Annotated in this window: 62 protein-coding genes and 1 tRNA gene (2 of these 63 cut by a window edge); 25 read left to right on the top strand and 38 right to left on the bottom strand. The window is 65.2% G+C overall.

Annotated features, from left to right (window positions below; translation table 11 throughout):
• Positions 1–183: the end of an EVE domain-containing protein gene (locus EN786_RS03235; RefSeq protein WP_127309352.1), read on the top strand. Its footprint begins 252 nt before the window's first position; the window shows 183 of its 435 coding nt (coding positions 253–435); the start codon falls outside the window, past its left edge; it ends in the stop codon at positions 181–183.
• Positions 184–277: 94 nt separating this feature from the next.
• A complete protein-coding gene (locus EN786_RS03230) occupies positions 278–706 on the top strand; it encodes a VOC family protein (protein ID WP_127309351.1) in 429 nt (142 codons plus the stop codon).
• Here the strand turns inward: EN786_RS03230 and EN786_RS03225 are convergent.
• From EN786_RS03225 to sppA, 4 genes are all read right to left on the bottom strand, one after another.
• Complete coding sequence (locus EN786_RS03225; protein WP_127309350.1) at positions 696–1,661, bottom strand: ornithine cyclodeaminase family protein; 966 nt, start codon at positions 1,659–1,661, stop codon at positions 696–698. The two genes, EN786_RS03230 and EN786_RS03225, sit on opposite strands and share 11 nt — an antisense overlap.
• 93 nt (positions 1,662–1,754) lie before the next feature.
• Complete coding sequence (locus EN786_RS03220) at positions 1,755–2,087, bottom strand: DUF1049 domain-containing protein (protein WP_127282409.1); 333 nt, start codon at positions 2,085–2,087, stop codon at positions 1,755–1,757.
• 53 nt (positions 2,088–2,140) lie between these two features.
• Complete coding sequence (locus EN786_RS03215; RefSeq protein ID WP_006200394.1) at positions 2,141–2,425, bottom strand: integration host factor subunit beta; 285 nt, start codon at positions 2,423–2,425, stop codon at positions 2,141–2,143.
• Positions 2,426–2,505: 80 nt separating this feature from the next.
• Positions 2,506–3,462: a signal peptide peptidase SppA gene (gene sppA, locus EN786_RS03210; protein WP_127309349.1), complete on the bottom strand. Its 957-nt coding sequence runs from the start codon at positions 3,460–3,462 to the stop codon at positions 2,506–2,508.
• A 300-nt stretch (positions 3,463–3,762) separates the two neighbouring features.
• Here sppA and lptC point away from each other — a divergent pair, with 300 nt between their 5' ends.
• The 6 genes from lptC to ptsN all read left to right on the top strand — a co-directional run bounded on the left by lptC (position 3,763) and on the right by ptsN (position 8,986).
• Positions 3,763–4,476 (top strand): LPS export ABC transporter periplasmic protein LptC, encoded by a 714-nt coding sequence (lptC, locus tag EN786_RS03205; RefSeq protein ID WP_127282411.1) that lies wholly within the window; start codon positions 3,763–3,765, stop codon positions 4,474–4,476.
• Positions 4,463–5,047 carry an LptA/OstA family protein gene (locus EN786_RS03200; RefSeq protein ID WP_127309348.1) on the top strand — a complete coding sequence of 195 codons (585 nt, stop codon included), beginning with the start codon at positions 4,463–4,465 and terminating at the stop codon, positions 5,045–5,047. The genes lptC and EN786_RS03200 overlap by 14 nt, the downstream gene beginning before the upstream one ends.
• Positions 5,047–5,865 carry an LPS export ABC transporter ATP-binding protein gene (lptB, locus tag EN786_RS03195; RefSeq protein ID WP_127309347.1) on the top strand — a complete coding sequence of 273 codons (819 nt, stop codon included), beginning with the start codon at positions 5,047–5,049 and terminating at the stop codon, positions 5,863–5,865. The genes EN786_RS03200 and lptB overlap by 1 nt, the downstream gene beginning before the upstream one ends.
• 196 nt (positions 5,866–6,061) lie before the next feature.
• Positions 6,062–7,591, top strand: a complete 1,530-nt coding sequence (rpoN, locus tag EN786_RS03190) for an RNA polymerase factor sigma-54 (RefSeq protein WP_135907960.1) — start codon at positions 6,062–6,064, stop codon at positions 7,589–7,591.
• A 284-nt stretch (positions 7,592–7,875) separates the two neighbouring features.
• Entirely contained in the window at positions 7,876–8,460 is a 585-nt protein-coding gene (gene raiA, locus EN786_RS03185; RefSeq protein ID WP_127286970.1) for a ribosome-associated translation inhibitor RaiA, read from the top strand.
• Between the two features lie 61 nt (positions 8,461–8,521).
• Positions 8,522–8,986, top strand: coding sequence for a PTS IIA-like nitrogen regulatory protein PtsN (gene ptsN / locus EN786_RS03180; RefSeq protein WP_006200387.1), 465 nt, complete (start codon positions 8,522–8,524; stop codon positions 8,984–8,986).
• Positions 8,987–9,061: 75 nt separating this feature from the next.
• Here the strand turns inward: ptsN and EN786_RS03175 are convergent, their stop codons facing one another.
• Both EN786_RS03175 and EN786_RS03170 read right to left on the bottom strand, forming a co-directional pair.
• Complete coding sequence (locus EN786_RS03175) at positions 9,062–9,319, bottom strand: DUF1150 family protein (RefSeq protein ID WP_127286971.1); 258 nt, start codon at positions 9,317–9,319, stop codon at positions 9,062–9,064.
• 168 nt (positions 9,320–9,487) lie between these two features.
• Positions 9,488–9,913: an Hsp20 family protein gene (locus EN786_RS03170; protein WP_126058304.1), complete on the bottom strand. Its 426-nt coding sequence runs from the start codon at positions 9,911–9,913 to the stop codon at positions 9,488–9,490.
• Positions 9,914–10,079: 166 nt separating this feature from the next.
• On the opposite strand from EN786_RS03170, the gene EN786_RS03165 reads away from it, so the two are divergent.
• Positions 10,080–11,021 carry a nucleoside hydrolase gene (locus EN786_RS03165; protein ID WP_127312289.1) on the top strand — a complete coding sequence of 314 codons (942 nt, stop codon included), beginning with the start codon at positions 10,080–10,082 and terminating at the stop codon, positions 11,019–11,021.
• A 154-nt stretch (positions 11,022–11,175) separates the two neighbouring features.
• Here EN786_RS03165 and EN786_RS03160 read toward each other — a convergent pair whose 3' ends face one another.
• The 8 genes from EN786_RS03160 to EN786_RS03125 all read right to left on the bottom strand — a co-directional run bounded on the left by EN786_RS03160 (position 11,176) and on the right by EN786_RS03125 (position 17,313).
• On the bottom strand, positions 11,176–11,790 hold the full coding sequence (locus EN786_RS03160) for a LysE family translocator (protein ID WP_135907959.1): 615 nt from the start codon (positions 11,788–11,790) through the stop codon (positions 11,176–11,178).
• A gap of 104 nt (positions 11,791–11,894) precedes the next feature.
• Positions 11,895–13,346 (bottom strand): amidase, encoded by a 1,452-nt coding sequence (locus tag EN786_RS03155; RefSeq protein WP_127310577.1) that lies wholly within the window; start codon positions 13,344–13,346, stop codon positions 11,895–11,897.
• Between the two features lie 5 nt (positions 13,347–13,351).
• Entirely contained in the window at positions 13,352–14,254 is a 903-nt protein-coding gene (locus EN786_RS03150) for a ribokinase (RefSeq protein ID WP_127310576.1), read from the bottom strand.
• A gap of 90 nt (positions 14,255–14,344) precedes the next feature.
• Entirely contained in the window at positions 14,345–14,827 is a 483-nt protein-coding gene (locus tag EN786_RS03145) for a hypothetical protein (RefSeq protein WP_127310575.1), read from the bottom strand.
• Positions 14,802–15,341: a hypothetical protein gene (locus tag EN786_RS03140; RefSeq protein ID WP_127310574.1), complete on the bottom strand. Its 540-nt coding sequence runs from the start codon at positions 15,339–15,341 to the stop codon at positions 14,802–14,804. Before EN786_RS03140 ends, EN786_RS03145 begins: the two co-directional genes overlap by 26 nt.
• Positions 15,308–15,700 carry a hypothetical protein gene (locus EN786_RS03135; RefSeq protein WP_127286383.1) on the bottom strand — a complete coding sequence of 131 codons (393 nt, stop codon included), beginning with the start codon at positions 15,698–15,700 and terminating at the stop codon, positions 15,308–15,310. The genes EN786_RS03140 and EN786_RS03135 overlap by 34 nt, the downstream gene beginning before the upstream one ends.
• A gap of 22 nt (positions 15,701–15,722) precedes the next feature.
• Positions 15,723–16,193, bottom strand: coding sequence for a hypothetical protein (locus EN786_RS03130; protein WP_127286382.1), 471 nt, complete (start codon positions 16,191–16,193; stop codon positions 15,723–15,725).
• 232 nt (positions 16,194–16,425) lie between these two features.
• A complete protein-coding gene (locus tag EN786_RS03125; protein ID WP_127286387.1) occupies positions 16,426–17,313 on the bottom strand; it encodes a methylated-DNA--[protein]-cysteine S-methyltransferase in 888 nt (295 codons plus the stop codon).
• A gap of 130 nt (positions 17,314–17,443) precedes the next feature.
• Here EN786_RS03125 and EN786_RS03120 point away from each other — a divergent pair, with 130 nt between their 5' ends.
• Entirely contained in the window at positions 17,444–18,259 is an 816-nt protein-coding gene (locus EN786_RS03120) for a class I SAM-dependent methyltransferase (protein ID WP_127310573.1), read from the top strand.
• Positions 18,260–18,262: 3 nt separating this feature from the next.
• On the opposite strand, the gene EN786_RS03115 is transcribed toward EN786_RS03120, so the two are convergent.
• On the bottom strand, positions 18,263–18,757 hold the full coding sequence (locus EN786_RS03115; RefSeq protein ID WP_127286380.1) for a DUF2244 domain-containing protein: 495 nt from the start codon (positions 18,755–18,757) through the stop codon (positions 18,263–18,265).
• A gap of 22 nt (positions 18,758–18,779) precedes the next feature.
• Here EN786_RS03115 and nth point away from each other — a divergent pair, with 22 nt between their 5' ends.
• Positions 18,780–19,589 carry an endonuclease III gene (nth, locus tag EN786_RS03110; protein WP_127286379.1) on the top strand — a complete coding sequence of 270 codons (810 nt, stop codon included), beginning with the start codon at positions 18,780–18,782 and terminating at the stop codon, positions 19,587–19,589.
• On the opposite strand, the gene EN786_RS03105 is transcribed toward nth, so the two are convergent.
• Positions 19,583–20,032, bottom strand: coding sequence for a DUF2214 family protein (locus EN786_RS03105; protein WP_127286378.1), 450 nt, complete (start codon positions 20,030–20,032; stop codon positions 19,583–19,585). The two genes, nth and EN786_RS03105, sit on opposite strands and share 7 nt — an antisense overlap.
• Before the next feature lie 209 nt (positions 20,033–20,241).
• Between EN786_RS03105 and EN786_RS03100 the strand changes: the two genes are divergently transcribed.
• Positions 20,242–20,781 carry a GNAT family N-acetyltransferase gene (locus EN786_RS03100; protein ID WP_127310572.1) on the top strand — a complete coding sequence of 180 codons (540 nt, stop codon included), beginning with the start codon at positions 20,242–20,244 and terminating at the stop codon, positions 20,779–20,781.
• A gap of 16 nt (positions 20,782–20,797) precedes the next feature.
• Here EN786_RS03100 and EN786_RS03095 read toward each other — a convergent pair whose 3' ends face one another.
• Entirely contained in the window at positions 20,798–23,281 is a 2,484-nt protein-coding gene (locus tag EN786_RS03095) for an EAL domain-containing protein (protein ID WP_135907958.1), read from the bottom strand.
• Between the two features lie 308 nt (positions 23,282–23,589).
• Entirely contained in the window at positions 23,590–24,360 is a 771-nt protein-coding gene (locus tag EN786_RS03090; protein WP_127312255.1) for an IclR family transcriptional regulator, read from the bottom strand.
• A gap of 202 nt (positions 24,361–24,562) precedes the next feature.
• Here EN786_RS03090 and EN786_RS03085 point away from each other — a divergent pair, with 202 nt between their 5' ends.
• The 5 genes from EN786_RS03085 to EN786_RS03065 all read left to right on the top strand — a co-directional run bounded on the left by EN786_RS03085 (position 24,563) and on the right by EN786_RS03065 (position 29,767).
• Positions 24,563–25,528, top strand: coding sequence for a tripartite tricarboxylate transporter substrate-binding protein (locus EN786_RS03085; RefSeq protein ID WP_128275121.1), 966 nt, complete (start codon positions 24,563–24,565; stop codon positions 25,526–25,528).
• A gap of 133 nt (positions 25,529–25,661) precedes the next feature.
• Positions 25,662–26,195: a tripartite tricarboxylate transporter TctB family protein gene (locus EN786_RS03080; RefSeq protein WP_127286133.1), complete on the top strand. Its 534-nt coding sequence runs from the start codon at positions 25,662–25,664 to the stop codon at positions 26,193–26,195.
• Positions 26,196–26,199: 4 nt separating this feature from the next.
• Positions 26,200–27,741, top strand: coding sequence for a tripartite tricarboxylate transporter permease (locus tag EN786_RS03075; RefSeq protein WP_210238896.1), 1,542 nt, complete (start codon positions 26,200–26,202; stop codon positions 27,739–27,741).
• Positions 27,738–28,922, top strand: a complete 1,185-nt coding sequence (locus EN786_RS03070) for a CoA transferase (protein ID WP_127310121.1) — start codon at positions 27,738–27,740, stop codon at positions 28,920–28,922. Before EN786_RS03075 ends, EN786_RS03070 begins: the two co-directional genes overlap by 4 nt.
• Positions 28,919–29,767 (top strand): citryl-CoA lyase, encoded by an 849-nt coding sequence (locus EN786_RS03065; RefSeq protein ID WP_127310120.1) that lies wholly within the window; start codon positions 28,919–28,921, stop codon positions 29,765–29,767. The genes EN786_RS03070 and EN786_RS03065 overlap by 4 nt, the downstream gene beginning before the upstream one ends.
• A gap of 2 nt (positions 29,768–29,769) precedes the next feature.
• Here EN786_RS03065 and EN786_RS03060 read toward each other — a convergent pair whose 3' ends face one another.
• From EN786_RS03060 to EN786_RS03020, 9 genes are all read right to left on the bottom strand, one after another.
• Positions 29,770–30,246 carry an NUDIX hydrolase gene (locus EN786_RS03060; protein ID WP_127310119.1) on the bottom strand — a complete coding sequence of 159 codons (477 nt, stop codon included), beginning with the start codon at positions 30,244–30,246 and terminating at the stop codon, positions 29,770–29,772.
• A 134-nt stretch (positions 30,247–30,380) separates the two neighbouring features.
• Positions 30,381–30,680 (bottom strand): hypothetical protein, encoded by a 300-nt coding sequence (locus EN786_RS03055; RefSeq protein WP_127310118.1) that lies wholly within the window; start codon positions 30,678–30,680, stop codon positions 30,381–30,383.
• Positions 30,681–30,920: 240 nt separating this feature from the next.
• Positions 30,921–31,613 carry a response regulator transcription factor gene (locus tag EN786_RS03050; protein WP_127310117.1) on the bottom strand — a complete coding sequence of 231 codons (693 nt, stop codon included), beginning with the start codon at positions 31,611–31,613 and terminating at the stop codon, positions 30,921–30,923.
• Entirely contained in the window at positions 31,610–34,345 is a 2,736-nt protein-coding gene (locus EN786_RS03045; RefSeq protein WP_127310116.1) for a sensor histidine kinase KdpD, read from the bottom strand. The genes EN786_RS03050 and EN786_RS03045 overlap by 4 nt, the downstream gene beginning before the upstream one ends.
• A gap of 72 nt (positions 34,346–34,417) precedes the next feature.
• Positions 34,418–34,987: a potassium-transporting ATPase subunit KdpC gene (gene kdpC / locus EN786_RS03040; RefSeq protein ID WP_127310115.1), complete on the bottom strand. Its 570-nt coding sequence runs from the start codon at positions 34,985–34,987 to the stop codon at positions 34,418–34,420.
• 11 nt (positions 34,988–34,998) lie between these two features.
• A complete protein-coding gene (gene kdpB / locus EN786_RS03035; RefSeq protein WP_127310114.1) occupies positions 34,999–37,092 on the bottom strand; it encodes a potassium-transporting ATPase subunit KdpB in 2,094 nt (697 codons plus the stop codon).
• A complete protein-coding gene (locus EN786_RS03030; RefSeq protein ID WP_127310113.1) occupies positions 37,089–37,298 on the bottom strand; it encodes a hypothetical protein in 210 nt (69 codons plus the stop codon). Before EN786_RS03030 ends, kdpB begins: the two co-directional genes overlap by 4 nt.
• 25 nt (positions 37,299–37,323) lie before the next feature.
• Positions 37,324–39,027 carry a potassium-transporting ATPase subunit KdpA gene (gene kdpA / locus EN786_RS03025; protein ID WP_127310112.1) on the bottom strand — a complete coding sequence of 568 codons (1,704 nt, stop codon included), beginning with the start codon at positions 39,025–39,027 and terminating at the stop codon, positions 37,324–37,326.
• 34 nt (positions 39,028–39,061) lie between these two features.
• On the bottom strand, positions 39,062–39,151 hold the full coding sequence (locus EN786_RS03020; RefSeq protein WP_126058331.1) for a K(+)-transporting ATPase subunit F: 90 nt from the start codon (positions 39,149–39,151) through the stop codon (positions 39,062–39,064).
• A 429-nt stretch (positions 39,152–39,580) separates the two neighbouring features.
• Here EN786_RS03020 and EN786_RS03015 point away from each other — a divergent pair, with 429 nt between their 5' ends.
• The gene (locus EN786_RS03015; RefSeq protein ID WP_135907957.1) at positions 39,581–41,368 is read left to right on the top strand and encodes an NAD(P)/FAD-dependent oxidoreductase; all 1,788 of its coding nucleotides are present in this window, start codon (positions 39,581–39,583) and stop codon (positions 41,366–41,368) included.
• Between the two features lie 218 nt (positions 41,369–41,586).
• Here the strand turns inward: EN786_RS03015 and EN786_RS03010 are convergent, their stop codons facing one another.
• Together EN786_RS03010 and EN786_RS03005 are read right to left on the bottom strand one after the other, a co-directional pair.
• Entirely contained in the window at positions 41,587–42,810 is a 1,224-nt protein-coding gene (locus tag EN786_RS03010; RefSeq protein ID WP_127312150.1) for an amidohydrolase/deacetylase family metallohydrolase, read from the bottom strand.
• Between the two features lie 31 nt (positions 42,811–42,841).
• On the bottom strand, positions 42,842–43,207 hold the full coding sequence (locus EN786_RS03005) for a RidA family protein (RefSeq protein ID WP_127283517.1): 366 nt from the start codon (positions 43,205–43,207) through the stop codon (positions 42,842–42,844).
• 190 nt (positions 43,208–43,397) lie between these two features.
• Here EN786_RS03005 and EN786_RS03000 point away from each other — a divergent pair, with 190 nt between their 5' ends.
• The gene (locus tag EN786_RS03000; RefSeq protein WP_127283518.1) at positions 43,398–43,883 is read left to right on the top strand and encodes a hypothetical protein; all 486 of its coding nucleotides are present in this window, start codon (positions 43,398–43,400) and stop codon (positions 43,881–43,883) included.
• 47 nt (positions 43,884–43,930) lie between these two features.
• Here EN786_RS03000 and EN786_RS02995 read toward each other — a convergent pair whose 3' ends face one another.
• The 3 genes from EN786_RS02995 to EN786_RS37580 form a co-directional block, all read right to left on the bottom strand.
• Positions 43,931–44,119 (bottom strand): DUF3606 domain-containing protein, encoded by a 189-nt coding sequence (locus tag EN786_RS02995; protein WP_126058336.1) that lies wholly within the window; start codon positions 44,117–44,119, stop codon positions 43,931–43,933.
• A gap of 110 nt (positions 44,120–44,229) precedes the next feature.
• Positions 44,230–44,460 (bottom strand): hypothetical protein, encoded by a 231-nt coding sequence (locus tag EN786_RS02990; protein WP_127283519.1) that lies wholly within the window; start codon positions 44,458–44,460, stop codon positions 44,230–44,232.
• Positions 44,461–44,608: 148 nt separating this feature from the next.
• On the bottom strand, positions 44,609–44,782 hold the full coding sequence (locus EN786_RS37580; protein ID WP_187331323.1) for a hypothetical protein: 174 nt from the start codon (positions 44,780–44,782) through the stop codon (positions 44,609–44,611).
• Between the two features lie 244 nt (positions 44,783–45,026).
• Here EN786_RS37580 and EN786_RS02985 point away from each other — a divergent pair, with 244 nt between their 5' ends.
• Complete coding sequence (locus EN786_RS02985) at positions 45,027–45,461, top strand: hypothetical protein (protein WP_127283530.1); 435 nt, start codon at positions 45,027–45,029, stop codon at positions 45,459–45,461.
• Positions 45,462–45,621: 160 nt separating this feature from the next.
• Here EN786_RS02985 and EN786_RS02980 read toward each other — a convergent pair whose 3' ends face one another.
• Positions 45,622–46,005, bottom strand: a complete 384-nt coding sequence (locus EN786_RS02980) for a hypothetical protein (protein ID WP_245494469.1) — start codon at positions 46,003–46,005, stop codon at positions 45,622–45,624.
• 204 nt (positions 46,006–46,209) lie between these two features.
• On the opposite strand from EN786_RS02980, the gene EN786_RS02975 reads away from it, so the two are divergent.
• Positions 46,210–46,647, top strand: a complete 438-nt coding sequence (locus EN786_RS02975; RefSeq protein WP_127283521.1) for a CBS domain-containing protein — start codon at positions 46,210–46,212, stop codon at positions 46,645–46,647.
• A gap of 31 nt (positions 46,648–46,678) precedes the next feature.
• Here the strand turns inward: EN786_RS02975 and EN786_RS02970 are convergent, their stop codons facing one another.
• From EN786_RS02970 to EN786_RS02960, 3 genes are all read right to left on the bottom strand, one after another.
• Complete coding sequence (locus EN786_RS02970; protein ID WP_127283522.1) at positions 46,679–47,698, bottom strand: LLM class flavin-dependent oxidoreductase; 1,020 nt, start codon at positions 47,696–47,698, stop codon at positions 46,679–46,681.
• A 124-nt stretch (positions 47,699–47,822) separates the two neighbouring features.
• Positions 47,823–49,193, bottom strand: coding sequence for a glycosyl hydrolase (locus tag EN786_RS02965; protein WP_127283523.1), 1,371 nt, complete (start codon positions 49,191–49,193; stop codon positions 47,823–47,825).
• A 428-nt stretch (positions 49,194–49,621) separates the two neighbouring features.
• A tRNA-Ser gene (locus EN786_RS02960) sits at positions 49,622–49,711 on the bottom strand.
• A gap of 371 nt (positions 49,712–50,082) precedes the next feature.
• Here EN786_RS02960 and EN786_RS02955 point away from each other — a divergent pair.
• The 3 genes from EN786_RS02955 to EN786_RS02945 all read left to right on the top strand — a co-directional run bounded on the left by EN786_RS02955 (position 50,083) and on the right by EN786_RS02945 (position 52,449).
• Complete coding sequence (locus tag EN786_RS02955) at positions 50,083–50,781, top strand: hypothetical protein (RefSeq protein WP_245478365.1); 699 nt, start codon at positions 50,083–50,085, stop codon at positions 50,779–50,781.
• Between the two features lie 123 nt (positions 50,782–50,904).
• Positions 50,905–51,228, top strand: coding sequence for a hypothetical protein (locus EN786_RS02950; protein WP_127283525.1), 324 nt, complete (start codon positions 50,905–50,907; stop codon positions 51,226–51,228).
• Positions 51,229–51,459: 231 nt separating this feature from the next.
• Positions 51,460–52,449 carry a BMP family ABC transporter substrate-binding protein gene (locus tag EN786_RS02945; RefSeq protein WP_127283526.1) on the top strand — a complete coding sequence of 330 codons (990 nt, stop codon included), beginning with the start codon at positions 51,460–51,462 and terminating at the stop codon, positions 52,447–52,449.
• Positions 52,450–52,584: 135 nt separating this feature from the next.
• Here the strand turns inward: EN786_RS02945 and EN786_RS02940 are convergent, their stop codons facing one another.
• Positions 52,585–53,022, bottom strand: coding sequence for a hypothetical protein (locus EN786_RS02940; RefSeq protein WP_127283527.1), 438 nt, complete (start codon positions 53,020–53,022; stop codon positions 52,585–52,587).
• Positions 53,023–53,037: 15 nt separating this feature from the next.
• Positions 53,038–53,244: a SlyX family protein gene (locus tag EN786_RS02935; RefSeq protein WP_187331332.1), complete on the bottom strand. Its 207-nt coding sequence runs from the start codon at positions 53,242–53,244 to the stop codon at positions 53,038–53,040.
• A gap of 209 nt (positions 53,245–53,453) precedes the next feature.
• On the opposite strand from EN786_RS02935, the gene EN786_RS02930 reads away from it, so the two are divergent.
• On the top strand, positions 53,454–53,532 hold the beginning of the coding sequence (locus EN786_RS02930; RefSeq protein ID WP_127283528.1) for an ABC transporter ATP-binding protein. It continues 1,454 nt past the right edge of the window; the window shows 79 of its 1,533 coding nt (coding positions 1–79); it begins with the start codon at positions 53,454–53,456; its stop codon lies beyond the right edge, outside the window.

The raw sequence follows: 53,532 nt of genomic DNA, 5'->3' as shown, positions 1-53,532 counted from the left end.
CGCGATGTCGCCTGGGCGAAGGCGGAGGAAGCGGCGATCAAGCCGCTGCTCGACAGGCTGGACTTCACAGCGGGCAAGACGAACTGGGGCTATCAGCTGCGCTTTGGCCTGTTCGAAATCGACGAACACGATTTTCGGCTGATTGCCGAGGCCATGGGTGCCAAGGCCTCCGAGGCAGCCTGAGTCAGCGGCAGGCTGCTGACACCAGGCTGTCATCAGCCTCGTGCAACAAGCGCATCATCACCTGATCCGCCGCGCTTGCCCCAAGGAGAACATTATGGACTTCGTCTCGATCCGCATCATCACCGACCAGATCAAGCCTCTGGTGGCATTTTACGAGGCGATCACCGGCTTGACGGCGACCTGGTTCACTCCGGATTTCGCCGAACTGGCAACCGCCTCCTGCACGCTGGCGATCGGCAGCACGCGCACCCTGGCGTTGTTCGGAGCGGATGTGGCGGAGCCGGCCGCCAATCGTTCGGCAATCATCGAGTTTCGCGTTGCCGACGTCGACGCGCAATATCGCAGGCTGGCGGAGACCATCGGCGCCTTCGTGCAGACGCCGACGACGATGCCATGGGGAAACCGATCGCTGCTGCTGCGCGATCCCGATGGCAATCTGGTGAATTTGTTCACTCCGGTCAGCGCCGAAGCGATCAGGAAGTTCGATCGCAAGGCTGTGGCGCCGGCAGACGCTATCGCTTGAGCGCCTTGTAGACGGCAATGCCGGCGGCAAGGTCCTCGAGCGCGGCGCCGACCGACTTGAACAGGGTGATCTCGCCGTCGCTTTGCCGCCCGGCCTTCTCGCCGCGCGCCAGCTCATGCAGGTCGGCAATGATGGCATCCGGCTTCAGCACGCCGGCGGCGAGCGGCTGGACAATGTCGCCCGCTTCCTTGGTGGCGCCGGCGCGAGTGTCGACATAGACGCGGGCGCGCCGGATGGCGTCGTCGTCGCTCTCGCGCATCGTCGGCGTGAAGCCGCCTACCAGGTCGACATGAGCGCCCGGCTTCAACAACGCGCCCCTGACCAGCGGCTGGGTGGTTATCGTCGCCGAGGAGACGATATCAGCCTCCGCAAGCTCGGCGTCGAGGTCTTCGGCGACGCTGGCCGGCAGCCCCTCGGCGCGCAAGCCGGCGGCGACCTTTTCGGCATTGGCCGGGGTCCGGTTCCAGATGCGAATGGCAGTGATCGGCCGCACCGCCGAATGCGCCTTGGCAAGGAAGGTCGAAAGCGCCCCGGCGCCGACGATCAGCAGCCGCGAGGCGTCCTTGCGGGCGAGGTAGGAGGCGGCAAGCGCCGAGGCGCAAGCGGTGCGCCATTGCGTCAGCCGCTGGCCGTCGATCAGCGCTTCCGGCTCACCGGTCGTTCCGTCGAGCAGCAGGTAGAGACCCATCACGGCCGGCTTGCCGATGGCGTTGTTGTTGGGCGAGACGGTGACGATCTTGACGCCGATATGGCCACCCGCCGAGGTGCCGGCGGCGTTGAAGTCGGTCCAGGCCGGCATCAACAGCAACGTCGAGGCCTCGCCGTCGGGACGTTCGACGGTGTGATGATGGCGGACCGGCTGCACGGCGCCGTCACGGAAAGCAGTGCGCAGCGTCTCGACCAGCCCGGGAAAGGTCAGCGCCTGGTCGACCTCGGCGGCCGAAATGGTCAGCATGAAAGACTCCGTGCAGTGAGGGCGCCCGCGAAACGGAAACTCTTGCGGCATCCCTGGCGCGCGCCCTGAAGGGTCACGCGGCGTTGCAATGCTTCAGGCCGTCGGCTTCGGCAGGGCCGGGCCCTGCGGCGCCTGCGGCGCGCGGCTGACCGCCTGGCGCAGGTTCTCGGCCTCGACGCCGCGCTGGCGCGCCAGCTTGCGATAACGGCCCTGCTTGACCCAGGTCGCCATGCTGCCGACGATCATGCCGACGGCGAGAGCCAGGAACAGGAAGATGAAAAGCGGCAGCTTCAGCGTCAGCGCCGGATTGCCGGGATTGAACGGGTCGAGCGTGAAGGCGACCGGCTCGCGGTTGGCGACGGCCAGCGCGATCAGGATGATGGCCAGCGGCACGAAGACAACGACGAGCATGAAGCGGTTAAACATCTGATTTCCTGTCGAAAGCAGGCCTGTCGGAAGGCCGGCGCACGAATTCGCGCCTATTTGCCGCCGTTAAGCCTTTCGCGCAATTCCTTGCCGGTCTTGAAGAACGGCACCCACTTCTCCTCGACCTCGACGGATTCGCCGGTGCGCGGGTTGCGGCCGGTGCGGGCGGGACGGTTTTTCACCGAAAAGGCGCCGAAACCGCGCAGCTCGACCCGATTGCCTTCGGCAAGGGCGTCGGTGATCTCGTCGAAGATGGCGCCGACGATGTTTTCGACGTCGCGCAGGAAAAGATGCGGATTGCGTGTGGCAATAATTTGCACAAGCTCGGATTTGATCATGAGAACGGCTCCCCTGAAAGCACTTCAGTCAAATTATGAGGATGATTTTATTTGCTTTTTCGCTCGTCCCAAACGGCTCGTCAAGGGTGCCAGACCGAAACGAGACCGTCAAGAAACAAGCGGTCCGCTCCAATTTCGTGAATGACGTCGCCGCCGGCGTCGGGCAGGCCGAGCGCGCCAGCGATGGTTTTCGCCATTGTCTTTGAGAACAGGAAGCCGCCGTGCCGTTCGGTGTCCTTCCACTCCACAACCTTGAGCTTGGCGTCGACGCCCTTGGTCGCCAGCCAGCCGATCGCCTCGGTCTCGCCGCCGACGGCGTCGATCAGATGGTTGGCGAGCGCCTGCCTGCCGGTGAAGATCGAGCCGTCGGCAAGCGCCAGCGCCTGCTCGTGGGTCATCTTGCGGCGGTCGGCGACGATGCCGACGAACCAGTCATAGCTGTCGAGGATGAGCTTGCGGACCATGGCGCGCTCGTCCTCATTGGTCGGCTTGAAGGGCGAGGGCGAGGCCTTCAGCGGCGAGGATTTCACCTCCTCGAGCTTGATGCCGAGCTTGTCCATCAGGCCGCTGACGTCCGGATACTGGATAAGCACGCCGATCGAGCCGACGATCGAGGATTTGCGCGCGACGATATGGTCGGCGGCGCTCGCAATCATGTAGCCGGCGGACGCGGCGAGCGTGCCGACTTCCGCCACGACGGGCTTGTCGCCGGCGAGCTTGCGCACTTCCTCGAAGATCGATTCACCGCCGACCGTGGTGCCGCCGGGCGAGTCGATCGACAGGATGACGCCCTTCACCCTCGGGGATTCGCGGATGGTCTCCAGCCGCTTGATGAGCTCCTCATCCTCGGTGATGGTGCCTTCGATCCGGACCTTGGCGATATGGTCGACGGCCGAGCCGCTGAAGTCGTCGCGATAGACCCAGGTCGACAGGGCGATCAGCGCGATGGCCGCGACGATGAGCGCGGCAACACGCCAGAACGTCACCTTGCGGCGCAAACGGCGGCGGTCGATCAGGTCATCGGCTCTCATTGCCATGGTCAGCCTCTCGGTCGGTGGGAAGAGTTGCTTTTAAAGCAAGCGTCCGCGCCCGGCTACCGTTTCCTGGCGGGGTTGCGTCAAAGCGTCCGCGCGACGCGAGGCGGTGCTTCATGAAAAATTAACGCCGCTCGTCCGTATCTGCTATGAAGTGCGGAAATTGCGTCGACTTCACTTCCGTTTGTACAACGGCAGCCGTCACATTTTTGCGGTTTTCCTCCGCTTGTGCTTGCTTACGGGGGCCGACATCCCACCTATAGGCGGTGATTTGGCGGGGCAAGGGTTTATTAGAATTTAGTCATGCTAGCGCGATCGAACGAAACGACCAATGCCGAGACGGCTTTGGCGCCAGCGGCGCCAGCCGGCACGCGCGGTGATGCGTTCGACCGCGCGCAGCGGCATTCGCGCCGGGTGCGCGTGCTGAAATTCGCTGTGCCGCTGCTTGCGGCTGGCATCGCCATCGCCTTTCCGGTCTATTCCTATCTTGCCGCCCCGGTGTCGATCTCGGTGCAGGCCGAAGGCAGCGCCTTTGCCGACGGCAAGCTGGTGATGGCCAACCCCAAGCTCAACGGCTTCACCAAGCAAAAGCTGCCCTATTCGCTGACGGCGCTGCGCGCCATCCAGGACGTCGGCAAGCAAGGGATCATCGATCTTGAAGGGATCAACGCCAAATTGCCGTTGACATCGGACAATGTGGCGACCGTCAACGCCACGCGCGGCGTCTACAACCGCGACGGCAACACGATGAGCCTGACCAGCGACATTACGGTGACGACGACCGACGGCATCGAGGCCAAGCTCAAATCGGTCTTCCTCGACATGGGCAAAGGCACTATGAAGACGGATGATCCGGTCGATGTCAGCCGAGGCGGCTCGCGGATCACGGCGGATTCGATGGCGGTCCAGGACAACGGCAAGGTCCTGGTCTTCGAGAGCAAGGTGCGCGTCAACATCGATCCCGCCAGCTTGAAGGCGGCAGAGCAACAGGGCGGAGAATCGAATGCGTCGCAATAGTATGGCACGGCTTTTGAGCGCGGCTTCGGTGCTGCTGCTGCTCGGCGGGTCGCCGTCGCTTGCCCAGTCCGGCACGACCAGCCAGGTCTCGGGCCTCAAGCTTTCCGGCGATCAGCCGATCCAGATCGAGAGCGACAAGCTCGAGGTTCGCCAGGCCGACAGCGTCGCCGTGTTCAGCGGCAATGTCACCGTGACGCAAGGGCCGACCACGCTCAAGGCCGGCAAGATGACGGTCTACTATGTCAAGGATCCCAATGCCGCCAAGGGCGCCGCCGCCGGCGCGTCGGCGATGACCGGCTCGGCCAACATCGACCACCTTGTGGTCGACAACAAGGTCTACATCAAGTCGAACGACCAGATCGCCACCGGCGACAATGGCACGTTCGACATGAAGAGCCAGGTGCTCGTGCTTTCCGGCAAGGAAGTGGTGCTGTCGCAGGGGCCCAACGTGCTCAAGGGCTGCAAGCTCACCGTGCAGATGAACAGCGGCCTCGCTCAGGTCGACGGCTGTGGCGGGCGCGTCATCATGTCGATGACCCCGCCGCCGAAGTCGGGAGCGCCGAAGCAATAATGGCCGGCGTATCGTCGCTGCTGGCTCGCCTTCCGGGGCGGGCCGCCGGCAAACCAGCGGCGCCGGCTACGGTTTCCGCCGATTCCGCCAAGTTCAAGGGCACCTTGATCGCCAAGGGCCTGACCAAGAGCTACAAGGGCCGCAAGGTCGTCAGCGGCGTGACGCTTGGCGTGCGCGCCGGCGAGGCGGTCGGGCTGCTCGGCCCCAACGGCGCCGGCAAGACGACCTGTTTCTATATGGTGACCGGCCTGGTGCCGGTGGACGAAGGCACGATCGAGATCGACGGCTTCGACGTCACCTCGATGCCGATGTACCGCCGCGCCCGGCTCGGCATCGGCTACCTGCCGCAGGAGGCCTCGATCTTCCGGGGCTTGAGCGTCGAGCAGAACATCCGCGCCGTGCTCGAAGTGGTCGAGAAGAGCCGCAAGGCACGCGAGCGCAGCCTCGACGAGCTGCTCGAGGAATTCCACATCAGCCATCTGCGCAAGGCGCCCTCGCTGTCGCTGTCCGGTGGCGAGAGGCGGCGTCTCGAGATCGCGCGCGCGCTCGCCACGCGCCCGGCCTATATGCTGCTCGACGAGCCTTTCGCCGGCATCGACCCGATCGCGGTGGCCGATATCCAGCAGCTGGTGCGGCACCTGACCGCGCGCGGCATCGGCGTGCTGATCACCGATCACAATGTGCGCGAGACGCTCGGCCTGATCGACCGCGCCTACATCATCCACGCCGGCCAGGTGCTGACGCATGGCCGCGCCGACGAGATCGTCGCCAATGCCGATGTGCGGCGGCTTTATCTCGGCGAGGGTTTTACCCTCTAAACAGGAAATCCAGTTCCCGACGCAATTTTTCGGCGATTTTTGGGATTCTTGTCCGATTTTTGCCTGAGATAACGCTCCGGTAAGCGCGTTTTGCTACCGTTTCCCTTGACAAGCAAAAGCCGGGCCAGTTTGTTTGGCCCGGTCGGAAAAACTCGTTCCGGCATGTCCTGTGCGTAGAGGCGTTTGAAAACCAACCATGGCGCTGGCGGCGAAATTACAGCTACGGCAGTCCCAGTCGCTGGTGATGACGCCGCAACTGATGCAGTCGATCCGGCTGCTGCAGCTCACCCATGTCGAGCTCGAGCGCTTCATCGATGACGAGATCGAGCGGAACCCGCTGCTGGAGCGCGCCGAGCCGCAGGACGACGCGACGAGCGACCAGGCGCAGAAGAGCGATGCCGCGCCGGAATCCGCCGCCGACGGCGACTGGTTCGAAGCCGAGACCGAATGGAGCGCCGAAGCGATCTCGGACAAGCTCGATTCCTCGCTGGAGAATCTCTTTCCCGACGATCCCGGCACCAGCGAGCGGCTCGGTCCGGATCTCAGCGCGCAATGGAAATCGGCTTCCGGCAGCGGCATCGGCGCGTCCTCGTCCGAAGGTTTCGATGTCGGCGACATGGCCGCCAGCGCGATCACGCTGCGCCAACATGTCGGCGAGCAGATCGCGCTCGCCTTCGCCGACCCGGCGGCGCGGCTGGTTGCCGGGGAGCTTGCCGATGGCCTCGATGAAGCCGGCTATCTGCGCGCCGACATGGCCGAGATCGCGGCTCGCCTCGGCGCCAGCGAAGCGGCGGTGACCAAGGTGCTGGTGACCTGCCAGACGTTCGAACCCGCCGGCCTGTTTGCCCGAGACCTCGCCGAATGCCTGTCGCTGCAGCTTGCCGTGCGCGACCGGCTCGATCCGGCGATGCGGGCGCTGGTCGCCAACCTCGAGCTGCTGGCGCGGCGCGATTTCCAGACGCTGAAGCGGATCTGCGGGGTCGACGAGGAGGATCTGCTCGACATGCTGGCCGAGATCCGGGCCCTCGATCCGCGGCCCGGAATGGCGTTTTCGGGCGGCGCCAGCGACGCCATCGTCGCCGATGTCGAGGTGCGTGCCGCCAACGACGGCAGCTGGGCGGTCGAGCTCAATGCCGAGACGCTGCCGCGCGTCCTGGTCGACAATGTCTATTTCGCCAGGGTTTCGGGCCACGCGAAGGACCAGGCGGAGAAGGACTTCCTGGCCGAGTGCCTGCAGAGCGCCAACTGGCTGACGCGCAGCCTCGACCAGCGGGCCAAGACCATCCTCAAGGTCGCTTCGGAGATCGTTCGCCAGCAGGACGCCTTCCTGGTCCATGGCGTGCGCCACCTCAAGCCGCTCAATCTGCGTACGGTGGCCGATGCCATCGGCATGCACGAATCGACGGTGAGCCGGGTCACGGCCAACAAATACATGCTGACGCCGCGCGGCGTGTTCGAACTGCGCTATTTCTTCACCGCTTCCATCGCCTCGGCGGGCGGCGGCGAGGCGCATTCCTCGGAAGCGGTGCGCGACCGCATCAAGCAATTGATCGACGAGGAAAAGCCTGTCGACGTGCTCTCCGACGACGCCATCGTCGACATGCTGCGGGAAAGCGGCGTCGACATCGCCCGCCGTACAGTCGCCAAATACCGGGAAGGCATGAATATTCCCTCCTCGGTGCAGCGGCGGCGTGAAAAGCGCGCTATCGCCAGCGCCGGGCGCTGACCGCACCGTCAAACGGCCGCGGCGCGGATTTCCACAGTTTTCGAGCTTCATTGACAAGCCGCAATGAAGTGTCTAGAAGCCCGCCCGCATGAGGCGGGCCTGAAACCCGCAAGCGGATGGGTCCGTCACAGCGAAGGCCTCGCGACGGCCAGAAGGCAACTTGTGATCAACCGGAAAGTTCGGATTTAAAATCGGCGCGAGCGCCGCCGCAAAGCTTGTGCGCGCGGACCACGAGTATAAACTCGGGACAGTTTGAAGCCTGAGTAGGGAAGGTCAGTTTTCAGATGAAACTGCGCATTTCGGGAAAACACATGGACATCGGCGATGCGTTCCGTACGCGCATCAACGACCGTGTCGGCGAGGCGATCGGGAAATATTTCGATCGCGGTTTTTCAGGGCATGTCACGGTCATCAAATCGGGGTCGCGCTTTTCGGCCGACTGCATGATCCGGCTCGATTCCGGCGCCTCATTGCAGGCGACGGGCGACGCACAGGACCCCACGCTTGCCTTCGAGGCGGCGGCTGATCGCCTCGAAACCCGCCTGCGGCGCTACAAGCGCCGCCTGAAATCGCACAATTCCGGCAACGGCAATGGCGAGCCAACCGACATCGCCTATACGGTGATGGCGCCTCTCGCCGACGACGACGAGGAGATTCCGGAGAATTTCGCTCCGGCGGTCGTCGCCGAGTCGACCATGACGCTGCGCACCATGTCGGTGGCGTCCGCCGTCATCGAACTCGACACCAAGGACAGCCCGGTCTTCGTGTTCCGCAACGCCGGGAACGAGCATCTCAACATCGTCTACCGCCGGCCGGATGGGAACATCGGCTGGATCGACCCGTCCACGACCAAAGTCGCACAGGGATAGCAGCCAGCCGCGCGAGGGGGCGAGGACTGGCTGCGGCGGGCGAACAAGGGATTTTTCAGGCATGGATCTTAGCGATCTGATCAACGTTCCGGCGATCATGCCGGCGTTGAAGGCGAACTCCAAGAAACAGCTGCTGCAATTGCTGTCTGAGAGGGCGGCGGCGATTTCGGGCATTCCGGAGCGGGAGGTGTTCGACACCATCCTGCAGCGCGAGCGGCTGGGTTCGACCGGAGTCGGCAACGGCATCGCCATTCCGCATGGCAAGCTGGCCGGGGTGAAGCGGATCGCCGGCGTCTTCGCCCGGCTGGAAACGCCGGTCGATTTCGAGGCGCTGGACGACCAGCCGGTCGACCTGGTGTTTCTGCTGCTTGCGCCGGAGGGTGCTGGCGCCGACCATCTCAAGGCGTTGTCGCGCATCGCGCGCGTGCTGCGCGACGCCGACACCGTGGCCAAGATCAGGGGTACGCGCGATGCGGTGGCGATCCACGCGCTGTTGTCGGACACGCAGGCCTCGCACGCGGCCTGAAGCCATTTTCGGGATTAAAACCTTCGGAGGGCCGCCAAAAGCGGCCCTTTCCATTTGGACCCTGACAGACCGCCGTCAGTGAATGGCGACGGTGGTCAGGTCGTTCTCCAGCGCGCCAGCCAGCGCCCGGTCGCGGGCGTCGGACAGCAGGATCGGCTGGCCATTGGCCGCAAACAGCGCCCACAGCTCCATGCCGGGCGCGATTTCGTCGAGGCCGGGGAAGCGGCCGCGCAAATCGTCGCTCGAGACTTTCCGGAGATAGGCGACCGAGCCTTCGCCGAGATGGGCGAATTCGCCGCTGGTCATGGTCGAGGTTTCGTCGGTTCTGGTCATTTCAAGCCTCCTTGGCGCGAGGACGCCGTCCAAGGCCGCCCCGCATGAGAGCCATTAGAGCGCCGTGCGTCCAGTTGGACGCACAAACGACGCTCTAACTCTTCAAGTCTGCTGCATCGTGCTTTCGGAAAATCGATTCCGATTTTCCGGCCGATGCAGCGGTAAAGATCAGTCTTTCACCGATATGTTTATTTTCCGTACCAGCCGCTCGACCTCCGGCCGATCGAGATCGATCGACAACAGGCCGTTCTTCAGCTCCGCCGCGATCACCCGCATGCCGTCGGCCAGCACGAAACAGCGCTGGAACTGGCGCGCGGCAATGCCGCGGTGAAGGAATTCGCGCTCGGTATCGTCGGTCTGACGGCCGCGCACGATCAACTGGTTCTCCTCCGTCGTGACATCGAGGTCGCTTTCGGCGAAGCCGGCGACGGCGAGCGTGATGCGCAGCCTTTCGGCCATGCCGTCGGCGCCGCTGAGGCGCTCGATGTTGTAAGGAGGATAGCTGTCACCGGACTTCGCCAGACGCTCGAGCGTCTTTTCCATGGTGTCGAAGCCCAGGAGAAGCGGGCTCGAAAAGGGCGTCATTCGGCTCATGTTACAGTGTCCTCTGGAGAGCGACATAAACTGGAAAAACCCGGATGGCATTTTTCCCGATTGTCTTGATATGGTCCGCCGCGCGGACAAGTTCAAGCCATCACAAACCCCGCCCCAAAACCCCGCCCCAAAACCCCGCCCAAAAAGACTCCCAGAAGGAATTGAAATGCCGCAGTCACGCAAGATCATCATCGACACGGATCCCGGCCAGGACGATGCCGTCGCCATTTTGCTGGCGCTCGGCAGCGCCGAGCTGGAGATCGTCGGCATCACTGCCGTTGCCGGCAACGTGCCGCTGACTCTGACCGAGAAGAACGCCCGCAAGATCTGCGAGCTGGCCGGCCGGCCCGACATCAAGGTCTATGCCGGCGCCATCCGGCCGCTGGCGCGCCAGCTCGTCACCGCCGAGGAAGTGCATGGCAAGACCGGCCTCAACGGCCCGCAACTGCCCGATCCGACGATGCCGCTGCAGGATCAGTACGCCGTCGATTTCATCGTCGAGACGCTGATGAGCGAAGACAGCGGCACGATCACGCTCTGCCCGCTCGGACCGCTCACCAACATCGCGCTGGCGCTGATCCGCGAGCCGCGGATCGCGCCGCGCATCAAGGAAATCGTGCTGATGGGCGGCGGTTTCTTCGAGGGCGGCAACGTCACCCCGACCGCCGAATTCAACATCTATGTCGACCCGCACGCCGCCGACGTCGTCTTCAAATCCGGCGTTCCGATCGTGATGATGCCGCTCGACGTCACCCACAAGGCATTGACCACGGCCAAGCGCACGCAGGCTTTCCGCGACCTCGGCACCAGGGTGGGCATCGCCACGTCGGAGATGCTGGAGTTCTTCGAGCGTTTCGACGAGGAGAAGTACGGCACCGATGGCGGGCCACTGCACGATCCGTGCGTGATCGCCTATCTCATCAAGCCCGAGCTGTTCAAGGGCCGCAACTGCAATGTCAGCGTCGAGACCTCTTCCGAGCTCACCATGGGCATGACGGTGATCGACTGGTGGGGCGTGACCAAGCGGGAAACGAACGCCATGGTGATGCGCGACATCGACCATGACGCGTTTTTCGCGCTGCTGGTCGAGAGGCTGGGGCGGCTCTGAAAGCTTCCTTCTCCCCGTTTACGGGGAGAAGGTGCCGGCAGGCGGATGAGGGGCGGCGCGAATGTCGGTGTTTTGCCAGCAACCCTGGCGCTGCCCTTCACCCGATCGCTTGGCGACCACCCTCTCCCCGTAACGGGGCGAGGGAAGGTAGGCGCTACTTCGCCTTCGAGAACGCCAGCCAGAGGCCGCCGCCGACCAGGAAGCTGCCGCTGATGCGGGACATCAGCTTGATGCGGCTGGCCGACAGCAGCCGGCCGGCGCGGCCGGCGGCAAGCGCGTAGGTGGAATCCGACATCGCGGCGAAGACCATCGCGGTGAGACCCATCACCACGATCTGCACCGTGTAGTTGCCCTGCGGCGCGATGAACTGCGGGAAGAAGGCGCCGAAGAAGACCAGCGTCTTCGGATTGCTGATCGCCACCAGGAAACCCTGCAGGAAGAAGCCGCCGCGCGGCTTCCTGGCCGAGCCGTCAGGGTTCAGCGTGCCTTTCGAACGGAACATCTGCACGCCCATCCAGATCAGATAGGCGGCGCCGATCAGCCTGACCCATTCGAACCAGTGCCCCATGCCGGCGATCAGCGTGTTGAGGCCGATGCCGACGATGGCGATCATGATGGCGAGGCCGGCCTGGGTGCCGGCGACATTGGCAAGGCCGGCACGCGAGCCGTGGCGGATGCTGTTGGCGATGATCAGCGTGACGGTCGGGCCGGGCACCAGGACGATGACGATGCAGGCGACGACATAGGTGGCGTAGAGTTCCAGCGACATGGTCTTTCCTCAAGCAGGATGGCGCCGATCCGGCGGCGGCCGAACGCGATCAATGCACGGCGCCGGTGCCGGCGCAAGCGCCAGCCTGCCGCCACAGGCGGTCCTCAGCTTGCCCCTGCCTGCCAGGGCAAGGTCGCCTCGTAGGCCGCGCCGGCCATGAGCACAGCGAGGTCACCGCGTGGCCGCCCGATCAGTTGCATGCCCATCGGCCGGCCCTTGCCGTCGAAGCCGACGGGTACGTTGAGCGCCGGACAGCCGCCGAGCGTGGCGAAGGCGGAGACCTGCATCCAGCGATGGTAGCTGTCCATGGCGCGCCCGGCCACTTCGCGCGGCCAGCGGGTGGCGACCTCGAAGGGAAAGACCTGCGCGGTGGGCAGCGCGACGAGGTCGAAGCGATCGAAGATCGACAGCAGCGTCCGGTGCCAGGACGAGCGCCGTACCGTGGCGGCATGGATCTCGGGCGCGGTGAGGCGCATCGCCTGCTCCACTTCCCACACGGCCTCCGGCTTCAGCAGTTTGCGCCTGGCCGGATCGTCGTAGTGGACCTTGAGCGCGCAGCCGCTGCTCGCCTGGCGCAGCGTGACGAAGGCCTGCCACAGCGCCTCGAAATCGACATCCGGCACCAGCGCTCCGCTGTGGAACGACGCGTCGGCGAAGCGGACGAGCGCGGCTTGGCAAAGGTCGAGGATGCCAGGCTCCATCGGCAGATGGCCGCCGAGATCGCCGAGCCAGGCGATGCGGCCGCCGGTCGCCTTCGTCGACAATCCGTCGAGAAAGGAACCCTGCTTGTCGTGCGACAGCGGGGCGCGCGGATGATGGCCGGCCTGTTCGTCGAGCAGCAGGGCGATGTCGCGGACGCTGCGGCCCATTGGCCCTTCGACGCCCATCTGGGCATGGAAGACATCGATGTCCGGCCCGGCCGGGACCAGTCCCTGCGAGGGGCGGAAGCCGTAGACGTTGTTGTAGGCGGCAGGGTTGCGCAACGAGCCGCCGAAGTCGCTGCCGTCGGCGACCGGCAGCATGTCGAGCGCCAGCGCTACCGCAGCGCCGCCGCTCGAGCCGCCGGCGGTGAGAAGCGGATCGAAGGCGTTGAGCGTCGGGCCGAACACGCTGTTGTAGGTGTTGGAGCCAAGTCCGAATTCGGGAACGTTGGTCTTGCCGATGATGATGGCGCCCGCCTTGCGGACACGCTCGACGAAGAAGTCGTCCTCGCCGGGGACAAAGTCGGCGAAGATCGGCGAGCCGAAAGTGGTCCTCAGGCCCTTGGTCAGCGCCAGGTCCTTGATCGCAATGGGCAGACCGAACAGCGATCCCGCCTTGCCGCCGCGCGCCAGATGGGCGTCGGCCCTGTCGGCTTCGGCGAGGATATCGGCGCGGTCGCGCAGCGACACGATGGCATTGACCAGCGGGTTCACCGCCTCGATGCGGTCGAGGAAGGCGGTGACCACCTCGCGTACCGACAGGCGGCGCTCACGGACTGCGCCGGCCAGCTCCACGGCGGACAGCCGGCAGATATCACCCGCGGGCGGGACGGCATGTCTGGTCGCCGGACGCATGGCCGTCACCCGGCGGCCGACAAGGCGGCGTCGACGTCCTTCGCCAGCGGTATCGCCGGCTGGGCGCCGGGCTTCAGGCAAGCGAGCGAGCCGGCGGCGGCGGCGCGGACGAGCGCCTGTTCGAGTGGCAGGCCCGACGACAGGCCGGCACCGAAATAGCCGCAAAACGTGTCGCCGGCGCCGACCGTATCGACCGGAGTGATCTTCAACGCCGGCACGGTCAGGAAGGTGTCGGGCGTCGCGGCGAGCACGCCGTCGCCGCCGAGGGTGACGACAATGGCGCGTCCGGTCTTGCCGGCATAGTCGCGCATCCGCGCAGGGCGGTCGCGGCCGCTGAGGGACAGCGCCTCGCCGTAGAGATCGAATTCGGTCTCGTTGGCGACGGCATAGTCGGCCTTGCCCAGAAGCTCGGACGCCTCGGGGCGGAAGGGCGCGGTGTTGAGCACGCTGACGGCGCCGGCCGCCCGCGCCGCCTCCAGCGTGGCGTCAACGGTCTGCAATGGGATCTCGTGCTGCAGCAGCACGACGTCGCCCTTCTTGAGCTGTGCCTTGGCGATATCGCCTGGCAGCACCGAATCATTGGCGCCCGGGACCACGGCGATGACGTTTTCGCCGTCGGCGCCGACCAGGATCAGCGCCGTGCCGGTCGAGGCGAAGCTCTCGCCTATGCCGGAGAGATCGACCTTGCCAGTGAGCAAAGCCAGCGCCTCGGCGGCGAAGCTATCCTTGCCGACGGCGCCGACCATGCTCACCTTGGCGCCGGCGCGCGCGGCGGCCAGCGCCTGGTTGGCACCCTTGCCGCCGGGCGCGGTGGCGAAAGCGGAACCGCGCACCGTCTCGCCAGGCGCTGGCAAGCGGTCGACATTGGCGATGAGGTCGAGGTTGATCGAGCCGACTACGATAATCAAGAAGTGCCTCCTGCTTAATGGGCGGGAAGCTAGCCCGTAAGAGTGCCGGTTGCCAGCCCATTGAGCAGTTCCGCGCGAGCCGCCACGCTTTCATTCGCAGCGCACGGTGACAGTGCCCTGGTAGCTGCCGGCGGGAAAGATGCCCGGCGATTTGGTGGCGGTGAGGTCGACCTGCATGGTGTGGGTGCCGTTGATCACACGCTGCGGCGAACTGCCGGGAATATCCGTGCCCGAGCCGTCGAGACGGAAGACGGTGGCGAAAGTGACGTTGGTGTCGCCTCCGCTTGGAGCGGAGGTGAAGGCGATCGGCGCCGGCGCCGAAACAGAAAAGCAGTCGATCAGGTTGAGGATCGTGCACAGCAGCGAGCTTGCGGTGATGGTGGCGCCGGCGCTCGACCCGCCCGCCTGCTTGGAGCCGAAGATGTTGATGGCGGGATTCGGCTTCATCGTTCCGGAGGCGCCGATCACGATCGTGCAGGTGCCAACGACCGCCGCCTGGGTCGGAAGGCAGAGGCCGGCAAGTGCTGCCATCGCCAGCAGGGCGCGGCTATTTCTTCTTCTTTTTCCTGCCATCGCCGTTTGTCCCTCTGATGCTCCAGCCTCCGTTGGCCCATCCGGCCGATGCGGCCGCGGGAGCGCGAGCGGCCGTCGGAGGGGCGGCAGGCACGCTTGCCGTCGTCTGGCCGTCGGTGCCGAGGCCCATCTTGAGCAGCTTCAGTTCCAGTTGCAGGCGCTCGACCTCGAGCTCGTAGAGGCGGCTACAATCGACGCGCTTCGGCGTCCGCCCGATCGGCACCACCACGCGGCCATAGGTGGCGAGGTCGCTGTTCGACTGGCTGCTGTTGTTGCCTCTGATGACGCCGACATCGAGATAGGCGCCGCTGCCGGAAACCGAAGAGCGGCAGGTGGTGCCGTCGGAAGCGTGAACCTCGTCCTGGCCCTGGGGCAGAGTGACGCCGGGCAGGGTGAAGCCCGTCTGGTTCTGGTTCAGGTTCAGTATGTCCTCGGCAAACCCCTGACTCACGACCGCCAAGGCGGGCAGCAAGGCAAGGGTCAGGACCTGCGATGTCCGAAGAACTTTCCGCATATCTGTGCCCTTATCTGCGTCTGCTCGCTTGGAAAGGGGATACTCTCGGTACAGATACGCACTTTACGCTCGGTTGCGCCGTCGAACGGCACGACCACCAGGACCGGACGCGATGCCTGGCCGGCCAAAAGGAAGGCGCTCGGCGTGATCCTGGCGGCGACCGGCTGGAAATCCTGGTCGTAGACATGAACCTCGACGCGAATGCGCTGGTCGTACGGGTTGCCCGGGAAGACCCGGACGGCGAAAGCATCGGTGAACGACCTCACCTCGCCGCGCATCGGCGTCATCGACTGGCCCGTCGCGGCGATGGGAGACAGCACGGCGGCCAACGCCGCCGCCAGAGTTCCAATCTTTCTCAAAGATCGCTCCTTTCGCGAGAGGCTATTCGCAGCGCAATGTCACGGTCGCCTGGTAGTTGCCGGCGGAGAAGCGGTTTGAGCCGCCCTTGGTGCCAGCAAGGTTGACGGCGACCGTCGATGTGCCGGGTACCGTCAGCGCGGTCGCGGTGCCAGTTTCGGCAATCGTCTGCGCGCCGGAGGTGGCGAAGGTCGGGGTCCATGTGGTGGCCGTGACATCCGAGGCCGGCACGGTGGTGGTCGTGACCGGGTCGACGCTGAGCGTGACGCCGCCCGTGGTGTCGACCTGGGCGCTGCCGGCCGAACCGCCGGCATTGTGGGAGCTCAGCGACTGAAGGTTGGTGCTGACGGTCATCGTGCCGTTGGAATTGATCGTGATCGTGCAGGTCGCGGTGATCGTGCCGTTGAACAACACGTTTCCGGTGGCGGCCGATGCGGTCTGGTCGATACAGGCGACCAGCAGTGCCGCACCGATGACGGCGCGAAAGAACTTCATCGAGACCCTCCTATCAAGCCGGCTGGTCCGACTTAATGCAAAGGTATCTTCGCTTTGTCGTGGTTAATTTAGGGTAAACTTAAGTGGAGTGACTTGCCGGCAAAGAGAAAAACCGGCGAAACCACAGGTTGTCGCCGGTTGCATCGCCTATTGTGCGGGCCAATAAGTGTAAGAATACTTGCTTATACTCGATCTGCGGTTTTGTGCAACAATCACCAAAAAAATCGATGTTTCAAGACCCGACCTGTCCCGCCTCCCAGCCGAGGATGGCGCGCTTGCGCGTCAGGCCCCAGTGATAGCCGGTCAACGCCCCGGATTTGCCGAGCGCGCGATGGCAGGGCACGACGAAGGACATCGGATTGGCGCCGACGGCCGCGCCAACCGCGCGGCTCGCGCTCGGCGCGCCGATGCTGGCGGCGATCGAGGAGTAGGTGCAGGCCTTGCCCATCGGAATGCGCAGCAGGGCTTCCCAGACGCGCAGCTGGAAGTCGGTGCCGATCATCACCACGCGCAGCGGCTGGTCGGCGCGCCACAGCCTCGGATCGAAGATGCGCGCGGCATAGGGCGCGGTGGCGCTCATGTCCTCGACATACGTCGCGTTCGGCCAGCGCCCCGACATGTCGGCGAAGGCTGCCCGCTCGCCGCCGGCATCGTTGAAGGCAAGGCCGGCAAGGCCGCGGTCGGTGACCATGATCAGCGCGATGCCGAAGGGCGAGATGTGATAGCCGTAGCGGATGGTGAGGCCGGCGCCGCGCGTCTTGTAGTCGCCCGGCGACATCGCCTCATGGGTAACGAAGAGGTCGTGCAGCCGGCCGGGGCCGGACATGCCGAGCTCGAACGACGTCTCGAGCAGCGGCATGCCGGAATCGAGCAGCCGGCGCGCGTGGTCGAGCGTGACCGCCTGCAGGAAGGCCTTGGGCGACAGGCCGGCCCAGCGGGTGAACAGCTTCTGCAACCCGGTCGGCGTCTCGCCGACCTCTTCGGCCAGAACCTCGAGCGAGGGCTGGTCGCGATAGTCGAGGCTGATCTTCTCGATGGCGCGGCGCACGACCTCGTAATCACTGCCTTCGGGGGTGATGTCGTTCTGAAGGATCGCGGTCGGTTTCATCTGCGCATTCATGGTCATCTGGGCGTTCATGGCAATATCTCCTTGAGCGCGAATATCGTTGTTCCCGCCCTCTGCCACCACCCGAAACTTGCCTTCCAGCAACCGGCGCCCAGATAGAACTGGCTCAGTGAAAGGAAAGCCCATGGCCGGCGAGAAAGTCCATCTCACCCGGGAAAAGGAAACCCTGCTCATCACCGTCTACGGCAAGGCGCTGGAAAGCCGGAGGCCGGATTCGCTGTTGCAAGATCGCTTCGCGGATGAGGCCGTTCGCCGGATCGACTATGACTTCGCGAGGCTTAAGGTCGACGACAATCTCGCCGTCAGCCTGGCAATCCGGGCCAAGGCGCTGGACGACTGGACGTCGGCCTTCCTGGCCATGCACCCCAACGCCATCGTGCTGCATCTCGGCTGCGGGCTCGACACACGGGTGTTCCGCATCGATCCGCCGCCAGGCGTCGACTGGTTCGACGTAGACTATCCCAAGGTCATCGAGCTCAGGCGCAAGCTTTTTCCGCCGCGCGACCACACCCATTTGATCGCTTCGTCGGTTACCGAGCCCGGCTGGCTCGATGCTGTGCCGGGCAATCGGCCGGCAATGATCGTTGCGGAGGGGCTCACGCCCTATCTCGCCGCCGACGAGGGTCCAAAATTGTTTGCGCGGCTTGTGTCGCATCTGGCCGGTGGCGAGCTTGTCTGCGACGCCTACAGCGATCTCGGTCTGAAATTCGTGCGTTCCAGCCCGACGTTCCGAGCTACCGGGGCCGAGCTTCACTGGGCGATCAACGACCCGCGCGAGCTGGAGCAGGCTGCGCCTGGCCTGCGGTTGGTGGAGGAAACCTCCGCCTACAAACCCGAACATGCCGCGCGCGTGAGCTGGTTCGCGGGCCTGATCTTCCGCCTTTGGAGCCACATCCCGGCCCTTCGCAAGGTGGGCCGGTTGCTGCGGTTCCAATTTTGACGATCAGCGCGCCCTGGCGGTGGCGAGCGCGCGCGAAAAGGCGGCGGCAAAACTTTCGCGGGAAGCGGGGTCGAGGAAGGACCCGATCGACACGATCTGCCCCTGCGCTTCCACTGCCATCCTGGTAATGCCGATCTCGGCATGGCGGGCGATCGAGAAGCGGGCCCAGAATGGATTGAAGCGGTGCGCTTCCGATTTGCCGGAGGGCGCGGTCTTGCGGATGTCGAGGGTGGTGCGCGACACCGACACCTCCTCGCGGGCGCGGGCGGCGCGGTAGTTGACGCGGAAGGCGATGTAGACGGCGATCACGTCGAGCCCGAAGAAGCCGAACACCGGCCAGGCGCCGCGCGACAGGAAGAACGCGCCGGTGACCAGCCAGCCGAACGACAACGCGGCCATCAGGACGAAGAAGCCGGTGCGGCCGAGCGAGCGGTGCGGTGTCAGCAAGGCATGGAAGAAGGGTTCGTCGGCCTGGAAAGAGGCGTTTGTGTCGCTCATGGCTGGATATTATAGGAAGGGAATGGCAAGCCCCAAGACGAAAAAATCCCCGATGGCCAAAAATGCACTGCCGCCCGGCCGGCGCGACGGCTCGAACGCCAAGCCGCGGCCGCGGCCGGCACGATCACGGCCGCTCTACAGCCCGGCCGAGGTGCATGAGATCTTCCGGCGGTTTTCGGTGCAGCGGCCGGAGCCGAAGGGCGAACTCGAGCATGTCAACGCCTTCACCTTGCTGGTCGCCGTGGTGCTTTCGGCGCAAGCGACCGATGCCGGCGTCAACAAGGCGACGCGGGCGCTGTTCAAGGTCGCCGACACGCCGCAGAAGATGCTGGCGCTGGGCGAGGCAAAGGTCGGCGACTACATCCGCACCATCGGACTCTGGCGCAACAAGGCCAAGAACGTGATCGCGCTGTCCAAGGCGCTGATCGACGAGCATGGCGGCGAAGTGCCAGACGACCGCGACCAGCTGGTCAGGCTGCCGGGGGTCGGGCGCAAGACCGCCAATGTCGTGCTCAACATGGCCTTCGGCCAGCACACGATGGCGGTCGACACGCATATCTTGCGCATCGGCAACCGGTTGGGGCTGGCGCCCGGCAAGACGCCTGAGCAGGTCGAGCAGGGGCTGCTGAAGATCATTCCGGAAGAATATATGCGCCATGCGCATCACTGGCTGATCCTGCACGGCCGCTATGTCTGCAAGGCGCGCAAGCCGGACTGCCCGGCCTGCGTCATCGCCGATCTGTGCAAAGCGGCCGAGAAAACGTCCGAGATACCAGCGCCGCTGGTGCCGATCGCGCCGCTGGCGGAGAGCGTCGCCGTGGAGGCTCAGTAGCCGCGCGCCATCGCCGCGGCGAAGACCGGGATCAGCAGGAAGATGAAGGCTTCGGCGCGGACATAGGTCTTCACCGAGGCGAGCTCGGCCGCCGGCACCTGAAAGCCGGGAGTGGCGCCGGCCTGCCGGTTCCAGGAGATGAAGCGGATGGTCGGGACGATCGACAAAAGGCCGACGATGACGAAGGCCGTCATCTTTGCCCAGAACATCCAGTTGTAGATGTAGAACTCCCAGCCCTTGAGGCCATAGAAGACACGGCCGGCGCCGACGATGACGATCAGCGCGGCGATGATGCCGTAATGGCGGTCGATGCCGACAAGGCGCTTCAGCGTCGCGGCGGGCAAGTCGCCGCGGATCAGCACGAATTCGGCGCCGATGATGCCGGCCAGCGAAAACACCAGCAGATGATGGATGATGGCCAGCACGAGATCGGTGGTATCCATGCTTTTCCTCTGGTTGGAGGATGCGTGGGCTGAATCAGATTCCCGCGAAGACTAGCATCGCCGGACAGAATTCCCAGACATGGCCGGCAGCTAGCTGCTCTGGTGTGATGGGACGTTCTGGTCTGGAGGATGATCCGGACCGCCGTGGCCCTTGTTCGGTGCGGGAGGTTTGCTAGGCGCCTGCTTGACGTTCAAGCGAGGCAAGTTTTATGGGCAGTCCAAAGGCAACCGGCGTCCCGGTCATCGAAACGGCGCGGACCATCCTGCGGGCGCACCGGCTGGACGATTTCGACGCCTACGTCGCCATGTGGGCCGATCCCGCCGTCACCCGCTTCATCGGCGGCAAGCCGCGGACGCGCGAGGAAAGCTGGATGCGCTTCCTGCGTCATGCCGGCCTGTGGTCGCTGCTCGGCTACGGTTTCTGGGCGATCGAGGAGAAGGCGACCGGCCGCTTCATCGGCGAGGCCGGCTTTCACGATCTGAAGCGCGCCATCGAGCCCTCGATCGAGGGCGTGCCGGAAGCTGGCTGGGCGCTGGCTCCGGAAGCGCAGGGCCGGGGACTGGCCAGCGAAGTGGTACAGCGGGCTCTCGCCTGGGGCGACGTGACGTTCTCGCCGGCCAGAACAGTCTGCATCATCGATCCGGAAAACACCGCCTCGCTCAATGTCGCGGCCAAATGCGGCTACACGGAAATCCTGCGTACCACCTATCACGACAACGCGACGATCCTGCTGGAACGGCATCCCTGAGCCAGCCCAGCCATCCTCAGCCGGCCATGCGCAGCTTGCGCGCGAGAGCGCTGTCCGGACCGTCGTCGGGGGCAGCGCGCGAGCCCGGACTCAGCAGCTTCGTCGTTGCGTTGAAGGGTTGCGGCCGGGCGATCGCATAGCCCTGGCCATAGTCGACGCCGATCGACTTCAGGGCCTCGATGATGCTCTCGCTTTCAACGAACTCGGCAATCGTGCGCTTGCCCATCACCTTGCCGATATGATGGATCATCTCGACCATGGCCCGGTCGATGCGGTCCTCCAGCATGTCCTTGACGAAGCTGCCGTCGATTTTCAGATAGTCGACAGGCAGGTGTTTCAGATAGGCGAAGGACGACATGCCGGAGCCGAAGTCGTCGAGGGCGAAGCGGCATCCCAACTCGCGCAACTGGGCAATGAAGCGCATCGCGTTGGCGAGATCGGCAATGGCGCTGGTCTCGGTGATCTCCAGGCAGACCATGTTCGGCGGAATGCCGAAGACGCCGAACTGTTCGCGCAGGAAGTCGAGGAACGTCTCGTCGCCGAAGCTCGCCCCCGAGAGATTGATGGCGCAGGTGGCGATCGGAGCGGCCGTTGGGTTGGCAAGGCGCGCGGCCAGAACGGCGAATGCGCCGCGCACGACCCAGCGGTCGATCGCCGGCATCAGCCCATAGCGCTCGGCCGCCGGGATGAAGCTGGCCGGCGAGACGATGGAGCCGTCCTCGTCCGTCAGCCGCAGCAGGATTTCGATATGCGCGCCGGCTTCGGCCACGGCATCATTGAGCGGCCAGATCTCCTGGCAATGGAGCCTGAAGCGATTTTCCTCCAGGGCAGCGTGCAGGCGCTGGACCCAGGCCATCTCGGTGAAGCGTTCGCGCAGGGCGGTGTCGCTGTCGCTGTGCAGCTGAACCCGGTTGCGGCCCTTCTCCTTGGCCATGTAACAGGCGACGTCGGCGGCCTGCAGGGTCTCCTCGAGCGTGACTTCGGCATCGGTGATCTGCACCACGCCGATGCTGACAGTGATGACGAAGGGCCGTCCATTCCAGGAGAAATGCAGATCCTGCACGGTCGCCCGCAACCGTTCGGCGATATCGGCCGCGACATCGGCGCTGCAGTCGAAGAGCAGCACGCCGAACTCGTCGCCGCCGAGCCTGGCCAGGATGTCGCCCGCGCGCAGCTCGTTGCCGAGCAGGACCGAAACCTGGCGTAGCAGCTGGTCGCCGGCGGCATGGCCGCATGTATCGTTGACGAGCTTGAACTGATCGAGATCGAGATACATCAGCGCGTGCTGGCCGGGCCGGCTGTGCAAGTCCGCCGCCGTCCTTTGCAGGCGGTTCTCGAAGTCGCGGCGGTTGGCAAGCCCGGTCAGCGCGTCGTGCGATGCCTGCCATGAGAGCCGCTCGATATAGTCCTGTTCGCGCGTCATGTCGTGGACCGCGAGCACGGCACCGACCAGCCTGCCCGCGACCGACAGCGGCGCGCCGGTCAAGGCGACGGGAACGACCGAGCCGTCAGCGCGCTTGAGCAGCCATGGTCGGGCGTTGGCGGGCTGCGGCTCGCCGGCCAGCAGGCGCTCTATCCACCGTGTCTCCTCGACGCCCGTTTCCTTGTCGATGAGCCTGAACAGCGATGCGATCGGCTTGCCCTTTTCCGCATCGAACTGGCGCGCCAACAGACGCTCGGCAACGGCGTTCATATAGTCCAGTCGCCCGTCGGCAGTCGTGCTGATGACGGCCTGGCCGATCGAGGCGAGCGTGATCTGGGCCCGTTCGCGTTCGGCGTTGAGCGCGTTCTGAAAGGCCTGACGCTGCGCCAGCAGCTTGCGCGTGCGCCACACGGCAAGCAGGATAAGCAAGGCCGCCGTGGCGAGGTTGGCCAGCGTCAATGCCAGCTTGATGAAACGCGAACCTTCACCCAGGCTGTCGGAGAATGCCTTGGAAAGGGGGCCGATCTCATCGTTGAGCCGGTGAATCTCTGCCTTCCAGGCGCCGATCTGCGCCGCCGATGCCGGTCCTTCCTCGATCTTGCGGTGGATGGCGTTGCCAAGCTCGTCAAGCGCCAGGATCATGACGTCAGCCGCCGCCCAGCGCTGGATGGCCACATCGAGGTAGCTGACATCGCGGAAGTTGCGGAACAGCCAGATCATCCCGGTGACATCGTCGGCGTGATTTCCGCCTTGCAGGAAACCGGCGCGCGCCGCGTCGGTGTCAGGCTCGGCTTGCTCGAGCGCCAGCCGCGCCGCGTGGTCGGCCAGCGGAACGGCGATCGCGTCGCGATATTCGTTGAAGAAGTCCGTTTTGCCGGTATCGACATAGAGGCTGAGGAAATAGATGGCCTCTTTCTGTCCCTTCGACCAATGGCTTTCGCCGCCAACGTAGGCGCGAACGGCCGAAAGCGTATAGAGGCTGCCGCTGGCGACGAGAGCCTGGATCAGGACCACGAGTATGAATGGCCAGACCAGCCCGACAAGACGCGGACTGGCAAGCGCCGCTGACAGCCTCATCAAGCTTCCATGGAAATTGCCATGGCCCCCCGTGAATCCGCCGGTCCGACCGAGCAGTCATGGTCGGACGAAACCTCTCGCCCTCATGTCGCAGCTCGTCATGCGACAACAGCTCGACTAGCATGTCGGCCTTAACAGCCAATAAACTTGTCGAGTATTTTAGCTCGACACAAGGCGTCTTCTTCCGCGGCGAGCTTACGCCAGGGTATAGGATCGGATTTTAGGAAAATATTATTGGGGCTCGACTGCTTCCAATTTGCCCGAATGCCAATGTCCGGCAAGTCGCGGCCGAAGCCTGTGAACATAATTCAGATAGATTCCAGTGCTTTGCCGGCGCTGGCCGCTTTCAGGCTTGCCCGTTCGAGCATCGAGGCGTCTTCGCCGAAGGCGCGGGTGGCGCGGGCGGCGGCCTCGAGCAGGGGCGCGGTCATGCGCCGCAGAAAGGCCGCGTCCACGCGCGTTCTCGGCCCGGCCAGGGTGAGCGCGCCGAGAAGGGTCCGTCCGGGGCCGAAGACAGGCGCCGAGACGCCAGCCGTCTCGGGGTCGCGATCGCCCACCGACAAGTGATGATAGTCTTCGCGGATGGTCTCATAGGGTTCGCCCGGCTCACCCGAAAATGCCGCGAGCACGCGGCCGCCGGAGCCGGCCAGCAAGGGCAGCACGTCGCCCTCGCGGATCGTGTAGCGGATCGGATGCTTGGACTCGACGCGGTAGAGGCAGGTACGGACGTCGCCGGAGCGGACATAGAAGGCGACGCTTTCCCAGCTCCGCTCGGACAGGTCGCGCATGATCGGCAGCAGGACATCCATCGCCACCACCGAGCGCTGGTAGAGCGCACCAAGCCTGAAGGTGGCCGGCCCGATGCGATAGCGCCCGTCGTCCAGGCGTTCCAGCAATTGCCCGCGCATCAGCGAGTTGGCGAGCCTCAGTATGGTGCTCTTGTAGAGGCCGGTGCGGGTCGCGATCTCGGCCAGGCCGAGCGAGCGGTCGGCGGGGGTGAATGCGTCGAGGATGGCGATGGCGCGGTCGAGCGCGGCAACGCCTTCGGCCGACGCCGGGCTGGCAGGTGTATTTTTCATCCCGATGATGATTTCATATTGGTCGCCCCGCCCGGGCCAAGCCCGGATGAGGCGATTTTGTCGTGGCAAAATCGTTCTGTCCAGTAGAATGCCATTCCCGTTGACAGAACGCAGTCACAAATGCTTGAACTCGAAGGCGGGTCTGAATTCAGGCCACGTCTTGGCAGGCACCGGAGGAGGTGTCGTGATTTGGAGGAATCCCATGCTGAACAGACGCAGATTCTTGACGAGCACCGCGGCCGGCTTCGCGGCACTGCACTTCACGCCCGCCTTCGCGCAGGACGCGCCGCAGCTCCAGATCTTCGTGCCGGCCGCGCCCGGCGGCGGCTGGGACCAGACGGCACGCACGATCGACCAGGTGCTGCGCTCTGAAAAGCTGATCTCGGGCTCGCAGATCACCAATGTCGGCGGTGCCGGCGGCACGGTCGGCCTGCCGCAATTCGTCAACCAGTGGAATGGCAAGGCCAATTCGCTGATGGTGGCCGGCATGGTCATGGTCGGCGCCATCATCGCCAACAAGTCGGCCAACAACCTGACCGAGGTGATCCCGATCGCCCGCCTCACCGGCGAGTTCGAAGCGCTGGTGGTGCCGGCGGCGTCACCGTTCAAGACCGCCGCCGACTTCGTCGCCGCGCTCAAGGCCGATCCGACCCAGGTTCCGGTGGCTGGCGGCTCGGCCGGCGGTTCGGACCACATATTGTTCGGGCTGATCGCCAAGTCCGCCGGCGTGCCGGCGACCAATCTCTCCTATGTGCCGTTCGCCGGTGGCGGCGAGGCGCTATCGGCGCTGCTCGGCAACCAGGTGGCGGCCGGCATTTCCGGCTATGGCGAGTTCTCCGAGCAGATCAAGGCGGGAGCGCTCAGGCTGCTCGCCATCTCCGCCGACAAGCGCCAGGAGGGCATCGACGCGCCGACGCTGAAGGAAGCCGGCATCGATGTCGAATTGTTCAACTGGCGCGGCGTCTTCGCTCCGCCCGGCGTGTCCGATGCCGACAAGGCGTCGCTCATCAAGCTGGTCGAGACGATGGCCAAGAGCGAGGCCTGGGCGACCGAGTGCAAGAACCGCAACTGGACGCCGATCCTGCTCACCGGCGACGACTATGCCAAGTTCGTCACCGAGGACACCGCCCGCATCGGCGCCATCCTCAAGGATCTCGGCCTCGCCTGACGCCTCCCCCGGAGCGGGGCGGCCCGCGCTGCCCCGCCTCGACGCTCGCCAAGCGCATGGACATGAGCTCCATAGCGGGTGAGACTGCGGTCAGGGCCGGCCGTGGGATGCCGGTCATCCAGGGAGGACATTCATGAGCACCAGCGACCAGCAGGCGCCGCCGCGCTTCGCCATACCCGAATTGTTGATCGGCGTCGGGCTCCTGGCCTGCGCCGCGGCCGTGGCCTGGCAGACGCTGGCGATCCCGGTGTCGCCGCTCTATTCCAAAGTCGGTCCCAGGGTGTTCCCCTACATTACCATGGCCGGCATGGTGGTGCTGTCGCTGCTGCTCATCGTCGCGGCGCTCCGGGGCGGCTGGCAGCCGGACGAGGAGAAGGAGACGCCGACCGACTGGAAGTCGATGGGCTTCGTGGTGGCCGGCCTCGTCGCCAACCTTACGCTCATCCATCCGCTCGGCTTCACCGCCGCCTCGGTGATCATGTTCGTTCTGGTCTGTTACGGCTTCGGCAGCCGCCGCCCGCTGCGCGACGTGCTGCTCGGGCTGATCCTGGCGCTAGCGGCCTATTTCGGCTTCGCCAAGGCGCTCGGCGTCAACATCGGCGCCGGCTTCGTCGAGAACCAGCTGAACACGGTGATCAACGCCGTCATCGCCATGGTCAGGGGCTGACGCCATGGACACGCTCAACCAACTCGCGCACGGCTTCTCGGTGGCCTTCACGCCGGCCAATCTGTTGTGGTGCCTGGTCGGCACGACGCTCGGAACGGCGATCGGCGTGCTGCCCGGCCTCGGGCCGGCGCTGACCATCGCGCTGCTTCTGCCGATCACCTACCAGGTGGCGCCGGAAGCCTCCTTCATCCTGTTCGCCGGCATCTATTACGGCGCCATGTATGGCGGCTCGACGACGTCGATCCTGCTCAACACGCCCGGCGAAAGCGCCACCATCGTCACCGCCCTGGAAGGCAACCGGATGGCGCGCTCGGGCCGCGGCGGCGCCGCGCTCGCCACCTCGGCGATCGGCTCGTTCGTCGCCGGCACGATCGGCACGCTGGGCGTCGCCTTCCTGGCCCCGATCGTGGTCAAGTTCGCATTGGCCTTCGGCCCGGCCGAGTATTTCTCGCTGATGGTGCTCGCCTTCATCACCGTCTCGGCGGTGCTGGGCTCGTCCTCGGTGCGCGGTCTCACCAGCCTGTTCGCCGGCTTCGTCATCGGCATGATCGGCGTCGACCTGCAAACCGGGCAGCCGCGCTTCACCTTCGGCATGGGCGAACTGCTCGACGGCGTCGACGTCATCATCGTCGCGGTCGGCCTGTTCGCGGTCGGCGAGACGCTCTACATGGCCTCGCGCCGCTATGCCGGCAAGGACGAGATCGTGCCGCTCAAGGGCTCGCTCTACATGACCGCGGCCGAATGGGGACGCTCGTGGAAGGCATGGCTGCGCGGCGCCCTGATCGGCTTCCCGATCGGCGCCATGCCGGCCGGCGGCGCCGAGATCCCGACCTTCCTGTCCTATGCGATCGAGAAGAAGCTGTCGAAGCACAAGGAGGAGTTCGGCACGGTCGGCGCCATCGAGGGCGTCGCTGGCCCGGAAGCCGCCAACAACGCCTCCGCCGCCGGCGTGCTGGTGCCGATGCTCACGCTTGGATTGCCGACCTCAGCCACCGCCGCGATCATGCTGTCGGCCTTCCAAAGCTACGGCATCAACCCCGGGCCGCTGCTCTTGACGACACAGGCCAATCTCGTCTGGGGCCTGATCGCCAGCCTGTTCATCGCCAACGTCATCCTCGTCATCCTCAACCTGCCGCTGATCGGCCTGTGGGTGCGGCTCTTGAAGATCCCGGCGCCGCAGCTCTATGCCGGCATCCTGGTGTTCGCCACCGTCGGCACCTATGGCATCTCGCAGTCGCCGGTCGATCTCGTCATCCTCTATCTTCTGGGGGCGGCCGGCTTCCTGATGCGGCGCTTCGATTTCCCGACCGCGCCGGTCATCATCGGCATGATCCTCGGGCCGCTGGCCGAGACGCAGTTCCGCCGCGCGATGACGATCGCCAACGGCGACTGGACGGTATTCTACCGGCATCCGCTGTCGCTGACGCTGCTGACGCTCGCCTTCATCGGTCTCGTCGGGCCGCATATCTGGCCTGGGTCGAGCACCGGCGCAGGCGCGGACCGGAGCACGTGCCCGGCGATGCCTGATCGATCTGGAGCATCATGACCGACCTGCTTTCCGGCATCCGCGTCCTCGATCTGACCAATGTGCTGGCCGGCCCTTATTGCGCCTACCAGCTGGCGCTGCTCGGCGCCGACGTCATCAAGGTCGAGGCGCCGAATGGCGGGGATCTGGCGCGCCAGCTCGGCGCTTCGGCAACGCTCAACCAGGCCGGCATGGGCGCCTCTTTCCTGGCGCAGAACGCCGGCAAACGATCGGTCGTGCTCGATCTCAAGCAGGAGGCCGATCGCGACCGCTTCCTCGACCTGGTCGCGTCCGCCGACGCGCTGGTGGAAAACTTCCGGCCGGGCGTCATGGACAGGCTTGGGCTCGGCTATGCCAGCCTGAAGGCTGTCCGCCCGGGTCTCGTCTACTGCGCCATATCGGGCTTCGGCCAGAGCGGGCCGATGCGCGACAATCCGGCCTATGACCAGATCATCCAGGGCCTGTCGGGCATCATGAGCATCACCGGCACGCCGGAAACGGCGCCGCTGCGTGTCGGCTATCCGGTCGCCGACACCCTCGGCGGGCTGGTCGGCGCCTTCGCCATTGCTGCGGCCCTGGTCAAGCAGAAGACGAGCGGCGAGGGGGCATTCCTCGACGTGTCGATGCTGGAATGCACGCTCTCGGCGCTCGGCTGGCCGGTGTCCAACTATCTGACCGCCGGCGTCGAGCCGCGGCCGATGGGCAATGAGAACATGACGGCCGCACCGTCGGGCGCGTTCCGCACCGGCGAGGGGCTGCTCAACATCGCCGCCAACAAGCAGGAGCAGTTCGTCACGCTTTCCCAACTGATCGGACGGCCCGAACTGGCGTCGGATCCGCGCTTTGCCGAGCGCGAGGCGCGCAAGCAGAATCGCGCCGCGCTGAAGGCGCTGATCGAGGATGCGCTGGCGGGCGCCTCGGCCGCCGCCTGGGAGGAAAAGCTCAACCGCGCCGGCGTGCCGGCCGGGCGGGTGCTGACGATCCCGCAGGTGCTCGACGAGCGCCAGGTGACCGAGCGCGGCATGACGACCCGCTTCGAAGCCGTGCCCGGCATGGACCGGCCGCTGACGGTGGTGCGCGGCGGCTTCATGGTCGACGGCGCGGCACCGCTGCCGGCCGGGCCGCCGCCGGCGCTGGGCGAGCATATGGACGAGGTGTTTGCGACGCTGCCGGCGCGCGACAAGACAAGAGCGCCGGCATGAGCGAGGACAAAAAGACCGGCCGCGCGCGCGGCGAGGACTGGTGGCGGACCGGCATCATCGAAATGGGCCCCGGCGTGATCCGGCTGCGCGGCTACGAGATCCAGGACCTTATCGGCCGCGTCAGCTTTCCGGCCATGATCTGGCTGATGCTGCGCGGCGAATTGCCCAGCGAGGACCAGGCGGCGCTGCTTGGCATCGCGCTGGGTGCGGCCGTCGACCACGGGCCGCAGGCGCCATCGATCGCCATCGCCCGCATGGCGGCGACCTGCGGCGTCGGCATCAACAATGCGATGGCTTCGGCCATCAACGTGCTGGGCGACGTGCATGGAGGCGCCGGCGAGCAGGCGCTTTCCTTCTACGGCGACATCGCCGCGGCGATGGACCAGGGCACGACGCTGGCCGATGCGGTGGCGGCGCGGCTCGATCGTTTCTTCGCCGAAGACAGGGGCTATGTGCCGGGTCTCGGCCATCGCTTCCATCCGGTTGATCCGCGCGCGCCGCGGCTCATCGAACTGACCCGCGATTTCGCGGCGCGCGGCGTCGTCGGCGGCCGCTTCGCCGACATCGCCGAGGCCACCGAGGCCGAGGTGGCGCGGCGCAAGGGCAAGCGCATCCCGCTCAACATCGACGGCGCGACGGCGGTGATCTATGGCGAGCTCGGCTTCCCGCCGCCGCTGACTCGCGGCCTGTTCGTGCTGTCGCGCTCGGTCGGCATCCTGACGCATGCCTGGGAGCAGTCGCAGGAGACCGAGCGCAACAAGGGGCCGCTGCCGCGGGAATGGCTGTGGGCCTATACGGGTGCTCCGGTACGACCGTTTCCCGGCCGCGAGGATAAGAGCAGCTGATCTCAAATCGCGTCGGGAGGCTCGGTCTGGGGGACAGTCAAATCCCTCAGCAACGTCGACAGATCCGGCTCGTCGATAAGCAGCGCCGCATCGGCTGGGGCAAGCCATGCCCGCTGCCGCGTGCCCGCTTCCATCCAACGGGGCAGCTCCTCTGTCACGTTCAGCAGGTAGACGACGACGTCGACGCGGACGAAGCGGCTTGCCAGGCGTTTCCAATAGGAATAGGTGCCGGCCGGCTGTTTCAGGATGTCGCCGAGGACGCCGGCTTCTTCCCGCGCTTCAATCATGGCCGCCTTGCGCCCGCTCTTGCCCTTCATTGGCCAGCCTTTTGGCACGATGAAGCGCCTGGTCGTGCGCGACGTCACAAGCATCACCTCCATGTCGCCGCCGGCGTCCAGCCGAAAGGGGATGGCCGCCACCTGGCGGATCCGTTCCCCCTTCTTTGCCTTGCGTACCGCTGTCTTCTTGGTCGCTGCCATTCCCAGAATCCGGCCGGATCGCGCCCCTGCCCAGAAGGGAGGGCGCCATGCCGCAAAACCCCAAAACCGCCGGCAATGCAACGTGGCATTTTCCGGCAGGTAAGTCGGCTAAATAAATCGAAAATGCCGGCTTGTCAGCGGCACGACGTCAAAATTGCATTGCCCAGCACCTGGCAGCCCGGCTTGACGACCGGCACCTGCGGTCGAGACTGCGGCACGATCTGGCGGTCCAGCTCGCGATTTAGCTGCTGCTGTTGCTGGAACTGCTGCCGCAGCATCCTGTTCTGCAGCTGCAGCAGTTCGTTCTGCTGGACCAGCACATTGCGATTTGTTGGGATAATCACCTGCGCCAAGGCATGGGGAGCCACCGCCGGCACGATCGCCGTCGCCAGCATTGCCGACATCAAAACCGTCGTTGGACGAAGCTGCGGCATCGATCCGCTCCCGCGTTAAAATCTACCATCCATATAGGTCATTTGACAGGCGGTGCCATGGTCGATGGGCAGCCACGCCGAATTGATTGGTTCATCCGCCACGAATCTGCCCACCAACCTGGCATTGCCCTTGACGGCGGAGCTGTCGGCGGACTGAGTTCCTGCTTAGGCCGACCGGGACGATCGGCATTCGCCGATCGCCCTTGGGATCGGGACGATCGGCAGTGCCGATCGCCCGTATCAGTCCACCTCGCGCAGGCGGTAGCCCACGCCGGTCTCGGTGGTGATGTAGCGCGGCTGATCGGGGGTCTTCTCGATCTTCTGCCGGAGCTGGCGAACGTAGACCCTGAGATATTGCACGTCGGTGGAGTCGCCCCAGACCTGCTTCAGCAGGAAATGATGGGTGAGCACCTTGCCGGCGTGCTGCACCAGGATGCGCAAGATGTCGTATTCCTTGGGCGAGAGTTTTACCTCCTTGCCCTCGACGGTGACGATGCGCTTGACCAGGTCGACGGTCAGGTCGCCGGTTTGGAACACCGGCTTCTCGCCCTGCTGCTGGAACTTGTGGCGCAGCGCCACGCGGATGCGGGCGACGAGCTCGTTCATGCCGAACGGCTTGGTGACGTAGTCGTCGGCGCCGAGCTCCAGCGCCGAGACGATGCCGGCCTCGTCGGTGCGGCTGGAGAGGATGACGACGGGAATGTCGAGACCCTCGCCCCGCCATTTGCCGAGCAATTCATGACCGGTCATGCCGGGCAGGCCGAGATCGAGCAGGATCAGGTCCGGCTTCTCCGTCGCCACCAGCTCGATGGCTGCCTTGGCGTTGGGTGCTTCGGAGACCGCATAGCCCTGGCTGCCAAGACCGACGCGCAGCAATTTGCGGATCGGCGGCTCGTCGTCGACGACCAGTATGGTGACGTTCTGATTGGTCATGCCGGATCACCGTTGCTCTGATCGTCCGTACTGGCCCGGCGCATGCCGGGCACATCAGCCGGCACCGGCATGCGGATGGTGAAGATCGCGCCGGCGCGGTCGGTGCGGTTTGCCGCGGTGATCGTGCCTCCCATCGCCTCGATGAAGCCGCGGCTGATCGACAGGCCGAGCCCGGTGCCGGCGCGCACCTGATCGCGCTTGCGCACCCGGTAGAAGGTGTCGAAGATCCGCTCCAGATCATCGGGCGGAATGCCAGGCCCCTCGTCCATGATCTGCAGGATGACGCAGCCGTTGTCGACCCAGCCCTGCAGCCGGATGGTGGAGCCGGGCGGGGCGTATTTGGCGGCATTGTCGAGGAGATTGAAAAGCGCCTGCTCGAACAGCACCGGATCGAGCCTGAGCATCGGCAAGTCGGCGGGGATGTCGATCTCGGTCTTGTGCTCCCCGGTGATCTTGCGTGCGCGGAGCAGGGCCGAGCCTACACTATCGCCGACAAAGTGCAGTGCGTGGTTCGGCTCCATTGCGCCGGATTCGATCTTAGTCATGTCGAGCAGGTTGGCGATGAAGCGGTTCAGCCGCTCCGATTCGTCGAGCACGGTCGACAACAGCTCGGCACGGTCCGTTTCGGGCAGCGCAGCCGCGAATTCCCTCAGCGTGCCGGCCGCGCCCATGATGGCGGCGAGCGGGGTCTTCAGGTCATGCGAAATCGAGGTGAGCAGCGCCGAGCGCAAGCGGTCGGCCTCGGCGGCGAGCTTGGCACGGTCGACGTCGGCGGCGAGCTGGATGCGCTCGATGGCGACCGCCGCCTGGTCGGCAAGCGCATCGAGCAGGCGTTGCTGCTCGGGCGTCAGCAGCGGTCCCTGCCTGTCGTCGTCGAGGCCGACGACGCCGATCGCCGTGCGGCCAGTTCTCAGAGGAAGGTAGAGGCGTTTCGCGCCGGGCAGCGTGTCGGCGCCACGGCCGGCGGCGCGGTTGTGCTCCCAGGCCCAGCGGGCGGCCGCGATGTCGGCCTCGGCCAGCGTGTCGTCGGGCGGATAGCCAGCCTTGACGGTGATCGTTCCGTTCTCGGGCAGCAGCAAGACGACGCGCAGCTTCAGCATCAGCGCGATCTGGAAGGCGGTCGCCCACAACACGTCGTCCAGCGTGCCGGCGCCGGCGAGCTTCCTTGAAAACTGATAGAGGTCCTCCGTGGCGCGCGCCCGCGAGCGGGCGGCGATCGCCTGGCGCTGCACGCGCGCGGTCAGGTTGCTGGCGATGACGGCGACGACGAGGAAGATGGCAAGCGCGACAATGCTCTCGGGATCCCGGATCGTCAGCGTGTAGCGCGGTTCGAGGAAAAAGAAGTTGAACGCCAGGGCACTGACCAGGCAGGCGTAGAGTGCCGGCCAGAGCCCGCCGGTCACGGCCGACGCAAGCACCGCTACGAGAAAGACGATGGCGAGATTGCGGACGTCGAGAAACTGGTCGAGGACCGCGCCGAAGGCGAGCGAGCCGGCGACATAGGCCGTGGCAAACAGATAGGGCCAGATCTCGAAGGGCTTCTGCTCGGCTGCCGTGCCGACAGTCTTCGGCACCGCCTCGCTGGCCTGCTCCGTTCCCGAAATGACGTGGACGCTGATGTCGCCAGCATCGCGGATGAGATCGTAGGTGAGCGAGCCCTCGATCAATTCCCGCCAGCGCGAGCGGGTCGGCCTGCCGATGACGATATGGGTGAAGTTGTTCGCCTTGGCATGGCGAACAATGTCCTGCGCGATGTACTGGCCCGGAATGGTGGTGACCTCGGCGCCGAGCTGCTCGGCGAGGCGCAGGTTCGCCGCCCGCCGGTCCTTGTGGTCTTCGCTCATGCCGGCCGAGCGCGGCGTGTCGACATGCAGCGCCGTCCAGGGGGCGCGAAGCCGGTCGGCCAGCCGGCGCGCATAGCGGATGCGGGCAGCGCCGCCAGGGCGCGCATCGACGCAGACGAGCACCCTTTCGCCCGCCGCCCACGGCCCCGGGATGGCGTGCGACTGCATGTGGTTCAGCAATTGCTCGTCGACGCGCTGGGCGGTGCGGCGCAGCGCCAGCTCGCGCAGCGCCGTCAGATTGCCCGGCGAGAAATAGTTCTCGATGGCGCGCTGGGCGGTGTTGGGGAAATAGACCTTGCCTTCCTCCAGCCGCTTGATCAGGTCGTCCGGCGTGAGATCGATGATCTCGATGTCGTCGGCCTGGTCGATGACGGAATCGGGGACCGTCTCGCGGACCCTGACGCGGGTGATCTGCGCCACAACATCGTTCAGGCTTTCGACATGCTGGATGTTGAGCGTGGTGTAGACGTCGATGCCGTGCGTCAGGATCTCCTGGACGTCGAGATAGCGCTTGGGATGGCGGCTGCCGGGAGCGTTGGTGTGGGCGAGCTCGTCGACGAGTACCAGGGCCGGGCGGCGGACAAGGATGGCGTCGAGGTCCATCTCGTCGAGGACGCGCCCCTTGTAGTCGACCTGGCGGCGCGGGATCAGCTCATAGCCTTCGACCAGCGCCAGGGTTTCCTTGCGGCCGTGCGTCTCGACGATGCCGATCACCACGTCCATGCCGTCGGCCAGCCGGGCGCGGCCGGCCATCAGCATCTCATAGGTCTTGCCGACGCCTGGCGCGGCGCCGAGGAAAATCCGCAGGCGGCCGCGCTCCTCCCGTTCCGCATGCTCGAGCAGCGCGTCGGGAGAGGGTCTGGTTTCGTTGCTTCTGTCGTCCGGCATCTGATCCTGGGTCTGGCGCCAATCCTAAACATGGATGGCGCCGGGTATGCTGTCGATCCCCGGCGCCACCATTCACGGTTTCGTGGCGTCGTCCAGCGCGAGGTTGAGCGCCAGCACGTTGACGACCGGCTCGCCGAGGACGCCGAGCTCACGGTCCTCGACATGGCTTTCGACAAGCGCCTTGAGCTTGGCTTCGCTGATCTCCCTTGCCCTGGCGACGCGGGCAACCTGGAAATAGGCGGCCTCGGGGCTGATGTGCGGATCGAGGCCGCTGCCGGAGGTCGTCACCAGATCCATCGGCACCGGCTGGCTCGGATTTTCCGCCTTCAGCTTGTCGGCATCGCCCTTGATGCGGTCGATCAGCTTAGGGTTGGTCGGACCGAGGTTGGAGCCGCCGGAGGCGGCGGCGTTGTAGCCGTCGCCGGCAGCGGAGGGACGGCCGTGGAAATAGCGGTCGCTGGCAAAAGCCTGGCCGATCAGTTCGGAGCCGATGACCTTGCCGTCCTTCCCGATCAGGCTGCCATTGGCCTGGCGCGGAAACAGCGCCTGGGCGATCCCGGTCATGCCGATCGGGTAGACCAGGCCGGTAAGGATGGTGAAGAAGACGATCATAACGATCGCGGGTCTGATTTGCTTGAGCATGGAGATGATCCTTATGCGAGGCCGAGCGCGGTGACGGCCATGTCGATCGCCTTGATGCCGAGGAAGGGGACGATGACGCCGCCAAGGCCGTAGACGAGGAGATTGCGGCTGAGCAGCGCGCCGGCGCCGATGGCGCGGTATTTGACGCCCTTCAGCGACAGCGGGATCAACGCGATGATGATCAGCGCGTTGAAGATGATGGCCGACAGGATGGCGCTCTGCGGCGTCGCCAGATGCATGATGTTGAGCGCCTGCAGCGGGCCGGTTGTCTGGCCCGGCGCGACATAGAAGACGGCGAACATCGCCGGGATGATGGCGAAGTATTTTGCGACATCGTTGGCGATGGAGAAGGTGGTCAGCGAGCCGCGCGTCATCAGCAGCGCCTTGCCGATCTCGACGATCTCGATCAGCTTGGTCGGGTCGGAATCCAGGTCCACCATGTTGCCCGCTTCACGCGCGGCCACCGTGCCGGTGTTCATGGCGACGCCGACATCGGCCTGGGCGAGCGCCGGCGCATCGTTGGTGCCGTCGCCGCACATGGCGACCAGCTTGCCCTTGGCCTGCTCGTCGCGGATCAGCTTCAGCTTGTCCTCGGGCGTCGCCTGGGCGAGGAAGTCGTCGACGCCTGCCTCCGCCGCGATCGCCGCCGCCGTCATCGGGTTGTCGCCGGTGATCATCACGGTGCGGATGCCCATCTTGCGCAGTTCGGCAAATCGCTCGCGGATGCCGCCCTTGACGATGTCCTTCAGGTGGACGATGCCGAGCAGGCGCCCGTCGCGCTCGACCGCCAGCGGCGTGCCGCCGGACTTGGCGACCTCGTCGGCGATCGCCTGCAGGTCCCGGATCGTCTCGGTGCCCGGCCGCGTTGCATGGCTGGCTGATGTCAACTGGTTGACATGGGCGAGCACGGAATCGACCGCGCCCTTGCGCACCGACGAACCGTCGACGTCGACGCCGCTCATGCGGGTCTGCGCTGTGAAGGGCACGAAGGTCGCGTGCAATGTCGCCATGTCGCGGGCGCGGATGGCGTATTTCTCCTTGGCCAGCACGACGATCGAGCGGCCCTCCGGCGTCTCGTCGGCCAGCGAGGCGAGCTGCGCGGCGTCGGCAAGCTCCTGCTCGGTGACGCCCTTGACCGGACGGAGCTCCGTCGCCTGGCGGTTGCCCAGCGTGATCGTGCCGGTCTTGTCGAGCAGCAGCGTGTCGACGTCGCCGGCGGCCTCGACGGCGCGGCCGGACATGGCCAGCACGTTGAAGCGCACCAGGCGGTCCATGCCGGCGATGCCGATGGCCGAGAGCAGCGCGCCGATCGTCGTCGGGATCAGCGTCACGAACAGCGCGACCAGCACCGTCACCGAGATGTAGCCGCCCGAATAGGAGGCGAAGCTCGGAATGGTGGCGGTGGCTAGCACGAAGATCAGCGTCATGCCGACGAGCAGGATGTTAAGCGCGATCTCGTTCGGCGTCTTCTGGCGTTCAGCACCCTCGACCAGCGAGATCATGCGGTCGAGGAAGGTGTGGCCGGAGGCTGCGGTGATGCGCACGCGGATCCAGTCCGACAGCACCTGCGTGCCGCCGGTGACGGCCGAGCGGTCGCCGCCGGATTCGCGGATGACCGGTGCGGATTCGCCGGTGATCGCCGCTTCGTTCACGGAGGCGACGCCTTCGATCACCTCGCCGTCGGAGGGGATGATGTCGCCGGCCTCGACCAGCACGATGTCGCCGACCTTGAGGCTGGTGCCGGGCACCAGCTTGAACTTGGCGCGGTCCTCGCCGGCGAGCAGCTTGGCCCGGGTCTCGGTGCGCGCCTTGCGCAGCGAGTCGGCCTGCGCCTTGCCGCGGCCTTCGGCGACGGCTTCGGCGAAGTTGGCGAACAGCACGGTGAACCACAGCCAGATGATGATCTGCAGCGTGAAGCCGCGATCGCCGCCGCCGGTGAGCAGGTCCCTGACGAACAGCACGGTGGTAAGCAGCGAGACGACGGCGACGACGAACATCACCGGGTTCTTGACCAGCGTGCGCGGGTTGAGCTTCCTGAAGGCGCCGCCCATGGCGGGCCACAGGATGCGGGCATCGATGATGCTGGCGGATTTGGACTGGCTCATTTTGAGGCTCCAGTATCGATGGTGTTGGACGGCGCCGAGTGGTCGGATGCCGAAAAGGGCGGCCCGTAGACCAGCAGCCAGATCACGATCATGACCACTGCCAGGCCGAGGAAGGTGGATATGGTCGGGAAGGGAGGGGGAGTTGCCTCCCCCTCATTTTCAGCTCGGGGCCGAGCCTTGCGACGCATGAAGGTGAACCGGGACATGGCGTCTATCCAGGCTGGGGCGGGCTCAGAAGGTCTGTCCGCGGATCATCGCCAGGTGTTCGACGATCGGTCCGATCGCCAGCGCCGGGAAGAAGGTGAGGCCGACGACGATCAGGATGACGCCGACCAGCAGGCCGACGAACAGCGGGCCGTCGGTGGGGAAGGTGCCGGCCGACGCGGGCACCGTCTTCTTCGCCACCAGCGAGCCGGCGATGGCCAGCGCCGGAATGATGACCAGGAAGCGGCCCATCAGCATGCCGATGCCGAGTGTGATGTTGTACCAGGGCGTGTTGCCGGTGAGGCCGCCAAAGGCCGAGCCGTTGTTGGCAGCGGCGGACGTGTAGGCGTAGAGGACCTCGGTGAAGCCGTGCGGACCGCCATTACCCATCGAGGCGACGGCGCTCGGCAGCACGACCGCGATGGCCGTGAAGATCAGCATCGCCAGCGGCAGGCAGAGGATGGCCAGCATCGCCATCTTGACCTCCTTGCCCTCGATCTTCTTGCCGAGATATTCGGGCGTGCGACCGACCATCAGGCCGGCGACGAAGACGGTGACGACGATGAACGTCAGGATTCCGTAGAAGCCGGCGCCGACGCCGCCGACGATGACCTCGCCGAGCTGCATGTTGAGGATCGGGACCAGGCCGCCAATGGCGGTGAAGGAATCATGCATGGCGTTGACCGCGCCGCAGGAGGCGGCCGTGGTGATGACGGCGAACAGCGCCGACGCCGCGATGCCGAAGCGTGTCTCCTTGCCTTCCATGTTGCCGCCATCGATGCCGAGCGCATGGACCAGCGGATTGCCCGATGCTTCCGCCCAGTAGCAGACGGCGACGCCGGCGACGAACAGCACGCCCATGGCGGCGAGGATCGCCCAGCCCTGGCGCTGGTTGCCGACCATGCGGCCGAAGACGTTGGTGAGCGCCGCGCCCAGCGCGAAAATCGTCACCATCTGGATCAGGTTGGAGATCGCGTCGGGGTTCTCGAAGGGATGCGCGGCGTTGGCGTTGAAGAAGCCGCCGCCATTGGTGCCGAGCATCTTGATGGCGACTTGCGAGGCGACGGGGCCGAGGGCGAGCGTCTGCCTGGCGCCCTCGATCGTGGTGGCGTCGACATAGGGGCCAAGCGTCTGCGGCATGCCCAGCCAGACATAGACGAGGGTGAGCGGGACGCAGAGCGGCAGCAGGATGTAGAGCGTGCAGCGGGTCACATCGACCCAGAAACTGCCGATCGACTTCGACGAGGCGCGGGCGAAGCCGCGCATCAGCGCCACCGCGATCGCGATGCCGACGGCCGCGGAGACGAAGTTCTGCACGTTAAGGCCGGCCATCTGCACCAGGTAGGACATGGTGCTTTCGCCGCCATAGTTCTGCCAGTTGGTGTTGGTGACGAAGCTGGCGGCGGTGTTGAAGGCGAGGTTCTGCTCGACGGCCGTCATACCGGCGGGGTTGTAGGGCAGCACGCCCTGCAGCCGCTGAAGGGCGTAAAGCAGCAGGAAGCTCGCCAGGCTGAAAACCACGATGCCGGCCGCATAGGTGGTCCAGTGCTGCTCCTCGCGCTCGCTGGTCCCCGAAATGCGATAGAGCCCGCGTTCGATCGGGCCGAAGACCGGCGACAGCAAGGTGCGTTCGCCGTTGAAGACCCGGTACATATAGCCGCCGAGCGGCTTCACCAGCAAAACGACGATCCCGCAATAGACGAGGATCTGTATCCAACCGTTGAGAGTCATGAGAAGAGCTTTCCGTGCCTTGCGCCAGATGCGGTCAGAAGCGTTCCGGGCGAACGAGGGCGTATGTCAGGTAGACGAGCAGGAACAACGTCACGCCGCCGCCGAGGAAATAATCGAGAAGCATTTTTCGGACCTTCCGCTCAGAGAATGTCGCAGGCTGTGATGTAGGCGAAGGATAGGGCGAAGAACAAAACCCCTATCCCGATAACGATGACATCCATCGCGCGTGGTCCTTATTTCCGATTGTCTTCATTCAACCTGCGGTCGGCAGGATCAGAGCGGCACAAGACACCGTCGCCACTCCAATGCAGCAGCCGCTACGGGGCGTTTGCCCCCGGAATATGTATCGGAAGGCCATAAAGGTTCGAGACGGAGCGGACAGGAAAGAAATAGGAATCCCATAAAGATTTCGGACCGACAGGCGGCACTGCCTCTCACTGTCCCGCGGGGCACTTGCAGGCTGGCCTCACCGGATTATCAATAGTCTCGAGACACATTCTGCACGGCTCCCAGGCTTGGCGACGCCCGGTCGATATTCCGAGGAAGGATAGAAATGCTCGACATCGCACCATCTCAGCAGGCGGCCACCTGGCTCGGTTCCTTCGCCCGCACGCTCGAAGCCGGCGACATCGAGGCGGTGGCCAATCTTTTCGTCGAGGACTGCTACTGGCGCGACCTGCTCACCTTCACATGGAACATCAAGACCATGGAGGGCCGGGCGGCGATCCGCGACATGCTGGTGGCGACGCTCGCGACGGCACGGCCGTCGCGATGGAGCCTCACCGGCGAAGCGAGCGTCGACGATGGCATCATCGAGGCCTGGTTCAGCTTCGAGACGGTCGTTGCCAGGGGCGAGGGGATCCTGCGCCTCAAGGACGGTCGCTGCCGGAGCCTGTTCACGGCGATGAGCGAACTCAAGGGATTCGAGGAGCAAAAGGGCCCGGCGCGGCCGCTCGGCATCCGCCACAAGGCCGATCCCGATCGCGAGACCTGGGCGGAGGCGCGGGCACGCGAAGCACGCGACCTCGGTGTCAGGGAGCAGCCCTATTGCCTTGTCATCGGCGGCGGCCAGGGCGGCATCATGCTTGGCGCCAGGCTGAGGCAGCTCGGCGTTCCCGCGCTCATCATCGAGAAGAATGCGCGCGCCGGCGATTCCTGGCGCAACCGCTATCGCTCGCTCGTGCTGCACGATCCGGTCTGGTACGACCATCTGCCCTACATTCCGTTCCCGGAGAACTGGCCGGTGTTCACGCCCAAGGACAAGATGGGCGACTGGCTGGAAATGTATGCCCGGGTGATGGAGCTCAACTACTGGGTCGCCACCAAATGCGTCAGCGCCGCCTATGACGAGGCCGAACAGGTCTGGACGGTCGTCGTCGACCGCGTCGGCCAGCGCATCACGCTGAAGCCCAAGCACATCGTCTTCGCCACCGGCGCCTACGGACCGCCGCGGCGGATCGACCTGCCCGGCGCCGAGGCCTTCAAGGGCGAGATCCTGCATTCCAGCCAGTATGCCAGCGGCGAGAAGTTCCGCGGCAAGCGGGTCGCGGTCATCGGTGCCGCAAGCTCCGGCCATGACGTCAGCGTCGACCTCTGGGAGAGCGGCGCCAAGGTGACCATGGTCCAGCGCTCGCCGACCACGGTGGTGAAGTCCGACACGTTGATGGAGGTCGGCTTCGAGATTTTTTCCGAGAAGGCACTGGCGCGCGGCATCACCACCGACAAGGCCGACATGATCGTCGCCTCGACACCCTTCGCCCTGGTGCCCAAGGGCCAGCGGGCGCTTTACGATGTCATCCGGGAACGCGACGCGGACTTCTATGATCGCCTTCAAGCCTCGGGCTTCGCCATCGATTTTGGCGAGGACGAGACGGGGCTATTGATGAAGGCCTACCGCACCGGCTCCGGCTTCTACATCGATGTCGGCGCCTGCGAGTTGATCCTGAACGGCGAGATCGCGGTCAAGAGCGGCGTCGGCATCAAGTCGCTGACACCGAGCGGCATCCTGTTCGAGGACGGCAGCGAGCTTGCCGTCGATGCAATCGTTTGCAGCACCGGCTTCCAATCGATGAACGAGACGGTGGCGCAGATCGTTTCGCGCGAGGTCGCCGACAAGGTCGGTCCGTGCTGGGGCCTCGGGTCGGGTGTCAAGGGCGACCCCGGACCGTGGCAAGGCGAGTTGCGCAACATGTGGAAGCCGACGGCGCAGGAGGCGCTATGGTTCCACGGCGGCAACCTCGCGCTGTCGCGCTTCTATTCGAAGTTCGTGGCGATGCAGATCAAGGCGCGGATGGAGGGGATTGCGACGCCGGTTTATGGCGAGCCGAGCAACGCCGGGTAAGGTCGACCCCCACTCCGTCGAGCTTCGCTCGCCACCTCTCCCCCGATCGACGGGGAGAGGAAAGGCGCGAATTCGCCAACCCTGGCGCGCCCTTCCTCTCCCTCCGGAGGGGGGAGAGGTGGCGCTGCGAAGCAGCGACGGAGTGGGGGAAGCCATTCGCCAAACGTGCCGCCACCGTAACCCGGGCATCTCCCCTCACGTGGGGGGAGATTGGCCAATCACTTTCCAAAATGCCTGGACGCTACTTCCACATGCGTGTGATGCGCATGCGGCTCGAAGCGTTCGGTCTCATTTTGGTCGCCGGCGTCGTTCGGCCACCATGTGCCGCCGATGACGATGCCTTCTGAGACCAGCCGCTGATCGGCGACCAACGCGGCGCCGACCGCGTCGACGAAGGTGAAGCGGCCGGCTTGCTGTCGCAGAACCGCGACGTCGCCGATGCCGCCGACCTTGAGCGTGCCAAGCTCCGGCCTGGCGATCGCCTCGGCCGGCCGCTGCGTCGCTGCGCGCAGAACTTCGGTAAGCGGCATGCCGAGCGCCATCAGCTTCGACATGCAGACGAGGATGTCGAAGGCGGGGCCGTCGACGCAGTAGAGATGCACGTCGCTCGAGATGACGTCAGGCGCAAGTCCCTCGCCGAGCATCGCCTTCGCGACTTCGAAGTCGAAGGAGCCCATTCCGTGGCCGATGTCGAAGATGACGCCGCGCTCGCGCGCCAGCCGCATGTCCGGGCGCACCGCGCCCGAGGCGAAGACCGGCGCGTTGGGGAAGGGGCGGAAGCAGTGGGTGAGGATGTCGCCGCGGCGCAGCCGGGGCAGCACTTCGGAGCGGCCGGGCGGCGGCTCGTCAATATGCGCCATCAGCGGCAGGCCGGCCTGATCGGCCGCCTCCAGGGCCAGGTCGACCGGGGCGATGCCGCTGGTGCCGCCGGCATGCTTGCCGGAGCGCACCTTGACGCCGACGACGACATCGGCGTGCTCGCGCACCGCGGCGACCGTCTCGCGCGGCTCGCAGAGCCGCAGATCGCTGCACTCGCCGACCGACACCGTCTGCGAGAAGCCGAAGATGCCGGCGAAGGAGATGTTGACGTAGGCGAGGATGCGGACCCTCGAGCGCTCGATGACGTGACGGCGGAAGCCGAGGAAATTGCCGGCGCCGGCGCTGCCGGCGTCGATGAAGGTGGTGGTGCCGCTCTTCGCCGCCAGCCGGTCGGCGTCGACACCGAGCGAGGTGCCGCCCCAATAGACGTGGCTGTGCAGGTCGATCAGTCCCGGCGTGACGAGGCAATCCCGCGCATCGATGACCTGCGTTGCGTGCTCGGCATCGATGGCGGCCTCGATCGCGGCGACATGGCCATCGGCGATGGCAAGGTCGCGCGGCGCATCGAGTCCGGAAGCCGGATCGATGACACGGCCGCCCTTGATCAGGAGATCGAATTGCATCGGGCCAACCTCCGGCTTGTTCGTTGTGGTGTCAGAGCGGTCGGTAGGCGACGGCTTCGACCTCGATCTTGATGTCGATCATCAGTCGCGACTCGACCGTGGTGCGGGCCGGCGGATCCTTGGGGAAATGCCTGGCATAGACGGTGTTGAAGGTGCCGAAGTCGCGCGCGTCCTCCAGCCACACCGTCGTCTTGACGACATCGTCCATGGTGCAGCCGGCAAGCGCCAGGGCCGCCTTGATGTTCTGAAGCACCTGCTCGGTCTGCTCGACGATGCCACCCTTGACCACCATGCCGTCGCTGCCGACCGGCACCTGGCCCGAGACATAGACGAAATCGCCGGCGCGGACGGCTGGCGAAAGCGGCACATGGGACGTTCCGAAACACTGCTTGGGCAAGGAATAGCCTCCTGTTCAGACATGGCAGGACGGTTGCTGGTCCCGCCGTTGCCGACCCTCTACCCCTATCGACGCGATCCTCCTAGTGCCCGCTGTTGGAAAGCAACATTCTTAGCGATGGATGTTGCTTTCTTACAGGCAGGCCAGCATCTTGCGCCGCCATGCCGGCCGCGACCCAGGAGAAAGAAAAATGACCTTCGACAAGAACCCGTTTCCGGCCGGTGACGCCGATCGCCACGCGCTGTGGGAAATGCTGGTGCGGCGCGACATCGATGCCTTTCTCTCGCAGGACTGGTCGATGGTCGAGGACGATTTCGTCGCCGAAAGTTTCTTCGGCATGCATGCGCATTTCCTCAACGACGCGGACGCCTGGCGGCTGCAGTTTCCGACGCTTGTCGCCTATCGCGACGAATGGCTGCGCCAGGCGAAGGAGACCGCGGCGACGGCATTCGCCGAGCCGCTGCGCGAGGCGCTGTTCCGTGTCACCAACATGCGCGACATCGACGTCGACGGCGATCGCGCGGTGCTGCACAAGAAGTTCAACGGTTCGGTCACCAAGGCGGACGGCAGCGTCGACAGGCTGAAATGGCAGACGCTCTATTTCTGCTCGAAGGCGGGCGGCCGCTGGAAGATAACGGGTTTTGTCGGCTACATGCCGCATCCGCTGGGAAGCTAGGCTGCAGCTGACGCCTTCGGCCTTAGGCTGCAGCTGAAGCCTTCGGCCTACTGCCCTTTGATGCTCTCGGCGATCTCGTGCAGCACCTTGCGGTCGGTGCCGTGCCGCTTGATGAGCGTGCGGGCCTGTTCCGGCGTGATGCCGGCTTCCTCGGCGAAATGCCTGACCTCGTAGTCCTCGTCGCCGGCCACTTGCGAACGGTCGCGGTTGTCGGTCTTCGTCTTGTCGTCGGCCATGACTGCGTTCCTCGTTCAACACGAGATAACGAAGAGGGTCGGGTGGGGTTCCCGGACCCTGGGATTCAACGCGAGCGCAGGGATGCGCAAGGAGCAAGCAGGCTCGGGCCTTAATGTGTCCGGTGGTCGAAAACCACGCCCATGGTCTTACCAATTGCCGCCATCAGGATCAGCTCGACCAGATGGTCGTCGCTGTCGTCGCAAGCCGGACCGATGCGACGGATGGCGTCGATCGCCGCCCGGGTCGATACGGTATCGCCGGCGCGGAATCTCGAAAGCGCAGAGGAAACAAGTTCTTCTGCCGTCGGGTCGATGGCTGCCACTTTCGGCACGATGGTCATTGGCCTCCTCCTGCCATGAACCCTCACACGGACAATGATACGCCAAAGGCCGGCCGGCGCCAGCGAAATGGTGGTCCGACCAGTGTCACTGGCGACAGCCTGCCGCCATTGCCTACCCTGTCCTCGATGATCCGCAACTACGCCGCTGTCACGAGCAACCGATGGTGTGCTTGGGCGGCGCGTCGTTTTCGTCCGGGTTGGGAACCGGGTCTTCGTCCGGAAGCCGCTCCGGTTCCGGCTCGCGCATCGGCTCCGGTTCGGGAAGCGGCGGCGGCGTTGGCATCGGAGTGGGCGTGGGATCGGGATTGGGAAGAATTGCCATCCTGTGTTGTCCCTGCGCTCGGTGTCTCAGGCGCGTTCGTTCAGGCTCGACGTTCGGGTGATGCGGGCAGAACGGCTGCGCCCCGCGCATGGTTCCGACTGACCTCTGCGCGCCGGCCGCGGCATGCGGTCACGCCGCCCCCGAAAATGATTCACGACGCGGCCCGTTCCGGGTCTTGCCGACCATCGGCGGCGCCATAATTCCACTTCAGGGGTTGGGTCATCTGCTGAAACAGGAGGCGGCCGTGAAACACCAAACCGTGGACCAACTCAATGCCGTTGCCGACGTTCATGCCGAAGCAACGTCTCTCTTCGCAACCCGAGCCCAACGCCTCGAACGCTGGGCGAAACTACTGGAACAAAATCTCGATCGGCGCCTCGTGGCGCTCACTGGCACCGAGTACACGGCGCCCGACCTGCGTGACAAAATGCGCTGCGCCGGATCTCCGATCGATGTCGCCTTCGAGGATCCGATCTTTCGCGCGCAAGGCCTGGCCGATGACACCTACGGCGAAGCCAGGCGCTTCTTCGAGCTGAGCGACTGGCAGCTGCACGAGATCGTCTGCCATTGCCATGTCGGCGCGTCGTTGCCGGCCAGATGGACTGCCTCCCGCGTGCGCGCGGCAATCTCTCCCGGATCGGGCGTCTTCGCCTGGCTGAGAGCCTTGTTCATCCACTGACAGGGTGGTGAGGCCGCCGACTTGAAGCGGCTCCGGTTCGACCTCGAACCGGACCGCTTTCATCGTGGATGGAGCGACGTTCAGACCGAAAGGGTCCTGCGCGGCCGGGCGCCCTTGCAGCCGAGCGAGCGACGATCGGGTCCGTCGCCCGGCGCGCCGGTCAAGTCGTTGTCTGGATGATCAGCGTCAGCGTGCCGTCGCCGTCGATGTTGGCCGCGACGACTTGCGAGGAGTTGAGCCCGTTGGCCTGCAACACGGACAATGCCTGCGGCGAGGCATCGACGGAACGCTGCAGCTCCAGCAGCTCGTCGGCGCTGGTCTCGGTGATCACGGCTTCCGCCTGCTGCTTGAGTTCCGCCGGCAGGTCCTCCACCGCGACGAGGGCGATGTTGGTGAAATCCTGTCCGGAGAGGTTCTGGTCGGGCGCCGGCTGATCCGGCAGCGCCTGCTGTGCCGGGGGCAGGTTCTGCTGCGGGTCGGCAAGTTGCGCCGAGGCCGGCTGGGACAGGGCGAGCGCAGAGAGCGCGACGATCGCCGTCAACATCCGCATCGTCTTTCCTTCCGTTCTTTTGGGGTGGTGTCCTTGCGACACAACCAATCCGCGGACCGATGGTTCCCGAATGAGGAAGGCACCAGAGCGGGGCCGCCACCCGGCGGCGCCATCAGGCCGAGATGGAACGTTTCGGACAGGCGTTCATTTTTCCAGATCACCCATTGGCGAGGGGCGCTGCAACGTGAGGAGAGAACCATGAAAATCAGGGATTGCATGACGCAGGCCGTTCGGGTCGCCAGTCCCGACCAGACCTTGCGGGACGCGGCTCGGGCCATGGCCGATCTCGACGCCGGTGTCTTGCCCGTCGGCGAGAACGACCGGCTGGTCGGAATGATCACCGATCGCGACATTGCCGTTCGCGGCGTCGCGGAAGGCAAAGGCCCGGATACGAAGATAAGGGAGGTGATGAGCGCGGAGGTGAAATATTGCTTCGACGACCAGGAAGTGGACGACATCCTGCGCAACATGGGTGACCTGAAGCTTCGGCGGATGCCGGTCCTCAGCCGCGACCACCGGCTGGTCGGCATCATTTCGCTCGGCGACCTCGCCACCAGCAGCAACGCGGCATGGGCCGGCGAGGCGCTTGGCGGCATTTCACAGCCGGGCGGCGAGCATTCACAGACCGCGCACTGACGGATCACGCCAGCGCGTCTAAAGCGAGCCCTCAGCGCCAGCCGAGGGCTGGCGCGACGAATTTGAGGATCGCCTCGATCACATGCGCATTGTAGGCGACGCCGAGCTGGTTGGGCACGGTGAGAAGCAGCGTGTCGGCCTCGGCGATCGCCTCGTCCGCCTTTAGTTGTTCGATGAGTACGTCCGGCTCGGCGGCATAGGTGCGGCCGAAGACAGCGCGCTTTTCGGGCTCGATATAGCCGAAATGATCCTCGCCTTCGCTGTTGCCGAAATAGGCGCGGTCCATGTCGTTGACCAGCGCGAAGATGCTGCGGCTGACCGAGACGCGCGGCTCGCGGCTATGGCCGGCCTCGGCCCATGCCTTGCGGAAGGCGCGGATCTGCTCGGCCTGCTGGATATGCAGCGGCTGGCCGCCCTCGTCGAACTTCAGCGTCGAGCTCTGCAGGTTCATGCCAAGCTTGGCCGCCCATTCCGCCGTGGCGTTGGTGGCCGCACCCCACCAGATCCTGTCGCGCAGGCCCTCTGACAAAGGTTCCAGGCGCAGCAGGCCGGGCGGGTTGGGGAACATCGGCCGCGGATTGGGCTGGGCAAAGCCGTGGCCGCGCAGTACCTCGAGGAAGACCTCGGCATGGCGCCTGGCCATGTCGGCGTCGCTCTTGCCCTCCTCGGGCACATAGCCGAAATAGCGCCAGCCATCGATCACCTGCTCCGGCGAACCGCGGCTGATGCCGAGCTGCAGCCGGCCGCCGGCGATCAGGTCGGCGGCGCCCGCGTCCTCGACCATGTAGAGCGGGTTCTCGTAGCGCATGTCGATGACCGCAGTGCCGAGCTCGATACGGCTGGTTTTGGCGCCGGCAGCGGCCAGCAGCGGGAAGGGCGAGGCGAGCTGGCGGGCAAAGTGGTGGACGCGGAAATAGGCGCCATCGGCGCCCAGCTCCTCGGCGGCGACCGCAAGGTCGATCGACTGCAGCAGCGCATCGGCCGCCGAGCGCGTCCCCGACTGCGGCGACGGCGACCAATGCCCGAACGACAGAAAGCCAATTTTCTTCATGGGATTACCGGATGCGGGTGGAGGATTGGGCAGAATGCGATCGCATATAGGGTTTCACGCGGTATCGCCGCAAGGTGGCCGCTGGTTCCTTCGCAAGCGCGTGACGCTCGCACAGACGGCTCCATCATTGCATGCTGGGTGAAAGCGCGATGACAATCGGATGGTCGCTGAGCGTAATTTCGAGCGAACGCACGTTGCTCAGTGTTTGGACAGGCTCAACGCCAATTGTTGGATCGTAGGTTGTCACCGACGCGCGTGTGTCGCCAAACTGGACCGTCACATCGTCCTGACCGCTCAATCGTTCGTCCCACACGATAAGTTGGAATGTGCCGTCGCTGCGTTGCAGGAGCAGCTCGTGCACGGTCTCGGGTTGGTCCGCGATCGTGAAGTCGAGCTGGCCGGGTTTGGCGAGGGTACCCTTGTCCGCCAAAATCGTCGTGAGGTTGTGAAGGTAGATCGCGGCCTTGCGGGGTGAATAATCGGGTTTGAAGAAGCCGAAGGATTGGTTGCCGTCTTCGTCGGTACGGTCCCGCAACAGATAGACCGATGTATAGGCGTAGCCGCGCTTGAACTGCGCGAGGTACATGCTCATCAAATTCAAGCCATGCATTTGTTCGGTGACGCTACCTCCGATCGCAACCCCGGTCTCGGTCGTGACACGCGGCAGCGTATTGAGTTGCTCCTGGGTGTAGCCCTGAAATCCTCTGCCCCAGGTGACGCCGAAATTGCCGAATAGCCCGTCCACTCTGGATGCGGCGGTTGGATCTGCAGCGTGCCACGTCTTGTTGTCCGCCGGATATGGCGAATGCGAGTGATAGATGTAGTTGTGCAAATTGGCGTAGTCGGCATACTTCGTGCCGTCTGGCATCCGGGTTTGGGCGTCGGGCGGGATCGTAAGGAACTGAAGGCCGACATTGTCTCGCTGCGCGCCGGGTTCCGAGATCGACCAGACGGGATATTTCGCGAGCACCGGATCACTTTTGACGGCCTGGTAAAGATCGCGCTGAAGCTTTGCGACGGCCATCCACGAAGCCTCCGTACCGCCGCCGCTCTCTCCCTGATAGGTGACACCCCAGTTGTTCGGCTCGTTGTTGCCCTCGAACGCAAGCAGCGCGCCGGCTTCGGCAAGCACTCTGCCTGTTTCAACCAGCTTTTTCACATCGGTCCCGCCACTGACCAATCCCCAATTCAGACGCGCGCCGGTTTCACGATGCAGATCAAGAAAGGTCTGGATGGTTGTGGGACCCTCGTCGCTCAAACCTTCTATTCCCGCCCTGACCCATCGAAAGCCGCAATAGCGGACCATTTCGATCGTCCTGGCCAACGGCTGGCCTCGATCGGGGAATGTGCTGACGACCCCGATGCTATTGAGAAAGTCGTTCGTCGCAACGGCGGTTTTGGGCGCTGCAAGCGAATGGTGAGGCGATATGAGCACCACAGCCAGCGCCAGACACCCGCCGACGAGGGAGCGAAGCATTTTGGAAGGGACGATCATCGCCTGGACTTCAAGCCTCTCCGGGAAGAGTAGGGTCTGCGCGCGTGCGCTGCTCCCGCCGTCGCTGGTACATCCGCAGTCGGGTGCGGACCTAAGCTTGAACCAGCCAGTGCTGGAGGTCCCGCGCCAGCGAAGTTACAGCCGCATCGGCAGTTCCTCAATTAAGGCTAAGTGCGGGTGGCCGTCATCCTTTTTGGGGGCGTGACCGGCCGGCGGTGCCATCGTGACAGCCAGGCTTTGCGAGGTGGCCAAAGAGGTGATGATCGAGGTGGCAGCGGCCCACGAGGGAGTGGCAATTCCGGTGGTGGAGAAATGACGCCGTCGGTCCAAGGCGGTGGTTTCACACTTTCGCCTTGCGCCAGCCGGTCCACTCCGCGTTGCGAACCAAAATGTCTGATTTTCAGGGCTCTAGTGGCCTGCTGCAGTGATGGCGGAGAGAGCGGGATTCGAACCCGCGTTACGGTTTCCCGTAAACACACTTTCCAGGCGTGCGCCTTCAACCACTCGGCCACCTCTCCGTCCTTGCATGGCGCGCCGGCCGGTTTTGCCGCGCGGGTTGGGGATATGCGGTCCCTTGGGAATTTTCGGGCGGTATTTCCGCACCTCGAGCGCCCTCAACCGGCGGGCACTCCTTCCCCGCACCTGCAGCGTCGAAGCAGCAGGCGCGGGGCTCATCTAGTCGATCCCGCGGCGAATGCCAAGCCATAATGGCGCTTTGTCGGCTTTGCCGCATAAGGGATCGCTCGCTAGGCCCCGGCCGCGGCTTCGCCAGGCTCCCGGCGGGCCGAATGATGTGCACAGGCCGGGTGTCACAGCCTGTCGTTGCTTGACTTCGCCATCCGTCCGCTGTCCTTGTCGATACAAGGCTTTGCGGGGGCTCAGTCCGGAGATGACTTCGACCAACCAGGAGCCGGCGGCGCGGCCGGATAGCGGGCTGTCCTACGTGCCCGTGGCGTGGCTCGTCATCGTCATGGCCATGTCGGTCTACGGCCTGATGTCGACATGGCGGCTGATCGGCGAACCCAGCCTGCCGGAAAGCGTCTTCTTCCTCATCTATGGCGGCCTGATCGCGGGCATCGTCACCATATTGTGGGGGCTTTACCTGCTCGGCCTCGCCTTCAGCCGCTCGGCGCGCTTCCCGCGCCATTTCACCATCTGGCAGGTTGCGACCATCCTTTGGCTCTTGGCGCGGCAGGCCTATGTGCTGCTCACGCCCGACTTCGTCTTCTCGGCGAGGAGCCTCGTCTTCACCGGCGGCGAAATCGCCATCGGCCTGCTTTGCCTCTATCTGCTGCGCCGCGGCGCCGGCGCCGATGCGGTCTATGCCAATGCGGAAACCGAACGGCCGTCGGTGCTGGTTTCCGTGGTCGCGGCCTTGCTCGGCATCATCCTTGGCGCGGCGATCGGCGCCTGCGCCGGCTTTGCCGCCGGCTCGCTGATCGCGGATGCCACCGATATGAGCTGCTTCGAGGGCGCCTGCGGCTATTTCGCCGTGTTCATCGGGCTGGCCGGCCTGATCGCCGGCGCCATCGCCGGCGGGCTGTTCGCGGTCTGGCGCGTCAACCGCAAACGCAAGCCGGCGGCATAGCTCAAATTCGCGTGTCGCGATTGCCGGCAAGGCGCGCACGCTCTATCTCTGCGACGGGGAAGGGACGATGCCCCAGGCTCTCGCGATGGGCTTGGCACCTCGTCCCGAGGGAGGATGGTCTCGATGCTACGCTTCATCTTTCGTCTCGCGGCGATGGTCGCGCTTTCGGTTTCGGTGATCATGGCGGTGGTCGACGCGACGCGCTCGGTGGCGGCCTCTGCGCTGGTCATGACGCCGCTCAACACGAGCTGGCTGGCGGTATCGCCAGACACCCGCGCGGCCTTCGAGACCTACGTGCGCGACAAGGCCAGCCCGCTGCTGTGGGATGGCGTCATCGCCTGGGTGCTCGCCCAGCCCGGTTTCGCGGTGCTCGCTGTGGTGGCCTTCCTGTTCTACGCCATCGGCTACCGGCGGCAGCGGCGGGGCGGCGAGTTCGCCGCCACCTGACGTCGTCCGCGCCGGCCCCAAGGGCCGCCGAAGAACGGATGATGCGCCGCGCCGCATGCCGGCGCCATGCTTTTCCAAAAGGTCAAAATTCCGCGTGAATTTTGTTTCGGGCCGTGCCAGATTGGCCGCGAGCGGGAGGGGCATACTTCCTGCCAGACGCCGTCTGCCCGCCGGAGAACCGGGCTGTCAGGCGGTGCGTAACGGAAAAATAACCGACAGGGTGTGGATCACATGAAACGTATCGTTCTTGGCCTTCTGGCCGCAACCGCAATGGTTCTTCCGGCTTTCGCCGCGGATATCCAGCCGGCGATCCTCTATGATCTCGGCGGCAAGTTCGACAAGTCGTTCAACGAGGCATCCTTTAACGGCGCCGAGAAGTTCAAGACCGAGACCGGCATCGCCTATGTGGAATTCGAGGTCTCGAATGCCACCCAGCGCGAGCAGGCACTGCGCCGCTTCGCCGAGGACGGCCGCAATCCGATCGTCATGGCCGGCTTCTCCTGGGCGGACGCGCTGGACAAGATCGCCACCGAATTCCCCGACACCAAGTTTGCCATCATCGACATGGTCGTCGACAAGCCCAACGTCCGCTCCGTCGTCTACAAGGAGCAGGAAGGCTCTTACCTCGTCGGCGTGATGGCGGCGATGGCCTCGAAGTCCAAGAAGGTCGGCTTCATCGGCGGCATGGACATCCCGCTGATCCGCAAGTTCGGCTGCGGCTATGTCGGCGGCGCCAAGTCGGCCGGCGCGACCGATGTCATCCAGAACATGACCGGCGACACGCCCGCCGCCTGGAACGATCCGGCCAAGGGCGGCGAGATCGCCAAGACGCAGATCGACCAGGGCGCCGATGTGATCTACGCCGCGGCCGGCGGCACCGGCGTCGGCGTGCTGCAGGCGGCCGCCGATTCCGGAAAGCTCGGCATCGGCGTCGATTCCAACCAGAACGGGCTGCAGCCCGGCAAGGTGCTGACCTCGATGGTCAAGCGCGTCGACGTTGCCGTCTACAACACCTTCATGGATGCCAAGAATGACAAGTTCACCGCCGGCATCAACGACCTCGGCCTCAAGGAAGGCGGCGTCGACTACGCCATGGACGACAACAACAAGGCGCTCGTCGACGATGCCATGAAGACGGCGGTCGAAAAAGCCAAGGCCGACATCATCGCCGGCACCGTCAAGGTGCACGACTACATGTCGGACAATGCCTGCCCGTATTGATCGGCTCTGATCTTCAGCAATGCGGACCGCCGGGTGAAAGCCCGGCGGTTACTTTTTTGCCGCCGCCGGCGTCCTAAGTGTTTGTTTTGACGCAATTGCGGACGGAAACCGTTTCACACTTTTCCTGGAATTGCTCTAGGGCACAAGCATGCCGTCGGCAGACCATGCACCGGTGAGATAGCCGAGCGCGAAGGCGGCCACCAGCGCCATGGCGATGGCAAATCCGCGCCGGCCGCCAAGGGCGTGCAGGCCGACGCCATAGGGCGGGCGCTCCAGCCTGCGGATCATCGTTGGCCCCGCTTCCTCGCCGCTGTCGCCGCCACCAACGCCGGCAAGCCGCATCTGCGGCAATTCGGCGATGCGCCGGGTGACCAGGTCCCAGCGCTTGTCGGTCGCGCCGTCCGCCGGCGCGGCGGGGTCGAAGGCGCGCATGCGCTCGGCCAGGCGCAGCACCGCGTCGCGGAAGGCGGGGTCGATTTCCAAATCGCGTTCGGCGCGCCGGCGCTCGACGTCGTTCATCAGGCCGAAGACATAGTCGCCGGCGCGGGCGATGCGGTCGCTTTCACTGGCCATGCGGCTGTCCCTCCCTCACCAATGCGGCGGCTTGGTGACCGGCACGTCGGACGCGGCCTGCTCCTCCAGGGCCAGGAAGCGGTCGGTAAGCGCGCTGAGCTTGCGTTCCATCCGCTCGATCACCTTCCACTGCTCGGCGATCTGGCCTGACAGTTCCTCGATGGTCTTTTCCTGCTCGGCGGCGCGGATTTCCAGCGTCGTCAGCCGGTCGGCAGGCATGATCATTTCAAAACCCCGGTCTGTTGCGCTCACAGGCGATGCGTCCGTCGCGTTCCCCACATTAGCGAATGTGAAGGTCCCGGCCACCTTCGAAATTGACAAGCACGCGGGGATTTGTCGAGAGTGGACAACCCCCCGGCCGATTGGCAGGGGCGGGGCAGCATGCTAGGCGTTTTGACCAAGCGATAAAAAATAAGAGTGGGACAGGCTGCATGGCGCAAGCCGCAATCGAACTGATCGGCATCAACAAGAGTTTTGGCGCCGTGCGCGCCAACCGCGACATCAATCTGG

Origin of the sequence: Mesorhizobium sp. M4B.F.Ca.ET.143.01.1.1 (assembly GCF_004792275.1) — a bacterium.
Taxonomy (GTDB): Bacteria; Pseudomonadota; Alphaproteobacteria; order Rhizobiales; family Rhizobiaceae; genus Mesorhizobium; species Mesorhizobium abyssinicae.
Note: the sequence above shows the minus strand (reverse complement) of the source record. Positions and strands in the feature narration are given on the sequence as shown.

Coding starts and splice junctions, on each gene's coding strand:
- nth (WP_127286379.1), top strand. CDS start 18,780: ATGGCAAGCCCCAAGACGAAAAAATCCCCGATGGCCAAAAATGCACTG.
- EN786_RS02990 (WP_127283519.1), bottom strand. CDS start 44,460: ATGACCATCGTGCCGAAAGTGGCAGCCATCGACCCGACGGCAGAAGAA.
- EN786_RS03230 (WP_127309351.1), top strand. CDS start 278: ATGGACTTCGTCTCGATCCGCATCATCACCGACCAGATCAAGCCTCTG.
- EN786_RS03010 (WP_127312150.1), bottom strand. CDS start 42,810: ATGCAATTCGATCTCCTGATCAAGGGCGGCCGTGTCATCGATCCGGCT.
- EN786_RS03130 (WP_127286382.1), bottom strand. CDS start 16,193: ATGAAGTTCTTTCGCGCCGTCATCGGTGCGGCACTGCTGGTCGCCTGT.
- EN786_RS02945 (WP_127283526.1), top strand. CDS start 51,460: ATGAAACGTATCGTTCTTGGCCTTCTGGCCGCAACCGCAATGGTTCTT.
- lptB (WP_127309347.1), top strand. CDS start 5,047: ATGGCCGGCGTATCGTCGCTGCTGGCTCGCCTTCCGGGGCGGGCCGCC.
- EN786_RS03200 (WP_127309348.1), top strand. CDS start 4,463: ATGCGTCGCAATAGTATGGCACGGCTTTTGAGCGCGGCTTCGGTGCTG.
- EN786_RS03165 (WP_127312289.1), top strand. CDS start 10,080: ATGCCGCAGTCACGCAAGATCATCATCGACACGGATCCCGGCCAGGAC.
- EN786_RS03140 (WP_127310574.1), bottom strand. CDS start 15,341: ATGCGGAAAGTTCTTCGGACATCGCAGGTCCTGACCCTTGCCTTGCTG.
- EN786_RS02950 (WP_127283525.1), top strand. CDS start 50,905: ATGCTACGCTTCATCTTTCGTCTCGCGGCGATGGTCGCGCTTTCGGTT.
- EN786_RS03065 (WP_127310120.1), top strand. CDS start 28,919: ATGAGCGAGGACAAAAAGACCGGCCGCGCGCGCGGCGAGGACTGGTGG.
- EN786_RS03105 (WP_127286378.1), bottom strand. CDS start 20,032: ATGGATACCACCGATCTCGTGCTGGCCATCATCCATCATCTGCTGGTG.
- EN786_RS03085 (WP_128275121.1), top strand. CDS start 24,563: ATGCTGAACAGACGCAGATTCTTGACGAGCACCGCGGCCGGCTTCGCG.
- EN786_RS03015 (WP_135907957.1), top strand. CDS start 39,581: ATGCTCGACATCGCACCATCTCAGCAGGCGGCCACCTGGCTCGGTTCC.
- EN786_RS03100 (WP_127310572.1), top strand. CDS start 20,242: ATGGGCAGTCCAAAGGCAACCGGCGTCCCGGTCATCGAAACGGCGCGG.
- EN786_RS03125 (WP_127286387.1), bottom strand. CDS start 17,313: ATGAATGCGCAGATGAAACCGACCGCGATCCTTCAGAACGACATCACC.
- EN786_RS03055 (WP_127310118.1), bottom strand. CDS start 30,680: ATGCCGCAGCTTCGTCCAACGACGGTTTTGATGTCGGCAATGCTGGCG.
- EN786_RS03020 (WP_126058331.1), bottom strand. CDS start 39,151: ATGCTTCTCGATTATTTCCTCGGCGGCGGCGTGACGTTGTTCCTGCTC.
- EN786_RS02955 (WP_245478365.1), top strand. CDS start 50,083: ATGACTTCGACCAACCAGGAGCCGGCGGCGCGGCCGGATAGCGGGCTG.
- ptsN (WP_006200387.1), top strand. CDS start 8,522: ATGGATCTTAGCGATCTGATCAACGTTCCGGCGATCATGCCGGCGTTG.
- EN786_RS03080 (WP_127286133.1), top strand. CDS start 25,662: ATGAGCACCAGCGACCAGCAGGCGCCGCCGCGCTTCGCCATACCCGAA.
- EN786_RS03045 (WP_127310116.1), bottom strand. CDS start 34,345: ATGCCGGACGACAGAAGCAACGAAACCAGACCCTCTCCCGACGCGCTG.
- raiA (WP_127286970.1), top strand. CDS start 7,876: ATGAAACTGCGCATTTCGGGAAAACACATGGACATCGGCGATGCGTTC.
- EN786_RS03220 (WP_127282409.1), bottom strand. CDS start 2,087: ATGTTTAACCGCTTCATGCTCGTCGTTGTCTTCGTGCCGCTGGCCATC.
- EN786_RS02965 (WP_127283523.1), bottom strand. CDS start 49,193: ATGATCGTCCCTTCCAAAATGCTTCGCTCCCTCGTCGGCGGGTGTCTG.
- kdpA (WP_127310112.1), bottom strand. CDS start 39,027: ATGACTCTCAACGGTTGGATACAGATCCTCGTCTATTGCGGGATCGTC.
- rpoN (WP_135907960.1), top strand. CDS start 6,062: ATGGCGCTGGCGGCGAAATTACAGCTACGGCAGTCCCAGTCGCTGGTG.
- sppA (WP_127309349.1), bottom strand. CDS start 3,462: ATGGCAATGAGAGCCGATGACCTGATCGACCGCCGCCGTTTGCGCCGC.
- EN786_RS02970 (WP_127283522.1), bottom strand. CDS start 47,698: ATGAAGAAAATTGGCTTTCTGTCGTTCGGGCATTGGTCGCCGTCGCCG.
- EN786_RS03050 (WP_127310117.1), bottom strand. CDS start 31,613: ATGACCAATCAGAACGTCACCATACTGGTCGTCGACGACGAGCCGCCG.
- kdpC (WP_127310115.1), bottom strand. CDS start 34,987: ATGCTCAAGCAAATCAGACCCGCGATCGTTATGATCGTCTTCTTCACC.
- EN786_RS02980 (WP_245494469.1), bottom strand. CDS start 46,005: ATGTTGACGGCGATCGTCGCGCTCTCTGCGCTCGCCCTGTCCCAGCCG.
- lptC (WP_127282411.1), top strand. CDS start 3,763: ATGCTAGCGCGATCGAACGAAACGACCAATGCCGAGACGGCTTTGGCG.
- EN786_RS03060 (WP_127310119.1), bottom strand. CDS start 30,246: ATGGCAGCGACCAAGAAGACAGCGGTACGCAAGGCAAAGAAGGGGGAA.
- EN786_RS03170 (WP_126058304.1), bottom strand. CDS start 9,913: ATGAGCCGAATGACGCCCTTTTCGAGCCCGCTTCTCCTGGGCTTCGAC.
- EN786_RS03030 (WP_127310113.1), bottom strand. CDS start 37,298: ATGTCCCGGTTCACCTTCATGCGTCGCAAGGCTCGGCCCCGAGCTGAA.
- EN786_RS03160 (WP_135907959.1), bottom strand. CDS start 11,790: ATGTCGCTGGAACTCTACGCCACCTATGTCGTCGCCTGCATCGTCATC.
- EN786_RS03120 (WP_127310573.1), top strand. CDS start 17,444: ATGGCCGGCGAGAAAGTCCATCTCACCCGGGAAAAGGAAACCCTGCTC.
- EN786_RS03175 (WP_127286971.1), bottom strand. CDS start 9,319: ATGACCAGAACCGACGAAACCTCGACCATGACCAGCGGCGAATTCGCC.
- EN786_RS02940 (WP_127283527.1), bottom strand. CDS start 53,022: ATGGCCAGTGAAAGCGACCGCATCGCCCGCGCCGGCGACTATGTCTTC.
- EN786_RS03075 (WP_210238896.1), top strand. CDS start 26,200: ATGGACACGCTCAACCAACTCGCGCACGGCTTCTCGGTGGCCTTCACG.
- EN786_RS02995 (WP_126058336.1), bottom strand. CDS start 44,119: ATGGCCGACGACAAGACGAAGACCGACAACCGCGACCGTTCGCAAGTG.
- EN786_RS03155 (WP_127310577.1), bottom strand. CDS start 13,346: ATGCGTCCGGCGACCAGACATGCCGTCCCGCCCGCGGGTGATATCTGC.
- EN786_RS03000 (WP_127283518.1), top strand. CDS start 43,398: ATGACCTTCGACAAGAACCCGTTTCCGGCCGGTGACGCCGATCGCCAC.
- EN786_RS03225 (WP_127309350.1), bottom strand. CDS start 1,661: ATGCTGACCATTTCGGCCGCCGAGGTCGACCAGGCGCTGACCTTTCCC.
- EN786_RS03070 (WP_127310121.1), top strand. CDS start 27,738: ATGACCGACCTGCTTTCCGGCATCCGCGTCCTCGATCTGACCAATGTG.
- EN786_RS03095 (WP_135907958.1), bottom strand. CDS start 23,281: ATGAGGCTGTCAGCGGCGCTTGCCAGTCCGCGTCTTGTCGGGCTGGTC.
- EN786_RS03090 (WP_127312255.1), bottom strand. CDS start 24,360: ATGAAAAATACACCTGCCAGCCCGGCGTCGGCCGAAGGCGTTGCCGCG.
- EN786_RS03115 (WP_127286380.1), bottom strand. CDS start 18,757: ATGAGCGACACAAACGCCTCTTTCCAGGCCGACGAACCCTTCTTCCAT.
- EN786_RS37580 (WP_187331323.1), bottom strand. CDS start 44,782: ATGGCAATTCTTCCCAATCCCGATCCCACGCCCACTCCGATGCCAACG.
- kdpB (WP_127310114.1), bottom strand. CDS start 37,092: ATGAGCCAGTCCAAATCCGCCAGCATCATCGATGCCCGCATCCTGTGG.
- EN786_RS03145 (WP_127310575.1), bottom strand. CDS start 14,827: ATGGCAGGAAAAAGAAGAAGAAATAGCCGCGCCCTGCTGGCGATGGCA.
- EN786_RS03215 (WP_006200394.1), bottom strand. CDS start 2,425: ATGATCAAATCCGAGCTTGTGCAAATTATTGCCACACGCAATCCGCAT.
- EN786_RS02975 (WP_127283521.1), top strand. CDS start 46,210: ATGAAAATCAGGGATTGCATGACGCAGGCCGTTCGGGTCGCCAGTCCC.